Source organism: Nitrospirota bacterium (genome assembly GCA_016180645.1).
Classification (GTDB): domain Bacteria; phylum JACPQY01; class JACPQY01; order JACPQY01; family JACPQY01; genus JACPAV01.
Genome location: JACPAV010000015.1, coordinates 1 through 57,671 on the forward strand (window position 1 = coordinate 1; position 57,671 = coordinate 57,671).

Below are 57,671 nucleotides of genomic sequence, written 5' to 3' on the forward strand. Positions count from 1 at the left end.
TCAGACCCTCCCGACAAGAGGGAGCATCTGAAGATGCTCCCCTACGAATCGCTTGAGCGGTGTCTGAAGATACCTTCCCATCCGAGCGAGATTCTGAGCATGGAAAAATGGCAAAAGTCGAGCTAAGAGGGAAGTGAACATTTCGGCCGCCGTGTGCCATAATGACAGGCGCCATGGAGCGGAAAACGATTTGGAGAAAATCAGGGCCTGACTGGGAATCATACATTACGGCTTGGAGAGAACGGTTCCGGAGGCGGGCCATCGAAAACGAGAAACATCGGAAAGCCACACTGGGCTCGGCGCGGGCCATCGCAAGACATCTCGCCCGCCATCGGGCGGTCAAATAGGCCCGAAGGCAGTGGCCCGATGACGATTCGCTTCCAAGAATGGATGCGTCAGCCTCATGCTGACGTCAACCGTCACATCATCGGTATCGGTCATGAATCTGCCCCCTGAAGGCCGTTTCTCACCCCGGAAAGACCGGAGTTTAGGGCGACTCTGGACATGGAGGAACCCAGTACCATGTTGCTCAAGTTCTTGAGCAGTTCTTTCATCAGTTGGTGCACGGCAACATGGTACATACGCCCCGCCTCCATTCAGAATTTCGGGATGAGAGCGGGTCTACCGTACCGCGCATTCGCGGGTATCCGCTCAAAGACTTTCTCAACGCGGTACTAGGGTGAACATCCCAGGGAAGCAAGTGACGGCGCTTCATCTGAAGGGAGGCAATGACTTCGATGACATGAGGGTAGACATAGCCGGGAGTCACCGCCGTCTGGATCACTTGGCTCTCGAACCCAAGAGCATCAAGAGGTCGAGACTCCGAAATATCATCCGGCTTCGCCTCACACGAATATTGATGCGGCTTCGGATCTACGAGCTCCTGGTCGTGAGCGGGATCGTCCATAGGTGGTTTGACGATTTTTCGCGCTATTGGTCGAACGTGCTGCACGGGAGGCCCTTCTGGAGCGTTCTCGATTTTTTCCTGCTGCTTCACGACTATAGAAAACGTCAACAACATGTCGCGCCTCTCGAATGGGGTGATCCTGCGCGACACCTCGCGAACTGGCAACACCCCAGTCAGATCTACGCCACGCTGCACGGCGTAAGGCACTTGGCACTGCATCCGGTAGAGTGCCTGGAGCTTTGGCACAGGGTAGCCCCGGGCACACGCATTCTGGAATATGGTTGCTCGTTCGCGCCCTTCTACTCCTGCTATATTGAATTCTTCTCTCATTTGGATTGCCATTGGGTCCTCGCCGATATTCCAGGGTTTCCATTTCACTATGCAAAATATCTCTACAGAAATGATGCTCAGGTCGATTTCATTACGATTAACGAAGGCGATTTTCAAAATCCGTTGGGGGGGGGTGATTTTGACGTCATCATTCTGACAACGGTCCTCGAGCATTTGGACAATCCCCTCTTCGTCTCAAGATACTTGCTGAAGAAATTGAAACCGGGGGGATTGTTCATTTTCGACTATATCAAGTCGGATGGGATTGGGCTCGATCATCCCAAGGCTCTCGAGCTTAGAGAGGATTGTCTGAACGCAATTCTTGAGGAGACACGAATTGTTTTCGGAAGGATCGACGATATCAACAAGAGTGTGGGCTTATGCATTGCTGAGAAGAACAAACACTGACACGACGTGGGTCGCTCTTGTCGGAGAACTTCGCGGCCGGGGTTGGGACGGACATCGCCGGAAGTGATATGCTCTGGAGCATGGTCGAGTTGCAAGCGCGAGGGATCATGCCATATCTCCGCATGGGGGTGATGAAACGCACGACATCGAATACACCTTGGAAGGTTTCGCTCACGAGCCGCGAACGGCAGGACTGAAAGTCCAGCACCGCGAAATCCAATGGGGTGAAACTTGGGTACAAGCGCAATGAGCGAACGGGGTTTGAGCGCAACGGCGACCCCTGCGGAGCCAACGGACAGAGCAGGGAAAGCTCGGATAGAAAGCTCGATTTGGCCGGACCTCTGGCCGGTTTGTATTTTGCTGATCGCCTATTCACTCGTGCTCGCAATAATCACTGGGAATATTGGATTTTTCGGAGATGACTGGTCTGACCTCGGTAGGATTTACCGCCACGACTTTCTTGATGCTTTTGCAAAACAGATGTCCGCATCGCCCCGCCCTGTATACAGCCTTTATATCATCCTGATGTTCAGAACTTTTGGGTTCGACAGCGTCGCGTTCCACTTTGGATCGTTGATCCTCCTAGGCGCCGGAAGCGTGCTCATGGGTTGGGCATTGTTGAATGCCTTTCCATCGAGACGTTCTTTCGCGCGGGCAAGCGTTCTATTCGCTTTTTTGCTTCCCACAATTTCCACGATCACTTACACCAAGCACACCGACCCCGGCCGCCTGTGCAATGTCTTCTTTTGGCTCTCCGTCGTCGGCTTTCAAAAATGGGCGTTGGGCCGTAGGACAGCCGGCGGTCTCATCTTTCCTGTCGTGGCCTATGTTCTTTGCAATCTTGCCTACGAATCGGCCAGCCTGCTTATCGTCGCTGTCCCCTTGTTGGTCTACCCCGTGCTGGTCAGGGGCATCAAGAAAGACCAAGGGAGCTGGAATACGTCTTTCAAATCAGGCAGGGACGCTCTGGGTTGGGGAACCGTTGGTTGTTTCGCCCTGGGTGTGATCTTGTGGATATCAACTCCTACGCTGGCCACCGAGATCACAGAGTATGTGTATTACAGCGACTCCGGCATCTGGAAATCCATGTTCGATGGACTAGGCACCTGGCCTATTGAACAGTATCAGTGGAAGGGAGAGAAGGTCCTTCGCAATCTAGTCGGCCTCGGCATCTTCCTGCTCATTTTCATCTTCACCATGCAGTGGGCGCGCAGGCTACCGCGAGATTCCGCGCATCACTCCTTGTTGCGGTTGATGTCATCCGGCACCTTGGCATTCGTTCTTCTTCTACTGGCGCGGCTTGTCGGTTTTGGTGGCGGTCATCCTAGCATCAACGGGACTCTGCGCACGGTTGTCCGTTTCTACACAGACCTATCCGCGCCGGCATACTTTCTTGCAGCGCCTTTCCTGGATATCCATAAGGGCGATGTCTGGGCGTATACGTTAGGCATTGGAATGTTCGCGCTGAGCTGGATCTTGATGATGGACAAGAGGCGCGGTCATTCAACAGGAGGAAATTACGAAGGGGTCTCGTATGTTCTCCTCATCGGCATCCTCATTTATGTTTTGGGCATGCTGCCCTTCGCGATGGCGAGCTACGGTATCGGGCAAAACTTCTATCTGTCAGGGCGCATATTCACAACTTCCAGTTATGGCCTTGCCATAGTCTTGGGTCTTGGGTCTTGGGCCTTGGGGCAGAAGATCAAGCACCCCCTCACCCATGTGGCCGCTGCGGTTGTTCTGGGCTGTTTCTCGTGCTTTCAGGTGGGGCTGCGGCGAGACTGGCAGGAGGCAACCCGGAAGAACTGTGAGATATGGACCTCTTTCCTGAGCAGCGTTCCGAACATTGCACCGGGAACGACATTGCTTTTCCTTGACCTGGAACATTCGATCGGCAACCGTGCGGTTGTTTTCAGCGGGGCGGGCGCGGTGGTTGATTTTGTCCGCCTCCTCTATGGTCAAACCAACGTCAATGGCTTATTTCTTTATCCTCATCAAGTTGCTCCTCCGGGAACGAAGGAAAGCAGGATGCTAGTATCGCCAAGAGGCATTTTTCATCCAGGATGGGAGTCCCATCCCAGTCCGATTCTTCTCGATAGGCTTTTGATTGCAGAAAGGCGGGGTTCAAGGCTTGTCGTACTCGACCAACTCTCGGCTGAGGAGCGGAAGGCCGATCTCCGTTGGGAAGGCGTCTCTAGTCTTCATTCGAACATGGATCTAATCAGACCTTCGCCTCAACCCGGCGCGGAGAGGCTGCGGGAACTGGGATTCTCCTGCCCTCAGGGGTCCATCTCATGAAATCTTTACGACGAACCGAGCTTGGACGCGCTGCGCGTGAACGGGCGGTCGAAAAGTTCAATCTGTAAGAAGTGGGCGGATGCCCATCGACGGATCTTCCAAGGCCTACCCACTCCGTGTGATCTCCTCCGAGGGATCGTGTAACATTCCCAGATGGGCAACCGCTACAAAGACTGGATGAGGCAGGCCGAAGCGGATCTGGGCCACGCGCGGCATTCTTTGAAGGATGGAGATTTCGAGTGGAGCTGCTTCGCCGCACATCAGGCAGCGGAAAAGGCCCTGAAGGCGCTGTTTTGTATACTGGGAGGCGAGGCGTGGGGCCACACGCTCAAGGATCTGGTTGAACACTTGCCGACGAAGGTGAAGACGCCGTCTACCGTCGTGAAGGCGGCGAAACACCTCGACCGGCACTACATCCCGGCGCGTTATCCCAACGGATACGAGTCCGGCGCCCCCGTGGATTATTACGAAAAGGAGGATGCCCAAGGTGCAATCCAAGAGGCGGAAATCGTCCTTGAATTCTGTCGTCGTCAAGTGGGCTGACCGAGCGGGAGTTGAGCGGGCCGTCCTCGAGTACGCGGCTCGGATTCGACAATCGCATCCGGAGGTCACTCGCATCGTCTGGTTCGGCTCATGGGTAAATGGAATTCCCATGCCCCACAGCGATGTGGACCTCTGCATCATCCTCCGCGATTCGAACAAGTCTTTTCGGGACAGGATTCCGGACTATCTGGGCGGCCGCTTCCCCGGAGGAATGGACCTATTCCCTTACACCGAAGCGGAATTCAGGAAGTTGGAGGCCGGCAGTCCCTCCTTCTACGCCGCCATCCGGTCCGGAAGGGAACTCTGATACTCCAGGACGATCCGGTTGCACATTCTTCGAAATCTCATCCATCGACTGATCCACGCGCTTCCGGCCGCATGGGCGGAACGGATGGCCGTCCGGCTGCTGCGGCGCCTGACTGAAGAAAGGGAGCCTCCGGCCGTCCTTCGCTCCTTGTTCCGGGTGAACCTCGCGTTGGACCGCCTTCAGGACCTGGCCGCGATCGAATATGGGTCGGGCATCCATCCCAAGCACCGGCTCATGAGATACCACGACTTCTTTATTCAGCGAATCAGGGAGGACGATCGCATTCTGGACATCGGGTGCGGCGATGGGACCGTGGACTTCGACATCGTGCAGAAGACCGGGGCGCGCGTGGTCGGACTGGACTCGAATCCGGACAACGTGAGCAAGGCGACGGCGCGATATCAACATGAGCGGCTGGAATTTCGACTCGGAGAAGCGAAGGGCGATCTTCCCGACGGTCCCTTCACGGCGGTTATTCTTTCCAACGTGCTCGAGCACCTTGCCGAGAGGGTGGATTTCCTCAAGCGGCTCTCGGACACGGTCCACCCCAATCGTATTCTGATCCGCGTCCCCTTGTTCGAGCGAGATTGGAGAGTGCCCCTCCGGATGGAACTTCAGCTTGATTGGCGGATGGACGAGACGCACGAGACGGAATACACTCCTGAATCCTTTGTGAAAGAAATCGAGGCGGCGGGGTTGAAGATCGCGCACCACGAAATCCGCTGGGGTGAAATTTGGGCGGAGGTCGAACGACCGGCGCCCGTCCGGGAATGAACAGCACTGTCCAAAAGACCGGACTGGTAGCGGGGATCACCGCCCTGTTCACAATTCCGATCGCATACGCGTCGTATCATCTCTGGGTCCGTAGCGGCCAATTCCTCTTCCATGATCACCTGACCGGGCTTTCCATCGCCCGATCATGGATGGAGGGGAAGGGATTTTTCCTCTCGACGGCCTACTACGAGCCGATCCCACCGCTCTTTCTGGCGGTTTTCCTCCGTTTTTCCGATCTTCAACTCGCCGGCACGGTGCTCCCGTATGTCTTCCTCCATGTATTGACCACCGCGGCGGCGTATTTCCTTGCCCGGCGGTTCTTGGCTCCAACGCCGAGTACGTGGGTCGGTTTTCTGGTCGGTTTCGATCCCGTTCTCACGGCCATTTCCGGCCGAATGTATGCCGAGAATTCATCCGTGCTTCTGACCACGGCGACTTTGTTGGTGCTCGCAAAGACTTACCCTGTGGTGCGGATTCGGCATACCTGTCTGCTGGGAGTCTTGTTCGCGATATGCCTGCTCGCGCGAGTCCAGTCCCTGGCCGTCACCTTCGGGTTGCTTCTCGCTCTGGTCCTGTTTCCCTGGAGGCGCCTTCCCATTGTGCGACGGTGCACCTTGACCGCCCTATTTCTTCTTAGCTGGGGGCTGGCCCTTCTGCCGCTGGCCTACTGGAACCACAGAACAACCGGTGAAGCCCGCATCACTCCTACCAGGACCATGCACACGCTCTGCGGAGGAGCGCTGGCGACACGCTATTCCGCGCAGGAACTTGTTGTCGCCGCCATTTCCCGATTCTCCACCGGTTTGGTGCGGAGAATGCTGGAAGCCGACCGACCGCTCCTGACGCAAGATGCGTATTGTGGGGAGCGATGGGGCCGCTTGCTGGCCGAGGCGAACGGGAACGAGAGCGTTGCGGATCGCGCCATGGGGAAGGAGGTTATCGGGTTGATTCGGGAGGCTCCATTGAAGTACATGCTTTGGATCGCCCTCTCCCCCATACCGTTCCTTGCTTTCGAGCACGAGGCCATCAACTACCTACGGCCGGGTTTGGACCGATACCTCCCTGTTAGGGTCATCGACGCCCTAAGCCTGGGACTGTGGCTGTACTCGATTTCAATCGTGGCCTTCGCACTGATCGGGACATGGATTCTCGTCAAACGGAGGAACCCCACAGGCATGATTCTGGCGCTGGTGACGTGGGTGTATCTGGCTGTCCACGCCCCCTCCACCGGCCAATACCGGTTCGCCGCAACCGTGATCCCTGCTCTCATTGTGCTGGCCGTGATAGGGGCCTCCGGGAAGCTGACCGTCGCGGAGGCCGGTCGTTGAAGAGCCGTTTGGTCGCCCTGCTCGATGACGTCGACGCCGCGCTCTCCGGAGCCTACCTTCGTGCCTTCGGGGAGCGGGCGGCCCTGCTGACGTTCCTGTTCCACGGAATCTTTCGCAATGAAAAAGAGATGAAAGAGAACCTCGTGGATCCCCAGCAAGGCACTACCCTGGAACATTTTCGGGATTTCATCGACTATTTTCTCAGCAGGGGATACAGCTTCGTGGGAGAAAAGAATTTGGCCGAAGCGCCACTGCCATCCGGAAAGCTCGCGCTGATCACGCTGGACGACGGATACTTCAGCAGCCGCCACGCGCAGGACCCCATGAATGAATTCAAAGTCCCGGCTATTTTCTACCTGGCCACGGGGTTCGTCGAGGAAAACCGCTGCTTCTGGTGGGATGTCGTCTACCGCGAGCGGATTCGAAGAGGATCGTCCCTTTCGACCATCAGACAAGAACAGGCCCAGCTCAAGGAGTCCTCTCCGGAGAAGATCAGGATTTATTTATCGGAGCAATTCGGGGAAAAAGCGTCCCATCCGATCGGCGAAATCGACCGTCCTCTTACCCCCCGAGAAGTACGCTCCATGGCCGACGACCCTCTCGTGGCCTTCGGGAACCACACGCGTGACCACGCCATCCTCACCCGGTTGCTTTCCGACCAGGCTGAGCACCAGATCCGGATCGCGCAGGAGCAAATCGAGCAGTGGACCGGAAGAGCACCCCAATCCGTTTCATACCCCAACGGCGACTACTCGCAAGAACACATCGCCCTCGCCCGAAAATTGGGCTTCCGGTTTGGGCTGACCGTGGAGCCGAGAAAGAACTACCTTCCGCTGGACGAAAGCAACCATAATCGGATGAAGCTGGGCCGGTTCTACTTTTTCGGCGGGCAACGGATGCGCGCGTCTTGGGATCTCATGCGCTCCGAATTCAGGCTGCGAACCTTCCTGCGAAAGGCCAAGGACCGACTTGGGTAGCCGACTCTGCATTGTCTGCCTCATCCGGTGGGGGACGCCCCTCATCTTTTTCGCCAACCGGCTGCACAGAGCACATGGACTTTCTCTCGTGGTGGTGGAATCCCCGCCGCCACCTGATACATCCGTGGCAAGACGGCTAGCCGCACTCGGACGGCGGGTCCGAGATGAAGGTCCGGCTGCCGCGATAAGAATCCTCCGGTCGAAGTGGTCCCACCACCAGATTGAAAAACAGCATGACCAGGACTACCATCGCTACTTCGGCATCCTCGGCCGGCAGCTCAACCCCGGCATTCCCCTGTTAAGGACCGAAGACATCAATTCACCGGAAGTGCGCGATCGCTTGAAAAAGATCCGTCCGTCGCTGCTCGTCGATCACGGCACATCCATCGTCAAACCTCACATCCTGCGCACGGCCCGATTGGCGCTTAACGTCCACTGGGGACTCTCGCCCTACTACCGAGGAACGCATTGCACGGAGTGGGCGGTATTGAACGGCGATCTTCACAATATCGGCGTCACGATCCATCGATTGGCCGACACAGTCGACGGGGGTGACATTGTCGCGCAGGAGAGAGCCTTTGTCCGGCTGACCGATACGGCCCACTCGATCGACATGCAACTGACACGCAAGGGATCCAAGATCATGTCAAAGGCGATCGATGCGATGCAAAAAGGCCGCACGCTGCATTTTGTGAAGCAGGACCTCACCCGGGGGCGGCTCTACCTCAACAGGGAGTGGACTCCACGTCATGAGGATCGGGTACGTGCTTTGGAACGCAACGGAGGAATCGGCCGCATGCTTCGGATTCCGATGACGGGTCGAAAGCTCCCGATTGTTTCATTTCGGTCTCTTCCCCGATGACCATGCCCCTCGTCACCGTGCTCATGGGCGTCCACAACGGGGAGAAATTCCTGGTTGAATCCATCGAAAGCCTGTTCCGGCAAACCTTATCCGACTTCGAGATCGTCATTGTGGATGACGGGTCGACGGATTCCACACCCCGCCTCCTGGAAACGCTGGCGCGGCAGGATGATCGTGTGAAACTTTTGCAAAACAGCCGCAAGATGGGTTTGGCCGCGTCGCTCAATAAGGGACTGTCCGTCGCGCGGGGCGAATTCGTAGCCCGGCAGGATGTCGACGATCTCTCCCTCCCCGAGAGAATCGGCGTCCAGGTGTCCTATTTGAAAAGTCACCCCGAGATCGGAGTGGCAGGATGCGACCACTACTTGATCGATGAAACGGGCGCCATTCTCGAATTGGTCCGGCCATTCAGGACCGACACGGAAATCCGCTGGGGAATGTTGTTTGCCAATACGATGAGCCATCCAACGGTCATGTACAGGCGACACTTGGCGCCGGTCGGGGCGCCCTTCTACAACGAAGCCGTCCGATACTGCGATGATTATGAGCTCTGGTTCCGCCTGCTCCGAAAAACAAGATTCGCCAACGTTTCCGTTCCACTCTGCCTCTGCCGGGTGCATTGCGGCCAACTCTCGGAATTTCATGCCCGGGGGGGGGGGAGGAATCTCGAAGCCGCAGGAGTGGCCCTGGCCGCCTGGCAGGAACTCGTCCCCGGGTCGAACGTCACCCGGGAAGACCTCTCGACGATCAGGCGATGGCATGGACACCTGCCCCGCAGGCTTGCCCCCCGTGACCGCCCCCGGGCGGAGATCATGCTCCGGGCGTTCGAGAGTTTCCTCCACCGTGAAACCGTTGATCCCGACGCGGCCGCGGGAATCAGAGAGAAATGGATTACGCCCCTTGTTGGCCTCATGTGCCGCGGGGAGACCCTGCCGCATCCATCGAATGGGTTGCCGTGTCAGGAGGATCCCTGGTCTCGCACTCTCAGGGTTCGCCGACTCCGTCAAATGGCACGGGACCGACTTGGGCGCGTCAAGCGACATGTCCTCGGGCGGCTGGGGGCGGGGACTCCGTCACGGCCCATTCTCGGCTACCGCGCGGCCTGCGCAGGCTCGCCGGGCCGGAGGGCACTGATGACGTTTCTGACGGAGCCTTTTCGGCAAAGCCCGGAGCAGGTTCGCGCCTCCAGCCACACTTTCACCGTTCAGGCCCTTGAAATCGCGCGGGCGTTTAACCGGCTGGGTTACAGTGTGGACGTGGCCGACTGGCTGGATGGGACTTTCGTCCCTCAAGTCCCATACGACGCCTACTTCGGCATGCACGTCAATTTTGAGCGCATGCTGCCATACCTCCCGCCTCGATGCGTCAAGATCTATTACGGCACGGGGGAGTACTGGGCCGATGAAAAAGCAGCCATTCAGGAGCGTGCCCGTGGCTTGATGTCCAGACGGGGAATATTGATTCCCCATCGGATACCGCTCGATTTTAACACCTGGGTGGAGCAAGCCGATGCGGTCGTGGTCCTCGGAAATGAAACGACCTCTTCGGGCTACCGATCGCACCACCCCCACGTACACCTACTCGACAACAATACGATTGTGGAGAGAGAATCCAGTCTCTCGGAGAAGAACTTTCACGCGGCCCGAAAACATTTCCTCATGCTCTGCGGCAATGGCCTTCTGAGGCGCGGGGTTGATCTCGCCCTTGAAGCATTTGCGGCCCAACCCGAACACCATCTGTGGGTGTGCGGCATGTTTCAAGTCGATCACGATATCCCGTTTGTCAAGGCATTCAGAAGGGAACTTTTCCACACGCCCAACATCCATCCGGTTGGATGGGTGGACATACATTCTGAAACATTCTTGGAACTGACCCGCCGTTGCGCGTTCGTTCTCTATCCTACCGCCACCGAAGGAATTTCCGGCGCGGTGCTTTCGGCCATGGGGAAGGGGCTTATTCCCATTGTCAGCCCCAAGACGGGCGTGGATGTGAATCCCTTCGGAATCGTGATGAACGAATGCAGCGTGGCGGAGATCGAAGAACAAGTGCGGACCCTGGCGGGCACCGATCCCGAACGACTTCGTGACCGCGCCCGTGAGGCGCATGAAAGGGCGCACACCCGCTACTCTTTGGCCTCGTTCAGGAAGAACATTGAATCGATCTTGAAAACCATACTCGCGCGCCATGGGCAAACGACCGGATAGGTCTCTACGCATCCTCTCGTTAAGCCCGGAAGATGGCCGGGGGGGGGCGGAGCAGATAGCCCTCCTGCTCCACAGGGCGTACAAGGCTGAGGGCTATGATGCCCGGCTTGCCGTAGGGCGCAAAACCTCCTCCGCGGAAGATACTCTCGCCCTGCCCCACGATCCATATCGCACGCCGTGGGCGCGATTTCTGCTCCACGCAGCCGCGCGAATGAGGCGCGTCAACGGGGCTGGGGGATTCCCACGCCGCGCCGTAAAGGCGATGGCGGAACCGATCCGGACCGCGCGTATGCTCCTGGGACATGAAGATTTCCAGTATCCGGCATCGGGCGGCCTGCTTGATCTTTTTCCCGACAGGCCCTCCATCCTTCACGCGCACAATTTACACGGCAGCTACTTCGACCTGAGGGCGCTTCCCTTACTCTCGTCACGCATCCCCACTGTGGTCACGCTCCACGACGCCTGGCTCCTAAGCGGACATTGCGCCCACTCGTTCGACTGTGAACGATGGAAGACGGGTTGCGGGAAATGTCCGGACCTCAACATCTATCCCTCCATCCGCCGCGATGCCACGGCCTACAACTGGCGGCGCAAGAGCAGGCTATTCGAGACATGTCGATTGTTCGTTGCAACCCCCTGCCGGTGGCTGATGGATAAAGTTGAACATTCCATGCTTCAGCAGGCGGTTGCCGAAAAACTCGTCATCCCGAATGGGATCGATCTGGACGTCTTCCGTCCGGGAGACAAACAGCAGGCCAGACACGTGCTGGGACTGAGCCGGGACGCCGTCATCGTGCTCTACACGGGGCGCGGAATCCGCGACAGCGTTTGGAGGGACTATGCGATGCTGGTCGAATCGCTTCGAGCCTTCTCCGGCAGGCACGAAAAAGATGTCCTGTTTCTTGCCGTCGGCGAAGAACGTCCCGATGAGTCGGTGGGACGCATACGGATGCGATTCCCGCCCTTTGAACCCGACCCGGTGAAGCTGGTCCACTACTATCGGGCGGCGGATGTCTACGTGCAACCGAGTCGGGCCGACACCTTCCCGACCTCCGTGCTTGAGGCGTTGGCTTGCGGCACCCCGGTCATCGCAACGGCCGTGGGTGGAATCCCCGAACAGGTCAGATCGCTAGGGGTCGGATCGAACCCATCGAATCTGAAACTGAACACCCAGAACTCCGCCACCGGCATTTTGACGGAAAAGAACGATGCGGAAGCGTTCGCCGGTGCGATGAACACATTGGTTGGGAACCGGGAGCTGCGCCTGGCACTCTCGGAGAACGCCCACCGGGATGCGGCCGATCGATTCGACATCCGAAAACAGGCCGGGGCCTACGTAACATGGTTCAGAGAAATTCTCTCTTCGCCACACGCCGGGCATGAATAAGCCCGATAGCAAATTCACCGGGGTGGTGGCCCTTGCGGGCGGGCTCCTTCTTTATGCGCCGGTCATGGGCTATCTTGCCGCCGGCAACTACGCCGGTGAGGAGGCCAAGGATCTCATCTTCGTCCGGGGCGTCCTGCTGGGGAAAGGAATCTATCGGGAGATGGACTGGATGTACGGACCCCTCTACCCGCACCTCATGGCATTTTTCTTCAAGGTGACGGGGCTCCCTCTCGAGGTTCTGACACTTCGGTACCTGGCGGTCGCCTCGGGGTGCATCGGTTTCATCGGGGCGTACCTCATCGCGAGGCGTTTCCTGCGGCCCGCCTGGAGCAGCCTTGCCGCCTTCATGAGTTGCACGGTCTTCCTTCCTCCCAGCTACACCTACAATCATCATTGGGCCGCGGCGGCCGCGCTGCTCGGTCTGGGGGTTCTTATGGGTCAGATGGAATTCCCCCGGCGCTCCCGAGTGGTTCTTCTTGCCCTGACCACCTGCGCAGCGCTCCTGTCCAAGCCGCTCCCCATCGGGGTAGCCCTGATGGGCGTCATCCTCGTTGTTCTCCTCCGGCTGGGAATTCGGGGGAAGGGCGCGCATCGACTACGGGCGCCGGCCGAGTTCACCCTGGTCGTTCTGGCCCTGACGGGCGCCGTCTACTCACTCTTCTTCGCGCGCGAGGGTTTCCACAGGGTTCTCGAAAGAATGTATCCGGTCACGGTCGAAGGTGAGAACCTTTCCTTCCACCTCGTCACGCCATTCCTGCATCCGGAGCGAATCCTGCAAGCCTGGGGTTGGATTCTGGAAGGACCCTGGTCCGGAGCGGGGAGTCTGGTGGCCTTCGACCATGTATCCTACACCCTCGATTTTCTTGCGGTTCTCGCGGGGGCAGGGGCCGCTTTACAGCTCCACCGTGAAGGACGCCGCGGACCCTCACGGTTCATGGCCGTGCTTGCCCTGGCGGCCTACGCCATCGATTCAGAGGTGATCGCTTTTGGAAGGGAACTGCTTTTCAGCGGGGTGCGCGCTCCCGCCATTCTTCTCCTTGTCGTCCTCGCTTTTCGCTTCGCGGGCGTGGGATACTCTGATTCAAGAGAGCGGCATGGGCGACGGTGGGGGCGGATTGGGGTTTCGGCCGCGCTGGTCGGAATCACGCAACTACGGTGGGTTCTTCTGCGCGCCATCCCCATGTTTGCCGCTCTCGTCGCGCCCCACACGGCCGGACCGTTGCCGAGCCGATTCTCCGCCGAAATCGACATACCGGGGTTTCGCGGTATTCGCGTCATGCCGGAAACGAAAGCGCACTTCGACGCCGTGGCACTGGAGGTCGAACGGCGCCTTACGGCGGGAAGAACCGCCGCTTCGTGGGGTGTGCCGGGCCTGGTCACTTTCTTGATTGGAGACAGAAATATCCTCTGGCTGGGAGTGAACAACCCTTCGCCGGGAGTGCTGCCGGGTCTCGAATCCGGGGCGCGGCCCGACGATGTCTTTCTCCAGGAAATCCTGCCTTTGTCGACTCCCGGAGGGTGCGGTCACGACCTCTGGCCGCGACGTTCGGAGCTGGGATACAGGATGGTTGACGAGCAGTGTGGGAAGGTGTCGCGCACTTACTTCAGTCTTTTTGCGGCCTACGAACGGGCCGCGCCCTGAGCCGAGCCTTCGGGCTCCCCCTTGGTTCGTGACGCAAAGTCGTCGCGGCCTGACTTTCGAATCGATCCTGCGAACCAACATGCAGCATAGGCCGCGAGCGCAATCCAAAGAACGTGGATCGGCACTCGGGTCCGGTCCAGGGACGTGAAAGCTACCATGGGAGCGGCGTAGCCCAGGAACATGAGGAGAAGCCAAAGCGGCGATCTCCCTGATGCCGGATCGCGAAGAAGAATTCCGTAACCGACCGCGGCCAGAATGAGCAGGGCCAAAAGGGGAATCGTGTAGGAGATGTTTTCGAGCGGACTCTGGATCATTGCGCCGTCCCGTTTCACGTCGAAGATTTTCGCTATTTTCATGGCCACCGCTTCAGCCAGGAGACCCGGGTAGTTACGGACGAAGCGAGAGACTCTCATCTTGTGGAATTCATTGCCGGCCAACGGCCCCGTACGCTCTTCGGGAGGTATGTCGTCCGACATGGCCGATTCTGTCGTCCATCGCTCCGGCCCGTACCCGATAAGGGCGTCCCTCACCAAGCGATGGTAGTTGCTATCCAGGTTTTCCCACATGCTCCCGCTCCAAGGGAGGGAGGTTCTCGCGATGACGGTGTTGTGAACGAGCAGGAGTAGAATCGGAAAGATGACGGTCGCTATCCTGTGTCGCCATGAAACCTTTCGGGCCAGAGCTACGAATGCTCCGGCAAGGTAGTAGTCGGGCCGGGTTAAGAGGAGAAGCCATCCGGCAACGCTGGAGGCGGCCGACCATCGCCACGGCCGCTCCACCACCCCCAGCACGGTGATCAGGTGAACGAGGACGAGGATGACCGGAATCAACGTGTGCCACCACGTCGCGGAAAGCATGAGAAGCGGGGGCAGGAAGACGGCCATCCAAGCGGCAAGAGCCGGGGCACCCCGGGCCGACGGTGGAAGGAGCCGTTGAGCCAGGAGAAGGATCAGCAGCGGTATCATCGCACCCACAACGCACAGCAGAATCCTGTAACGCTTCTCGCTCAGGCCCGAAATCCGGAACAGGGTTGCATTTGCGTATTGATTTCCAAAACCGTGGGCGGTGGTGTGATGCGGAATCCAATCTGGAACGACACCCTCATCCAAGTGGATATAGTAGTTCCTCGGGTTGGAGGTCAACGTTCCAGAAAGCGCCGAGACGCCGATCCGAAGAGCGAACCCCACCAGGAAGAGCGCGCACAGTTGAACGGCCTGCCTTTTCATTGTCGGGCGAGAGTCGGTGGTGCCATAGCGCCAATCTATATCAGGAAACCGGGAGGGCAGGCCAGTTCTGTTTCGCTGACTCCACAGGGGGTCGGCTCAGAATTTCGGTGGTGAGACGGCGCGCCGCTTGGATTCGAAGTCGCTCAGAAGTCCTCTGAGGCGGCGAGCCGCAAATGGGAAGCGCCATTCGATGATCGTCTTGAGCCGGTTCAAGTAGTCCTGCGCGTCCTCCCACTTGCCTCTGCGGATGAGTTCCTCAGACACTTCGGCGTAGAGATCCAGCTGATAGGGCGAACGGGTGAGACTGTGCTCGATCATCTGCATGTACTGGGCGAGATCGTTCGACTGTTTTGCGAGTGCCGCGCGTGCGTTGGCTACAAAGAGGCTCGTGGGGAAGAATCCGTGGGCCTTGGTGAGGGCCTTCCTGGCAGTGACCGAATCCCCCACGGCCGCTGCGGCGACGCCCTGGAAGAGGCTCGTCGCGAAACATTCGAAGGATGTATCCAACTCCTTCAACGTCTCCGCAGCGGGAGCGTGGCGGCCGCTGAAATGATCGTCCATGGCGGAGGCAAAGGCGGTTTCATAGAGGACGGGATCGCAGCGGACAGGTGGGGAGGCCAGGACTTCCAAGTAGAGTTCGGAGTGCTTCTGAACGGCCTCCGCGATTCCGAATCGCTCGGTCGCACGTTCTCGCGCCTGGCGCCGCATCTTCTGGAAACGGTCCGGATCTGATCGGCGCATCTCAAGAGCCGCATCGACGCATCGGACGGCCTCGTCGAGCGAGTCTTGACGGAGGAAGAAACCGTTCTTGCCCTCTTCGATGATTTCCAAGATGCCACCCACGCCGGTGGCCATCGGCACTGTGCCTTGGGCCATCGCTTCGATGACGACCAGGCCCAGACCTTCTTCCCATGGGAAATGGACGAGGAAATCAGACTCGCGGAGGGCCCCATTAACATCCGGTGTGAACTCCACGCATCTCAAGTTCGGCGGTCCGGATACAACGTGGCCCAGGATCAGGCCCTCCACGTTCGGCGCGTGCAGCCGCGGCAGAATGTCGGCCAGGGAAAAAAGGAACTTCTCGGGCCGACCGATTTGGATCAGCTGGACGCGATCTGTCAGGGACCGTTCCAGGGGCTCGGCCGGGATGGGGGCCGCGTTGTAGATGACCCGACAGCGATCGGGGTCGGGCTGAAGGTCGAGGATGTCGTTCGAAACGCAGACCGAGTGCAAGTCCGGGAAGAAGGCCTTTCCGAGTTGAGTGGTTTGGAGGGATTCGACGATACGGGGACAGGCGGCGCGGGCGGCAAAATAGACGAGCAGATTCACGGGGGAGTCCTGGACGTGGATGAGGTCGCAATCCTCCATGAGATCGACGAGGGAAGAAAACGGCTTGGCAGGGTCAGGGTGGTGGAGGGGGATGCCTGCTTTGGGCAGAGTTTCTTCGAGAAGCGCGCAGGGCTTGACCGTAATGACGTGGGGATCGAATCGATTGCGATCCAGATGAGTGGCAAGGTTCAGGACGGTCTTGACGATGCCGTCCGCGGCGCGACCGCCGGAAGTCAGATAGGCGATGGTGCGCCGGGGGGAGGATGAATTCACGCGAAAAGCCGTACGCCGTTTGTGACGACGGTCTTGGAAAAACGCGTTCGGACGAATTCGATTGCTCGCGGAATGGCGCGGTCCGGTGGGAGTCCACGAGCGATGAAGGCCGCCACGGCGCTGGCCAGCGTGCAGCCCGATCCTCGGACCTCATAGGGACGCGGCCGGCGATTCTCATGCTCGACGTACTGGCTGCCGTTGAAGTGGAGGTCGATTTTGGACCGTCGACTCGCAGGGAGCTTCAGGAGGATGTGGGCGGCCCCCAAGCGGTGGAGAAGGAGAGCCGCCCCCTCCGCTTCGCTTCGAGGACGGCGAGAGGACCGGTCATGGAATGCCGGCGCCGCTACTCGGGGCCCCGTCCGCGCCCGACGGTTCTCCGGAGTCACCAGCGATCTCGCCTCCGCCAGATTCGGCGTGAGAACGGTGGCTTGGCGGATCAATCGCGGGTAGGCGGCGACGGCGTCCCGCGTCGCCAATTTCAATCCGCCCTTGGATTCGAGGACGGGATCGAGAACCACCGCAACCGGTTTGTGCCGATCGATCCAGGCGGCCAGCGCCTCGATGTTGGCTCGGCTGTACACCATGCCGATCTTGAGGACGAACGGCCCTTTGGAATGGGACGCCGAATTGAGCTGATCGAGTACCACGTGGCTCGACACCGGCTCGACGCGCCCCCGCCCGGAGGCGTCTTGCGTAGTGAGTGCTGCAACCACACCCGAGGCGTGGACCTTCAGATCACGTAGCGTCCTGAGGTCCCGAATCAGCCCCCCTCCACCCGAGGGGTCCCAGCCGGCGACTACGACGACGTGATGGACCACCAATCCCATGCCTCGATGAAATAGTATGCCAGTGGCCCAGTGAAAACGAGACTGTCCAGCCGGTCGAGAACTCCTCCATGCCCGGGAAAGAACGCGCCTGCATCTTTGACCTGTGCGGATCGTTTGAGTTGGGATTCCGCGAGATCTCCCAGCATGCCGGAGACGTGAACGATGAGGGCGATACATACGAAGGGAGCAACGGACGTTTGGACTTGAAATGCCCATCGCATGATGAGCGCCGTGGCGAGGGAGGCGATAGCCCCGCCGACGGCTCCTTCCCACGTCTTCTTCGGGCTGATGCCGGGGGCGAGTTGGTGCTCGCCGAAATACTTGCCGCCGAAGTAGGAGCCGGTGTCGTTAAGGAAAGTCACCCCGACGACGAGCATGAGAAAGATGAATCCATCCGTGATCGGCAGCGGCGTGAGATCAAAGGACATTTGTTTTTGTCGAAGGAAATAGAAGTGGCTCATGAGGAGGACCACATAGCCCTGGGGAAACAGCGTGCCCGCGATGCGCTGGAGGGCGGTTTCCTGATACGGACCGAGAATCGTGCTCAGCACGAGCAGGATCGAAAGGATGGCGATGAACATGGCGGCCCCTTCGAGGCCATACGTGTACGCGACCAGGTTGAGACCGAGCGCGGCGACTACCCCGATGCCCTTGAAGGCGGGGATGCCCTTCTTCTCCTGAAGGTTGAAGAATTCGAGCACGCCGAACATGGTGACGGGGGCGATCAGCAGGATGAGGCTCCACGTTCCCTGCCAGAAGGCGAAAATGAGGTAGGGCACGGCGACCACGGCCGTGAGGAGGCGCTTCGTCAACTCGGACATGCCCGCCATGCCGGAACCTATGCCACAAAGCCGAAGGGACTGCACTCTTTTCTTGCACGCTTCCCGCTGCCTGATACACTCGTGCGGCTGTGAATATCCGAACTCGATTCGCTCCCAGTCCGACGGGGTTCCTCCACATCGGAGGCGCCCGGACGGCCCTTTATAGTTGGCTGTTCGCGCGAAAGCATGGGGGAAAGTTCGTCCTTCGCATTGAGGATACGGACCGCGAGCGAAGCAAGCCGGAGTTTGAGCATGACATCATTGAGAGCCTCAAATGGCTCGGGCTCGATTGGGACGAGGGGCCGTTCCGCCAAACGGAGCGGTTCGATGTGTATCGTGAGTTTGCGAAAAAGCTGGAGCAGGCCGGTGCGTTGTACCGCTGCACCTGCTCCGCGGCTGAACTGGACGAGCGGCGCAAGCAGGCCATGAAAGAAGGACGGCCGCCGCAGTATGACGGCCGGTGCCGGTCTCGAACCGATCAGACCGACAAACCGTACGCGCTCCGGTTCAAGATGCCGAAAGAGGGAGAGACCGTCGTCAAAGATCTTGTGCTCGGAGAGGTGCGGTTTGCCAACAGGGAGCTTGAAGACCTGATCATCCTGAGAAGCAACGGTATCCCAACGTACAATTTCACCGTGGTGGTGGATGACGCCGAGCACGGGATATCCCACGTGATCCGAGGAAACGATCATCTCAACAACACTCCGAAGCAGATCCACATGTTCAAGGCGCTCGGGCTGGAATCGCCGCAATTCGCCCATCTTCCGTTGATCCTGGGCACCGATCGTTCCCGGTTGTCGAAACGGCACGGGGCGGTTTCGGTTACGGCTTACAAGGAGGAGGGTTTTCTTCCCGAACCGTTCCTGAATTTTCTGGCGCGGATCGGCTGGTCGCACGGCGATCAGGAAGAATTCACTCTGGAAGAGCTGAAGGAGAAGTTCGGCTTGGATGGAGTGGGAAAGACATCGGGAGCGTTCAACGAGGACAAGTTGATCTGGCTCAACTCCCAGTACATCAACCGGATGAACGGCTCCGTGGAGGGTAAAGAGAAGTTGCGAGCCGCCCTCCAGCCCTTTCTCGCCAAGGCGGTGGGGGAGGCGGGCAATCCGGCCGGAATCCCCGGAGATCAGGCGGCTTGGTGGACGCAGGCGCTTGGAGCCTTCGGTCAGAGAGCGGATACGCTGAAAGTCTTGGCCGACAGCATGGCGTTCCTCTTCCAGGAAGAAGTCCGGTGGGACGACAAGGCGAAGAAGAAGTTCCTTCAGCCGGGGGTGCTGGAGGTACTTGAGCGGCTATGCCGAAAATTGGATGAGATGGAATCCTTTTCCGACCTTGCGTTGTTGGAATCGCTCTTCAAAGGCATCTGTTCGGACAACGACCCGCCGCTTCAGATGGGCCAGCTTGCACAACCGGTCCGCGTGGCCCTCACGGGAAAATCCGTCAGCCCCGGCATCTTCGACGTCCTCCAGCTTCTCGGCAAGGAGAAATCCCTGGCCCGCCTCCGCGCCGCCCTCTCCGAAATCCGCGCGGGCGTTGCCGACCGCTCACTTGAATAGAGAGTCCGGCTCTGCGTTTGCAATTGGAGGCCTGTGAAACGCTGGTATAATGCCCCCCAGCCAAAATGGGAGCATCATCCAGTGTGGGCCATAGAAAGCGTCTTCGCCAACGCTTCCTCCGTGTCGGTTTGGCGGGCCTCGCCGACTATGAGTTGCTTGAACTGGTGCTCACCTTTGCGATTCCCCGACGGGATGTGAAGCCGACCGCGAAGGAGTTGCTTCACCGGTTCGGATCGCTGAAGTCCGTTCTCGACGCATCACCCGATCAATTGGCGGGAATAGAGGGAGTCGGTTCCAGAACCGGAGACTACCTTCAGGTGCTTCGCGCCGCGATGCGCCGCTACCACGAGCTTGGAGTGGCGGAGAGCAAAGTGCTCAATTCGCCCAAGGCGGTACTTGAGCTTTGCCGGTCAAGCCTCGAAGCGGAAAAGAACGAAGTGTTTGAGGTCATCTATGTGTCTTCCAAGAATCGCTACCTTGGCACCGAACGATTTTCCGAGGGAACCATCGATCGGGCCACCGTCCACCCAAGGAGGATCTTGGAGAGCGCCTTTTCGAGAAAGGCCGCTGCCCTGATCCTGGTCCACAACCACCCGTCCGGCGATCCGGCGCCCTCCGAGGCGGACAAGCGGTTGACGAAAGCGGTCCTCGATGCGGCTGAGCCGATCGGATTGACCGTTCACGATCACCTCATTATCGGGAACGGACGCCATTTCAGTTTCCGCTCGGAAGGTCTTCTCGCGGAGATGCGCGGATGAGCATGAGAGCCGTCGATTCGGAGGCCGACACCTGCCGGAAATACATCGTCCCGAAACTTCACGACGCCGGATGGAACGACGATCTGATCAACGAACAGAGGACGATCACGGACGGGCGAATTGTGGTCGCGGGCGACAAGGTGCGGCGGAAGAAGTCGGGTCGGGTCGATTATCTCCTCCGCATTGCGCGTGATTTCTCAATGGCCGTCGTTGAGGCCAAAGCATCCTACAAAAAGCCGGCGGACGGTCTTCAGCAGGCGAAGGACTACGCCCAAATGCTGGGTCTGAAGTTCGCCTTTTCCAGCAATGGACTGGGCATCGTTGAATTCGATTTCCTCACGGGCCAGATCGCGGAGCGGGCCGACTTCCCCTCGCCGACGGAACTGTGGACCCGACTGCGCAAGAGTCAGGGGCCGACGGACGACGCAGCCGCAACGCGGCTTCTAACTCCCGGATCGCGCGTTCAAGGCAAGCAGCCCCGATACTACCAGGAGATCGCGGTGAATCGGGTAGTGCAGGCGATGCTCCAAGGCCAACGTCGGGTCCTTCTCACCATGGCGACCGGCACGGGAAAAACCTTCGTGGCCTTCCAGATCATTTGGAAACTCTGGAACAGTCGATGGAATGCGCGGGGCGATCACCGAAAGCCGAGGGTCCTGTATCTCGCGGATCGGAATTTCCTCGTGGATGTGCCCAAAGACCGGGAGTTCGCGGTGTTCGAGGATGCTCGACACAAGATTGAATCGGGACAGATCGTGAAATCCCGGGAAATCTACTTTGCGATCTACCAAGCCATCGCCCAAGACGAGCGTCGATCGGGACTATACAAGGAATTCACGCGAGATTTCTTCGACCTGATCGTGGTTGACGAGTGCCACCGGGGCAGCGCAAAGGACGAAAGCAACTGGCGCGATATTCTTGAGCACTTCCAGCCGGCTTATCAGCTTGGAATGACCGCCACTCCGCTCCGGGACGACAACGTGGACACGTATGGATATTTCGAAAATCCGGTCTACACCTACAGCCTCAAACAGGGGATCGAGGACGGCTTTCTCGCCCCGTACAAGGTTCGACGCATCGTGACCACGGCGGACGCGGTCGGCTGGCGTCCCAAGCCCGGAGAGATCGACCGGGATGGTCGCCCGATCCCGGACCAAGTCTACCAGACCCCGGAATTCGATAGGCTCCTGGCTCTGAAGCCCCGAACGGAGGCCATCGCCCGCCATCTCACGGATCACCTCCGGCAGACCAATCGATACGACAAGACCATCGTGTTCTGTGTCGACCAGGAGCACGCGCTGGAAATGATGAAGGCACTGACCAATCTGAACGCCGATTTGGCGCAAAGGCACGCGGACTACGTTGTGCGAATTACGTCCGACGAGGAGGAAATCGGGCGGGGGCACCTGGATCGATTCAGCGACGTGGAGAAGACAACCCCCGTGATCGTTACCACTTCCAAATTACTCACCACGGGCGTGGACGTTCCGACGTGCAAGAACATCGTTATCGCCCGGGTCGTGAATTCCATGACCGAGTTCAAGCAAATCATCGGTCGGGGCACGCGGGTGCGGGACGACTATGGGAAGTACTACTTCACGATTCTTGACTATACGGGGAGCGCGACGCGGCTGTTTGCCGACCCGGTTTTCGACGGTGAGCCGGCGCTGCTGACTGAAGAAGGGATCGATGGGCAGGGTCGGGTTACATCCCCGCCGCGTGAGCCGGAACCGGCAGAAGAGTACGAATCCCGCGAATCACAAGATGAATTCGTGGATGACTCCCCAACCGACTGCTCCTTTCCGGGACCGGCCGGAGGGGAAAGGCGCAAGTTCCATGTGGACCAGGGTTATGTTGAGATCGCAGCCGATGTGGCCTACGAGATGGACGAGCATGGAAATCAACTGAAGGCGACCAAGTACACCGACTACACGATGGAGCAGGTGAGGTCGATGTTTTCCAGCGCGGCGGAGCTTCGAAGCAAGTGGACCCGCGCGGAGGAGCGGTCGCGGATCATCGACGCGCTGGCGGAGCGCGGAATCACAATCGAACGTCTGGCCGAGGTCGCGGGTCAGCACGACGCCGACCCGTTCGATCTGCTATGCAACGTAGCTTACAGCCTTCCACTCCGAAGTCGACGTGAGCGAGCGGAACAAGTGCGCAAAGGGAATACGGACTTCCTGGGTCGATACACTAAGGAAGCGAGAGAGATACTGAACCTGCTTCTGGACAAGTACATTGAGCACGGGGTAGCAGAATTCAGAATCCCGGACATCTTGAAAGTCTCGCCCCTTTCGAGCCATGGCAACATCATCGAAATCGCGGCGCGATTTGGGGGGACCGACAAACTCCGCGAGGCGGTGGCCGAACTCCAGTCGCTCCTCTACGCCGCCTGAGAAGAGTAATGCACACACCTTACATCTTGTGAAAGGTTCACGTTCACTGATGGGCAAACCGAGAGCGACACCTCCCACACCCGTCACCACAGCTCAGCAGCTTGCCTCCATCGTCAAGTCGGCGCGGGACATCATGCGCAAAGACAAGGGTCTCAACGGCGACCTGGACCGGCTGCCCATGCTCACGTGGATCATGTTCCTGAAATTCCTGGACGACAGCGAGCAGATCCGGGAGGCGGAGGCGAAAATGGCGGGCAAACGTTTTCGCCCGGCCGTCGAGCCGCCGTACCGCTGGCGGGATTGGGCGGCCAGGGAAGACGGCGTCACCGGGCAGGAAATGATGGATTTCATCAACAACGAAGAGCCGATTCGACCCGATGGAACCCGAGGTCCGGGTTTGTTCGCGTATCTTCGCGGACTCCAGGGCGCCAACGGGGGCGACCGGCGGGACGTGATCGCGACGATCTTCCGCGGAGTGATCAACCGCATGATCAACGGCTATCTCCTTCGGGACATCCTGAACAAGGTGAATCAGATCCATTTCACCTCCAGCGAGGAAATGCACACTCTCAGTCGCCTGTACGAGTCCTTGCTCAAGGAGATGCGCGACGCGGCGGGCGATTCCGGCGAGTTCTACACTCCGAGGGCCGTGGTGAAATTCATCGTCCAGGCCGTGAATCCGCGGATGGGGGAGGTGGCGCTCGATCCGGCCGCAGGCACCGGCGGATTCCTCGTGGAATCCTTCGAGCATCTCAAGACGCAGTGCCGGAAAACGGAGGACTACCGGGTCCTCCAACGAGAAAGCATCTTCGGCATCGAAGCCAAGCCCCTGCCGTATCTGCTCTGCCAGATGAATCTGCTGCTGCACGGTCTGGAATATCCTCAAATCGACCCCCTGAACGCGCTCCGGTTCCCACTCAGAGAAATGGGGGATCGAGAACGAGTGGACGTGATCGTGACGAATCCGCCGTTCGGTGGGGAGGAGGAAAAGGGCATTCTCTCGAACTTTCCGGAGGACCGGAAGACGAGCGAGACGGCGCTCTTGTTTCTCCAGCTCATCATGAGAAAACTTCGAAGATTGGGGACCGGCTTCAAGGGGGAGGGCGGACGATGCGGAATGATCGTTCCGAACGGGATCCTGTTCGGCGACGGCGTCTGCGCCCGGATCAAGGAGGAACTGCTCAAGGAGTTCAACCTTCACACGATTGTGCGCCTTCCAAACGGCGTCTTCGCGCCGTACACGAGCATTCCCACGAACATTTTGTTTTTCGACCGTTCCGGGCCGACCGAGGATGTTTGGTACTACGAACATCCGCTGCCGGAAGGAAAGAAGAACTACACCAAGACGCGGCCCATCCAGTTCGATGAGTTCAAGTCCTGCCTGGAGTGGTGGAGCAAGCGCGAGGAGAGCGACCGCGCATGGAAGGTGTCCGCCGACGAGATCCGAAAGACCGGATTCAACCTCGACCGAAAGAACCCCCGCGCCCGGCAGGACATCTCCCATCTTCCTCCCGAACAGATTGCCGAAAGCATCCTGGCCAAAGAACACCGCATCGTGCAGATCATGGCGAACATCAAAGGACTTCTCGGAAAACGCGAGGCATGAGCGCGGAGTGGCCGGAGATCCCATTGGGGGAGGTTCTGCGAAGAAGCACGGAGACCATTTCACTACAGCCAGAGAGCGAGTATCGGGAAATTACCGTCAAACTTTGGGGAAAGGGTGTTTGCCAACGGGGGATTATTAGCGGAGCAAGGTTGGCCGGCGCACGCCGGTTCATCGCCAGAACAGGGCAGTTCATCTTTTCCCGAATCGATGCTCGAAATGGCGCACTCGGCGTCGTGCCGCCGGAGCTTGATGGCGCGGTGGTTACCAATGACTTTCCAGTGTTTGAGGTCGACCAAGATCATCTATCGACGGCATACATTGGGTGGATGTGTCGGACGGCCTGGTTTGTCGAGCAATGCCGACGGGCGAGTGAGGGGACAACCAACCGAGTGCGGTTGCAGGAAGACAAGCTCCTTTCCACCGAGATTCCGCTTCCGGCCTTGCCCGAGCAGCGGTGGATCGTGGCCCGCCTCGACGCCCTCGCCTCCCAAATCTCCGAAGCCCGGGGGCTCCGGCAGCAGGTGGCCGAAGAGGCGGAGGAGCTTTGCCGCTCAATCCTCAGCCACGACCCGGATGCGCATCAGACGCGCATGGCTGAGCTGGTGCGACTACGGCCCCCCGACGTAACGGTCAGACCGGATGGAACGTATCGCTTTGCTGGTGTTTATTGCTTCGGGCGAGGTGTTTTTCCTGGAGGGTGGAAGTCCGGCTCGGAGTTCTCGTACAAGAAACTCACGAGACTCAACGTGGGTGATTTCGTATATCCGAAACTGATGGCTTGGGAGGGGGCCTTGGGCATCGTCCCACCAGAATGTGAAGGCTGCGTCGTCTCCACGGAGTTTCCGGTGTTTGAGGTTCTTGAAGAGCGGGTCCTGCCGGTGGTCTTGGACACGTATTTCAGAACTCCATCCGTTTGGCCGAATCTCTCCGGCGCGAGTACCGGCACCAATGTGCGGCGCCGCCGCCTCAACCCGGCTGACTTCCTTGACTATTCGATTCCCCTCCCTTCACGGGGGACGCAAGAGCGCCTTCGTGAAGTACGGAAGGGGGTCGATTCGCTCAAGCGCCTCCAATCCGAAACCGCCGCCGAGTTGGACGCCCTCCTCCCCTCCCTCCTCGACAAAGCCTTCAAGGGTGAACTATAGAGAATCGATTCCCACCAATTGGATTCTGTGATACTTCGACTGGGTAGGCGATGCTGACGAAACTTACGATCTCCAACTTCAAACTCTTCGACAGGGTGGAGATTGATCTTGCAGAACGGGTGGTCTTTGTCGGACCGAACAACGCCGGCAAGACCTCGGCGTTGCAGGCCCTCGCGCTTTGGAGCATCGGTCTGCGTCGCTGGGTGGAAAAGCGCGGACGAGGAAACGTTCCGAAGGAGCGCGCGGGTGTGACCATCAACCGGCGAGATCTCATTGCCCTTCCGGTCCCTTCCGCGAATCTCCTCTGGCGTGATCTTCATGTGCGCGAAAGCGTTCACGAGACGGAGAAGCCCAAAACACGCAACGTTCTGATCGAGATCAGCGTTGCAGGTGTGGATGAAGGGAAGGAGTGGACGACGAGTTTCGAATTTGACTACGCGAACGAGGAGTCTTTCTATTGCCGATCGAAGCTGGGTCCGGGGGGATCCAGACTGGAGATATCGGAAGCGGCGGCAAACGTGGTCTTGGCGTACCTCCCGCCCATGTCAGGCCTGGCCTCCAACGAAACCCGGCTTGACGAAGGTGCAATCGCCGTCAGGATCGGGGAAGGAAGGACCGCGGAAGTCCTCAGGAACCTCTGCTGGCAGGCACTCCAGGGGAAAGGGGATCAATGGAGAAAGATTGTGGACAGGATGAAGGCTCTGTTCGGGGTCAGACTGGATGAACCGAAATACGTTAAGGAACGGGGTGAAGTAGTCATGTCTTTCGTAGGGCAAGGGGGAGTGCGTCTGGATTTGTCCTCCAGTGGTCGAGGCCAGCAACAGACGCTGCTTCTGCTCGCTCATATGGCGGCAAATCCTGGAGCGGTTCTCCTATTGGACGAGCCGGATGCCCATCTTGAAATACTCCGGCAGCGTCAGATCTACCAAGTCCTGACGGATACGGCCGCGGAAACGGGCAGCCAAATAATCGCCGCCAGCCACTCGGAAGTCATCTTGAATGAAGCCGCGGACCGAGATTCTGTCGTCGCATTTGTGGGGGCCCCGCATCGAATCGACGGTCAGGGAAGTCAGGTTTTGAAGGCTCTGAAGGAAATCGGCTTCGAGCAGTACGTTCAGGCCGAAGAGACCGGTTGGGTGCTCTACCTGGAAGGGTCTACGGATCTCGCCATTCTCCGCGCATTTGCGGCAAAGCTCACTCACCCCGCCAGCGCGATGCTTGAGCGTCCGTTCGTTCACTATGTAGCGAATCAGCCGGGAAAGGCCCGGGACCATTTCTATGGTCTTCGTGAGGCAAAGCCCGATCTCGTCGGAATAGCATTATACGATCGATTGGATCAAACGCTCTCCAACGACCCCAACCTCGTCCAAACCCAGTGGCGCAGACGCGAGATCGAGAACTATCTTTGCCAACGCGACACCCTGCTGGCTTGGGCTGAAGCTCAGGGCCGGCCCCAAGGCGATCTGTTCGCGTCCGCTTGGCGATCAAGGATGAACGAGTCCATTGATGAGATTGCCTCGGCACTGGCCGCGCTTCGCAAGCCGGCGCCGTGGAGTCCGGATATCAAAGCGAGTGACGACTTTCTTGACCCATTGTTCAAGAGATTTTACGAAGCTTTGAGCCTGCCCGGTCTCCTGAGGAAAACCGACTACCACACACTCGCGCCCTTCGTGCCCATTGACCAGATTGACAAGGAAGTTCGGGAAAAGCTCGATACTATTGTCGCGACCGCATTGATAGCTCACCCGCGTGGGGGTCCGGCATAGGCGACGCGGTTTAAGACTGGCCGCGAGCAAGACGTTTGGGGCTTCGCTGGCAGTAGATCCCGCAGGCGAAAAGGCACGGGCGAGAGGACAGGAAAAGAAAAAGCCCCGTGATTAACCGGCTCACGGGACCAGAAGCCATGTCCAGCGCCATGAGGCGTGGAGTAGCTGCTTGGTTTCCCAAGCATCAGTACCATCCTAAATGAATTGTCATGACATGTCAATCATTTCCGGTCATTTACCGTCATCGCATGCCGGCATGTACCGTGATTGTTTGGGAATCGCAAGCATGACGGGAAGTTCCAGACGGGAACGTAGCACGTGAGGCAGTGGAATACCTCAATCGGAAATCGCAGCCGAACTCGACGCCCTCCTTCCCTCCCTCCTCGACAAAGCCTTCAAAGGTGAATTATAGTTTGGTGAAATGAGATTCACGGCGCTTCAAATCGGGAACTGGCGAAACTTTGAGAAGGCGGAAGTCGAGCTTCAGGACCGCGTGTTCCTGGAGGGGCCGAACGCCTCCGGAAAATCCAATCTTCTCGACGTGTTTCGATTTCTGCATGATGTGGTGGCGGTGGGCGGCGGTTTTCAAGAAGCGGTGAGGCGGCGTGGCGGAGTGTCAAGCTTGAGATCGCTGGCTGCCAGGCGTTACTCGGACATTGTGATCAAGGCATCCCTGGGAACTGACCGGGACAGAACCGCCTGGGAGTACGAGGTGTGCTTTAATCAGGACAATACGGCTCAGCCCGGTACCCCTCGGCCACTGATCAAGAAGGAAACGGTGACGCATCACGGCAAAATTCTGCGGAATCGACCCGACGAATCGGACGCTCAGGACCCGGAGCGACTGACCCAGACGTATCTTGAGCAGGTTCATGCCAACAAAGACTTCCGGGAAGTAGCCGAGTTTTTCAGCACTGTTCGCTACCTGCACATCGTTCCCCAATTGGTCCGTGACCCGGATCGTTCGAAGGGAATGAAAGACGACCCCTACGGAGGTGATTTCATCGAACAGATCGCCCGAACTCAGAAACGAACTCGCGAAGCATGGCTCCGGCGCATCCAAGACGCATTGCGCGTCGCGGTGCCGCAACTTAAGGAGTTGACACTCCAGCAGGACTCTCGGGGCGTTCCGCATCTCCAAGGCAGATACGAGCACTGGCGCCCACAGGGCGCGTGGCAGACGGAAGAGTTGTTCTCTGATGGCACATTGAGGCTCATGGGCCTGCTGTGGGCCGCTTTGGACGGCAGCGGACCTTTGTTGCTGGAAGAACCTGAAATCTCACTCCATCCTGAGGTCGTCCGATACATTCCACAGATGTTTTTCCGACTACAGCGAAAATCCGGACGGCAATTTGTCGTAAGTACGCATTCACTCGAGGTGGTGGGAGACGAGGGTGTCGGTGTGGACGAGGTTCTGCTTCTTCAGCCCGGATCAGAGGGAACGGTCTTGCTCCCGGCGAGTCGCCTGAAAGATGTCAAGTCGCTCCTCGAAGGCGGACTCTCATTGGCCGAGGCAGTGATGCCTCACACACGCCCTGAAAGAGCGGAGCAGCTCCCTCTTCTTGCCGACGAATAACCTTCTCCCTTGCCGGTCGTTTTCTCAGGTGCAGTAGAAGGTGTGTTGGACGAAGCGGTTCTCCGCCGACTTCTCCTGCATATCGGGGCAGGAATTGGACCCATCCATCGAAGGAACGGCAAGGACTCATTGAGACGCAGGGTATCCGCCTTCAACAATGCCGCACGGCACTCCCCCTGGATCGTAGTCGTAGACCTGAACCATGAGGCGCACTGCGCTCCGCCGCTGCGAGCATCTTGGCTGCCAAGCCCGGCTCCAGGAATGTGTTTCCGTGTCGCCGTTCGAGAAATCGAGTCCTGGATCATGGCGGACCGAGCAAGGCTCGCCCGTTACTTGCGGGTCCAGCAGGCTCGGGTTCCCTCGGACCCGGAGGCGCTCGATGATCCAAAAACAGCGCTGGTTAACCTGGCTCGTACTTCGACCAAGAAAGCCGTCCGGGAAGACATGGTTCCGAGGCTGGGAAGCGGCAGGAAGATCGGTCCCGCCTATACATCTCGACTGATCGAATTCGTGTCGGACCAGGAACGCGGATGGCGCCCGGACGTGGCAGCGGCGGGGTCCGACAGCCTGGGAAGATGTCTCAGGTCACTCAGGAATCTTGTCCATTCGTGATCGCCGCCGAACTGGACGCCCTCCTCCCCACCCTCCTCGACAAGGCCTTCCGGGGTGAATTGTGATTCTCGAGTCCGTCCGCTAGGATGACCCGGTGGCAGTCGAAAGAGAAATCTTCCCCAATGCGCCGATTACAGAAGCACTGCTGGATGTTCGCGCCAATCTGCCGACCGGCACATCCATCGAGACTCTCGCCGCCTATCACGATTCCATCAGGGCCCGTTACCCGCTCAAACGGGAAAGGCAGCGGTGGCAAGTCGGTCATGAATTCAGGCCTGCCGGCCCGCCTTCAATTTTGGGGCCGACGGGGGGGCCGGACGGCTACATCTTTGAATCTCAGGACAAGAAACAGGCGGTTCAGGCGCGATTGGATGGTTTCACGTTCAACAGGCTGAAACCGTATCATCAATGGGAATCGCTTCGGGAGGAGGCGATGGATCTCTGGGGTCAATATGTAGAACTTGCGAAACCCACTGCGATCACGCGGCTTGCGCTACGGTACATCAATCGGATCGAAATTCCCTTGCCCGCAGTTGATCTGAAAGAATACATCCTTACCGGGCCGGAAGTGGCAAGAGGATTGCCTCAGGGGTTGGCCAATTTCTTCATGCGCGTAATGATCCCCAGCCCGGATTCGAGGGCGACGGCCCTGGTAACGCTGACGATGGAAGTCCCGACAACGGTGGAAGGTCCTTTGCCTTTCATTTTCGATATCGACGTTTTCCATGAGGAGTCCATGGTACCGGGAAGCGGTGGAATGCCGAAAGTGCTTGAAAATCTTCACGAATTCAAGAATAATATCTTCTTCGGAAGCATTACGGATAAGTGCAAGAAGCTTTTTAGATGAACCTGCAGATTGTGGATTCCTCAGGCCACGCTGGGCGTTCTTGGTACGCCCAACCTCCACATGCCATTCTTGTCCATGATTTCTACAATGCCGGCGGCGCCACCAGCCTCGAGGCGGGGGCCGTCTCTCTGGCCTTGGAGAGAATCGTCGAACACTATGCCGAACCCATTACGAGGAAGCAGAATCCGATTGAGCAGCGGTTCCGAACCCTTGCCTCAAAATGGAAAGCTGAGACGAAACATCTCTCCTTCATTTCGGCCATGGCTGTTCATCCAGCTTATCAAGGCATAATCGGCATGGGACCCGCCGTGGTTCCGTACTTGCTGGATGAGTTGGCCCGAGAGCCTGATCACTGGTTTTGGGCGCTCCGGTCCATCACTGGAGTCGATCCCGTTCCCCCATCCATGCGCGGGCGAGTCCGGGAGATGGCGGCTGCCTGGCTCGATTGGGGCAAACTTCAGGGATATGGCCAGCCGAGGTGACATCGAACAAATCTTTCCACGCCTGAGGTCCTCCCGGTACGACGTAACGAGTCCGAGGACGATTGAATACAACTGCGTTGCGTGGGCCGCGGGAGACACTCAGCGACGCTGGGACCCCGACCCAGATTACTATTGGCCTGAGGGAATTCCGAGGGAATCAACCCTCGTTGCAGTCCAAGCCGTCTTCCTGAATTTGGGGTTTGAAGCCTGTGAGTCCCCCGACCTGGAATCGGGCTTCGACAAAGTCGCCATCTTCTCCATGCCTCCAAGAATTCCCACCCATGTGGCACGGCAATTGCCCAATGGGAACTGGACAAGCAAGTTGGGGGATCTCGAGGACATTGAACATGAATTGAACGGCGTGGAGGGTGAAGAGTACGGGTCAATTAGCCTCATTCTGAAGCGGCCGAAATCCAAGTAGTTTCCCACTCCCGCCCCTCCTGGCTGTAGCGGCATGAGGCATCGCATGGCGCAGCCGATCGGGCGATGGACTAGCCGAAGCTGTCGCGGTACGGGTGACGGGTGGAGTCAGTTTTCAGGGGCTGGAGGTTTTTCCGGGAGGAGAGTCCGTCTAATGTTCTTGAGGATTTCGGCGGCTGACTCAGCGGGTTGTTTGCCTTTGGGAAGCGAAGTGACGAGTTCCAAGGGCGGGGCAAGCTTGAACTCCGCAGGCCGGCTCCGGACCAGTCGAACAAGGCTGTCGGGCGGAACCGGCGAGGTCGGATCAAAATGCAATGTAAGCGTTGATCCCTTCACCACGAGGCGGACGATTCCGAGACGCTTGAGTTCCAGGCGAAGAATCAGCTCATGAAAGAATCGCGTCGTGTCCTCCGGGAGGGAGCCGAAGCGGTCGATCATCTCCGACCGGATTTCGTCGAGGACCGACTCGTCCCCGGCCCGGGCGCATTTCCGATAGAAGTAGATTCGAAGAGGCATATCCTCCACGTAAAATTCCGGGATGGAGCCGCGGTGGGGCAGGCGGATCTCCGGCTCCATTTCGGGCGTCGTGGGCTGACCCTTCAGCTCCCGCACGGCCTCCTCGATCAGGCGCAGGTAGGTGTGGAATCCCATTCGGGCGATATGGCCTGACTGGTTCTTCCCCAGGACGTCCCCCCCCCCGCGGATTTCGAGGTCCCGCTTGGCGAGCCGGTATCCCGATCCGAGGCCGCTCTCCTGAACGGCCTCCAGCCGTTTCACGGCTTCGGGTGTCATCTGGCCCTCGGGAACGATCAAGTAGGCCTTCGCCTGGATGCCGGAACGGCCGACGCGGCCCCGGAGTTGATAGAGCTGGGCGAGACCGAAGTGATCGGCGTCGAAAACGATGATCGTGTTGGCATTCGGGATATCGAGGCCCGCCTCGATGATCGACGTGGAGAGGAGCACGTCGATGTCTTTCCGAACGAAATCCATCAGGACTTTTTCCAGTTCGTCCTCCTTCATTTTTCCGTGGGCCACGCCCAGGCGGGCGGAAGGAACCAGCTTTTCCAGATATTCCGCCGTGGCCCAGATGCCTCGGATGCGCGGGTGGACGCAGAAGACCTGTCCTTCGCGGTCGAGTTCCTCCTCGATCGCGTGGCGGAGGATGGAATCGTCGTGCGGAGCCACGTAGGTCATGATGTCTTTCCGCTCCTGGGGCGGTGTGGCGATGGTGGTGAGGTCGCGAATGCCCAGGAGGGCGAGGTGGAGCGTTCGGGGAATCGGCGTGGCGGTCAGCGTGAGCACGTCGACCTTCTCGCGGATTTTCTTGATTTTCTCCTTGTGGAGCACGCCGAACCGGTGCTCTTCGTCCACGACGAGCAGGCCCAGATCCGGAAAGGCGATGTCCGCGCTCAGGAGGCGGTGCGTGCCGATGACCATGTCCACCGCCCCTCCGGAGATCTCGCGAACAATGCGTTTCTGCTCCGCCGGAGGTACGAATCGGGACAGCATGCGCACCTTGAGCGGGTAGTCCTTGAGGCGTCGCTCGAACGTTTGGAAATGCTGATAGGCGAGGAGGGTGGTGGGCACGAGAACGGCCACTTGTTTCCCGTTCATGGCGACATGGAATGCGGCCCGCAAGGCCACTTCGGTCTTGCCGTAGCCTACGTCGCCGCAAACCAGCCGATCCATGGGTTGTTGGCGGGATAAGTCCTGGTAGACGGCTTCAATGGCTTCTCTCTGATCCGGTGTTTCCTCGTGCGGGAAGGCGGCCTCGAATTCGCGGAGGTAGTCGTCGGGGGGCGGGAAGGCGTGGCCGGGGAGACTCTCACGCCGGGCGTAGAGAGCGGCCAGTTCCTTGGCGAGGGCCTTCACCTCTTCTTTAAGTTTCTCTTTCGAGTTGCGCCAGAACGCGGTGCCGAGCCGGTCCAACTTCGGGGTGATCCCCTCGGAGCCTACGTATTTCTCAAGGAGGCTGATCCGGTCCACCGGCAGGTAGACGATCGCTTCTTCCGCATACTCGATCTTCAGGTACTGAGCTTCCACGCCGTGGATCGTCAATTCGGCGGCGCCGCGAAAGAGGCCGACTCCGTAGTCCACGTGGACGACAAAGTCGCCCTCTCGCAGGTCTTCGACGGAGATCTCTTCCCGGGGCTTCTTCGACTTGACCTGTTTTAGTCTCGGTACTGGTGCGCCGAAGACTTCGTGGTCGGGCACCAAGGCGAGGCGAGCCTCTTCCCAGATGAAGCCTTCGTGGAGGCGACGTCGGATCAGGGTGACGGATGCGGGCTCTTCACCGGGGCCGGTCAGGGTGGGCAGAACCTCGAAGGGAATCGATTCCCGCGCGAGGATGCTGCGGAGCCTTTCCTCGCGGGCGTCGTCTTCGACGAAGAAAACGCATCGCGTTCCGGAGGCGAGAAGATCCCGGACAAATGGGCCAATGGGGTTCGTGGTCCCTTCCGCTCTGCTCCACGGACGATCCCCTTCGCTACGCTTCGGGGACGACGACAGGAATCGACAAGAGATCTTCGCGTCGCGAGTTGAGGAATCATGAGGCCTCTGCGTCGTTCCTGCCGGTGAAGCGATCCGGGTCCTGAACGTTTCGACGGCGTGGCGAAGTTCCAGAAGATCCGAGCAGGTGGTGTGCCACTCGCGGCCCGGATCGGCTCCCGGCCTCAGAACTCGCAGGGGTTCAAAAATCAGCCGGGTGAATCGGTGGAGGGGCTTGTCCAAATCATTTCCGCGCAATTCGTCTTGCTGTGCATCCTCCCCTGCGCTCCGCTTCGGGGACGACGAATGGAATGGCCATGAATGAGTTGCGTCGAATCCATCGATCAGCAGCAGCGTGTTCCCCGGAAGGAGATCCACCACGCGCGCTCCGGCGGGGGATTCCTCGACTTGCGGTGGGAAGAGGCTGACCTCATCGAGCTTGCGGATGGATCTCTGAGTTTCCGAGTCGAATTCGCGGAGATCGTCCACGGCGTCGCCCGCCAGTTCGACCCGGACCGGCTGTGAGGAGAGCGGGGGAAAGATATCCACGACGAACCCGCGAACCGCGTAGTCACCACGACGCTCCACGAGCGTTTTCCGGACATAGCCGTGGTCTTCCAGGAAGCGCGCGAGTTCTTCGCGATCGGCCACTCCGCCGCGCCGGATGAGGTAGGTGTTTCGGATGAACCAGGAGGGTTCGGGAGGACGCCAGGCGAGGGCTTCTTTCGACAGGACCCAAAGGGGAGGAGGATCCGAGGGTTGGACGAGAAGGCGGAGACCCAGTAGATCGAGGCCCGTTCGGTCGCCGATATCCGAGAGCCGGCGACTGACTCGGGCGGGCGATTCTTCTTCATGGCCCGGAAATGTGGCCAGCGGTGTGGACGAGCCGGCCAGGAGAGTTTGAAGGTCTCCCAGCCAGCGGGAGACCAGTGGCGGATTCGCCACCAGCACGGCGATCGGTCGTCCAGCCAGTTGCGCCAGGCGGGCAGTAAGGTACGCGCCGGCGCTTCCCTTGAGTCCGGTGAGGCGGCCATGGCGACCTTTGTCGAATTCCCCTGCGCGGAGCGCGGCGATGAGTTCATCCAGTACCGGCATGCGCGGGATTGTATCGGAGCGGATCGAAGAAACCAGAGGCGGCGGATCCTCACACATTCGTGACTTGACAAGTCCACATTAAGGCGGTATTTGTCTACCGATCGGTCGGTAGGCATGATCTCGAAGAGGAATTACCGTGAAAGCAAGACCCGCGAGCGGATCATGGAGGTGGCCGAGGCGCTCTTCGCCGACAAAGGGTACTATGGAGCGAGCCTCGGCAACATGGCGAAGAAAGTGGGCATCGCCAAGGCGTCGCTTCTCCATCATTTCCCGTCGAAAAAAGCATTGTACGAGGCCATTCTCACACGCGGATTTGGCGAGTTGGCGAGGGTTCTGGGGGCCACTCTGGAGGGTGAGGGGGACGGGTTCGAAAAACTATCCTCCATGCTGGCGGGCTATTCGCGGTGGCTCAGGGCGAATCCCCATCGCTGCCGGCTGCTGATGCGCGAGCAACTCGACAATCCGAGGCAGTCGAGGGAGGGCGCTCGAAAGTATGTGGCGCCCATGGTGGCCAAAGTCGAAGCCTTCGTCGATGAGGCGCAGCGCCGGGGCGAGTTTTCTGGGGTTGACGCCCGCCTGTTGCTGTTCCAAGTCGCGGGTTCGATGACGCACTTCGCCCTCGTCCTGCCTTCGATTTCGTTCTTGATGGACGATGGGGGGCGCCGCTCGAACGATGAGATTTGGTCCAACTTTCAATCCCACGTTTTCGAAATGGCCCGCAGGGCGCTGACGGCGCCATCGCAAGTTCACGAAGGAGGTTCACATGCCTGAACTGAATCGGCAGGGATCGAATGGGTTCGGCCATCCGAGTCCCGCGACCGAATCGCTCTTTGCAGAACTCGAAACGATCTACACTTGGAATTACGAGACGGAGAAGCAGGACCTATACAACCTCTACGAGAAAGCCAAGAAGGAGCAGTGGAACGCCACGACGCAACTGGCGTGGGAGACCGAGGTGATTCCCGGCGAGGAGTACGTGCCGGACATCAACATCCCCATCTATGGCACCCATCTGTGGGACAAGCTCACGAAGCAGGAGATACGAAAGCTCAGGAAGGAACAGTTGGCGTGGACGCTGAGCCAGTTCCTTCACGGCGAGCAAGGGGCGCTGCTCGTCACCGCTCAGATCGTGAACAGTGTTCCGTGGGTCGATGGGAAACTGTATGGATCAACGCAGGTGGTCGATGAGGGCCGCCATGTGGAGGTCTTCAAGAGGTATCTGACCGAAAAGGTGAGACACCAATACCCAGTCAACGTTCATCTGAAGACGCTGCTCGACACGATCCTCAAGGATACCCGGTGGGATATGAAGTACCTGGGCATGCAGGTTCTGGTGGAGGGCTTGGCGCTCGCGGCCTTTGCGCTGATTCGCGACTACACCTCCGAGCCTCTCATGAAAGAGATGCTCGCCTACGTGATGCAGGATGAGGCGAGGCACGTGGCCTTTGGGGTCCTCTCATTGCGCCTGGCCTACGAGGGAATGTCCGACTCAGATCGCAAGATCCGGGAGGAGTTTGCTTTCGAGGGGTGCCAGCTTATGTACCATCGGTTCCTGGCCGAGGAAGTGGCGGAGTCCATGGGCATGCCGAAAAACGAGTGGATCGAGATTCAAAAGAATTCGGATGTGATGAAGGAGTTCCGGAAACTGTTATTCTCCCGCGTTGTGCCGATCCTCAAGCGGCTCGATCTTCTGACCGACCGGATGAGGCCGCACTACGCCGAACTCGGCATTCTCCGCTGGGAAAACGAAAAGACGGGATTGCCCGTCGTAGAGCCGGCGGCGCAGGCTCAGTAGTGGTGGATCGCCGGAAGGGGGAACAGCTTCCGGTCAATCGGATCCACGGAGAGTCCGCAAGCTTCGAGCGTCAGCAATCCGATGAGGACCGCATCCCCCTCCTGGCCTAGAATGATGGGGTTGGCGGCGCGTATCCCTTCAAGTTCTACGAGGACATTCGCCACGTGCCGCCGGATCACCCGCCCATCCGCCAGTTCCAACGTAATTTCCCGTTCAGGCCTGATGCCGGCCGGGAGCGATTTCTTGGGAAGAGTGGTGTAGGTCGCCCCCGTATCGACCAAAGTTTCGATTTCGACGCTTCCGTTTGGGATGAAGCCGGTGACCTTGATTCTCGCTCGCGTTTCCCCCATGTTCGGAGTCCAACACCGGTTGGACGCATGCTCAAGCCTCGCTTACGATCAGGTACGCACGGAGGGCAGAGGCACACGCTGGGTGTGTGCGTAGACTGGGAGGGATGAGCGTAGTGGTGTCAAGTGACCCCGGCGGCCGGCAGGAGGCCGAAATCGTTGACCCTTCAAGGTTGCGCCCCCAACCCGATGGTTTCTATCACCCCGGGGAACGCTGCTCCGGGAGATACGGTAGATCGACGGATCCTCGAGCGAACTCGGAAGATGCTACGCTCGCCAATCGGCCGCTGGTGTTACCGGAGGGCCACGGATGGCTGCGCAGGGTGACCGCTGATGGCTGAATGCTTACCTCCAGTGTACGCCCACCCCGGGGGTTTCATGCCCTCACTTGTTGGCGGTCCGCAGCCCGTAGACCCTGGCCCAGCGCGTGAGCAGATTGCGGTCCACCTTGAGTGACCGCGCGGCGGCGCTGATGTTGCCGCCGGACTCGCGCAGCGCCTCCTCGATGAGGTGTTTACGCAGTTCCAGCTCCGCCTCCCGCAATGACTGTCCTTCCTTTCGCTGCACGGCGGGCGCTCCCGCAAAGAGATCCTCGTTGTCGCGAAGACTCTCGATGCCGATGGTGTCCCCGTCCGACAGGGCATACGCGTTCTGGATTGCGTTCTCCAACTCCCGCACGTTGCCGGGCCAATGGTGGCGGGTCAGGAGGCGGAGAGCCGCCTCGGAGACTTCCTTGGGCGGCCTGCCGTCGCGTCGGGCGATCTCGGAGAGGAAATGCCGGGCGAGCTGCGGGATGTCCTCGCGCCTCTCCCTCAACGGCGGGATGGAGACCCGGAACACCCGCAGGCGGTAGTACAAATCTTCCCTGAACTTTTTCAGCCGGATCATCTCTTTCAGGTCCAGGTTGGTTGCGGCGATGAGACGGACGTCCACCTTGATTTCTCTCGAATCCCCGACGCGCCGGATCGATCCCTCCTGAACCGCCCGTAGGAGTTTGGGCTGCAAGGGCGGGGGAAGGTCTCCAATCTCGTCCAGGAAGAGCGTTCCACCGTCAGCCGCTTCGAACAACCCCGGCCGTTCCCGATCCGCCCCCGTGAACGCCCCCTTGGCGTGGCCGAAGAGTTCGGATTCAAACAGATCGTGCGGCACTGCGGCGCAGTTCACGGGCACGAAGGCCCGCTGTTTCCGGATCGAGTTGAAATGGACGGCCCGGGCGACAAGCTCCTTGCCCGTGCCGCTTTCCCCGAAAATGAGAACGGGCAGACTGCTTTCGACCGCCCGGTCGACCATCGGGAGAATCCGCCTCATGGCGGGACTCGATCCCACGATCCGGTCATATGGATACCTGGGTTTTTCCTGCCGGACCAGGAATTCCACTCGCTGCTGGGTGGCCTCCAGTTCCTTTTCCTGGTGGGCGACCTTCTCCCGGAGTGACCTGTTCGATTCCTCGAGTTCCGCGTTCAATTGTTCGATCCTCTCCTTGGCCTGCCTCAATTCCCGCATGACCCGACGAATCTCCCGCTGGTCCTTCACGGTCTGTGCAATGAGTTGTGCCTTGTAGAGGGCCACGGCGGCCAGATCGGTCAATGCCTGGAGGGCGGGAAGATGGTGTTCGCCGAAACGACCGGACTGCAGCCGGCTGTCCAGATAAAGCGCGCCTACCGCTTCCCCCCTCAGCAAGAGGGGAACGCACATCACGGAGCGAAGCTGGAGTTGGTGAACGCTATGCGATTCCTTGAAGCGGGGATCGCTCATGGCATCCAAGGTGATGACCGGCTTCCCCGCTTCCAGGGTTTCCTCGGCCACGGTTTGACTGAAGCTGTCGATGGTTCCGGAGTCGCCCCCGGGTTCATCAGTCCGCGCCACGCGCACGGTCAATGCCTTTCCTTGCTTCTGGAGCAGGAAACCCCGCTCGGCCCCGGTAAACGCCACCAGGGAACTGACGATTTCGGATAGAACGTCCTGAACATCAACAGCCGAATTGATCTTCCGGGCGATGGCCAGCCACGCCAGACCCTCCGGATTCCGCGGAGGCACGGCCGGGGGCGGCGTCCACGCCTCCGTCGCGCTCATCCCGTCATCGGCGGAACAGGCGCTACCCTGTTCGGGTCGCGTTACGGTGGATGCCGGAGGCGGAAGCTGGGAGAGGAGCGACAGTACTTTTCTTTTCAGGCTGAAGTCCACCTCCACCTGACTTTGCATCCTGCTCAGGGCCGCCTCGACGCACTTGCGCGCTTCGGCCGGTTTCTTCCCCCGAAGAAGAAGTCCCCTGACGTAGAAGCACCACACCTCGACGTGGGGGTTGTTTTTTCCCTCCAGGGCCTTCTCGCATTTCTCCACTTCAATGGCCGCGAGTTCCGGCGCGTCCCGGCCCACCCCGATTTCGATCCTTCTCAGCCTGGCGAGCAGGATGTCCTCTTGGGCGCCCACTTTCCGGAAGAGGGCTTCCGCCTGCTCGGACTCCCTCAGCGCGTCGTCCACGGTCCCGGCGCGGAGGTGGCACTCCGCAAGCTGCAACCGAGCTTTGCCCTCGATGTGCGTCATCGCGAGATCCCGGGCGAGACGCACCGTCTCGTCCATGACGTCCCGGGCTTGATTCAGATCGTCGTTCACCAGGTGGAGCGCGCCCAGGTTGAATAGTGTCCGAGCCTCCGTGGCCCTGTCGGAAATCTTTCGAAACGTCGCGATGGCTTTCTCGTAGTTCTGTGCCGCAAGGTCCATCTTTTCCTCACGAAAATGCGCCAGGGCAAGGTTGGAGTGGGCCAGGCCCATGGTTCGCAGATCGCCGATCTCGCGGCTGATGGCGGAGCATGATTGCAGGCACGCCAGGGCCTCGGTGAGGTTTCCCCGGCAGATGTGAGCGGCCCCGAGGGAGTTGAGGGAGAGGGCATGACGGGCCGGCCGACCCGTTCTTTCGGTCTCGGCGCAGTTCTGTTCAAAAAGCGGGATCGCCCGCTCGTAGTCGTGCTTGTAGAAGTGGACCTTGGCCATGACGTGTCGAAAAGCGATGACCTCGTCCAGGCCGCATGGACGCCCTCCCGAGAGGTAAGGTTGGGCGATCTGCGCGGCTCCCTCATAGTCGGCCTGTTCGAGGAGAACGTCCGCCAAGAGGGCGTCAAGCGAGGGCTCTTCCGGCGATCCGCGGCCGACGAGGAGTTTGGCTGCGCGGATCGCTTCCGAGGCCTCGCTCAGGCGACCTCCGTAGCGGTACGCCTGCGCCAGCAGCGTCTTGACGTCCACACGTTGCGCCGTCTCACCCGTCCCCGTCACGAGCGTCTTCAGTATTTGGATGGCCTTGGGGAAATCCGCAACCCGGAGGTATGCCTCGCCCAGAAGACGGTGGTAGGCCCGGTTGCGCGCGGGAGGGAGACCGGCCGCGGACTCGATATGAGTTTCCAGGAAAGGGAGGATTCTCTCGGCTTGGTTCAGTCGCAGGACCGTGCGCAACTCCTGTTCGGCCAGAGCGAAACCTTGAAGAGGATCCCCGCCGCGGAAAAACGCATCAGCCGTTTCGAGAACCGAGCCTGTTTCCCCGCCCTGCATCTTTTCGGCCAGGCGACGATGCATAGACCGTCGAACCTCGACGGGAACCTCCCGAAGAACGGTCTCCCGTCTCGGTTCGTTTGCCGGCCGCAAACCCAGGAGGCCGGCCCGTATCCATCCCTGTTCCTGGAGTCGGCGCAATGCAAATCCGAGTCCCGGACTCAGACTCGGATCCACCTCTGCAATCTCCCGTGCTCCCAGTTCCTTGGGACTGAGCGACAGCCACTCCAGGACCCTCCGTTCCGGAAGGGCCGGATCCGGAAGCAATTCCCGGTAGCGAGCCGGCAGATCCCGCGCGGACAAGAAATCGCTCGGGGAAAGGTTTTCGATTTGCGCATCGACGTTCTCGCCGGGCTGAAACACCCGGCCGACGAGAAGCCGCAGCCGTTCCACCACCAGCCCGGGGACACCATCGGATTGCTCATGGAACGCGCGAACGATTCGGGCCGGGATCGCGTCGAGAGCCAGAAGGTTTTGCAGGACCCGGCCGACCTCCTCGCTCGTCCATGGACGGAGTTCCACCCACCCGTCGGGCGGCAATTCCGAAGGGATTTCGCTTCGGGTTCGGACGGTCAGGACGGCAAACAGCTTGTGCCGTCCAGCCGCGCCGACGCCCTGCGTCTCGGGAAAGCGGTGCCGCGCACAGTACGCAAGAAGATCCAGGAGTCCTGCGCGGTCCAGCGCATCGTCGAGCAGGAGGACGACCGGACGACACGCCAGGATGACGGCGAGGACCTCGGCGAGCTTTTCCCTTGTGCGGATCTGCTCGGCCATGGGGCCCCCATCCAGGGGTTCCGGGTCGCGGGCGTGGGCAAATCGGCTAGGCAGGATGCTCTTGAGAAAGGGCAGGTGGGGATCCAACAGCTTCTCATCCTCGGCGAGGATCAGGCGATCGAAGAGTTCCGGGACCCCGTCGCCCGGACGGCAGAGGTCGACGACTTGATGGTCCCTCACTTGGACCCGCCTCTTGAATTCCAGCAAGACGGCCGTTTTCCCGAAATCACGATCTCCCACCATGGCGATGGTGCGGACCTCCTTGTCGTTTTCCAAGAACTCATCAAAGAGACGCTCCAGTTCCGCAAGCTCCGCCTGGCGGCCGAGCAGGACTGCGCCGGCCAGATCGGGCAACCGCAGTCGCCCCGGTTCCAACGGATGGTCGGAACCCAGCCTCTTGTTGATGCGCCGGATGGCGTGGTTGGCCGAATGAAAACGGTTCTGAGGGTGGGGCTGAAGGAGAGTCGTCAAGATCTCTCGAAAGTCCGCCGGGGTGCCATCGGGGAAATCGTCCGCCGGCGGAGCTTTCCATTCGAGCGAGCTCTTGACCTCCTTTTGAAGCGACCCGCCGGAGGGTGGGCGCCAGGAAGAGCGCCCGTACTCGCAACCTGTTGACGCGGCCGGGAGGGCCGCATTGGGGGGCGAGTACGTGATGGACCTGCCTTTTCCACCGCCTCGAACAGCCTCCCAGAAAAACATGCCAAGGGAAAAGAGATCGGCACGGCCGTCAACGGCGTCGCCCCAGACGACCTCGGGGGCGACGTAAGGGAACGTGCCCGATACGACCCCCTTCTCGCGATAACGGCCGATTTCGGAAGCGATCCCGAAATCCAGGATCCGAACCTGAAGCTCTTCGGGCCCCCGGCCAAGGTCATGCACGAGCACGTTGGACGGCTTGATGTCCAAATGAATGACGCCGTTCTGATGGAGATATTCCAGTCCTCGAAGGAGCTGGACCAATACTTGCCGGCGCTCGTCCCAGGAGGCGTTCCGAACATAGCGGCCCGCGTCCTCTCCCCGCGCCAGTTCCTGAACGAGGTAATGCCGGCCGCTCGGCTCATCGACAAGGAGATCGAAGACTTTCACGAGGCTGGGATGGTTCAGGCGCGAAAGAAATCTCAACTCGTGCCTGAACGTGACGTCGCCTCCTTCCAACCACTTCTCGGAAAACTCCTTGACGGCAACCTCCGTCTTGAGAACACGGTCGTAGGCTTGGTAGACCCTCCCTGTCTGGCCTTCCCCAAGGAGTTCCAGAATCTCCAACCGACCAAGAACCACCCTGCCGGAGTCCACAGCGGGCACATTGTAGCCCAAAAGGCAGTTTTCCACTACCCGAACGGAATATCGGATACTTGGTGACAAGAGTCACAATTCACGAAATTCTGCTGCTACTGAATACTGCTGCTCCGATACTAAACGCAGCATCATTACCAGTCAAGCCTGTGGCGTGTTAGGAATCTTGTTGTATATTAGACTGTTACGCTGAACAATCAAATATTGGGTCTGGCCTTTCCCTTGCTCTTGCTATGCTTGTGACCGGAAAGGAGGAGAAGAAAATGACCCATAAAGTTGCACATATTCGTGCTGTTTCGGTTTTGGTTGGGGGCATGGTTTTCCTTCCACAAATTCTTCTCGGCTATGAGCAAAACCAAGTGATGTTCCCGGAGCGACCGAACGCCCCTTTCATCTCGAATGAAATCATTGTGAAGTACAAACCCCACGCCAAGTCGGATCCCAAGTCGAAAAAAATCTTTCATGGAAGGGGAACTCCCGGAAACCTGGCCGACATCCGTCGAGTCGAGGTCCCGAAGGGGAAAAACGTCGAGACCTTTGTCGAGGAGCAAAGGATGAATCCCGACGTGGAATACGCCGAGATGAATTACGTTCTGGAGATTTCCGGGACCCTGGGGACGGCAGCCGTTCCAAACGACCCCCTCTATTCGCAGCAGTGGGCCCTCCCGAAAATCCAGGCTCCCCAGGCTTGGGATCTGGAAACGGGAAAACCGCGGGTCGTCGTCGCGGTGGTGGACACGGGGGTGGACTACCGCCACCCGGATCTGTCCGCGAACATCTGGACCAACGAGAAGGAGATTCCGGAGAACGGCATGGATGACGATGGAAACGGGTTTGTCGATGACTATTGCGGCTACGATTTTGTGAGCATCGATCCTCGCGTGGTCTACCCAGGAGAGGATGCCGGTCCGCGTGACAACGATCCCATGGATGTTCATGGCCATGGCACCCATGTGTCGGGAATTGTAGGGGCGGTTCCCAACAACGCAATCGGAATATCAGGAGTGAATTGGGGTTCGAGAATCATGGCCTTGCGCGCCGGATTCAAGAATATGTGGGGCGGAGGAAGTTTGCTCGCTTCGGATATAGCAGCGGCTATGGTCTATGCCGCGGATAACGGCGCAAAGGTGATCAACATGAGCTGGGGTGCGTATGGGCTTTCAAAGCTTCTAACGGATGCTATCAACTATGCCCATGATTCGGGAGTGGTTCTGGTAGCTGCCGCCGGCAACTATAATCGGAGCGATAAATTCTATCCCGCGGCTTTCCCCAACGTGATCGCCGTTTCGGCAACGGATCCCAGTGATAACAAAGCTTACTTTTCCAATTATGGAGATTGGATAGAACTGGCCGCCCCCGGTACTTACATTTATAGTACGCTGCCGGGGGGCCGCTATGCGGCGTGGAGCGGGACCAGCATGGCTGCTCCCTTCGTCGCAGGGCTGGCGGGGTTGGTTCTATCGCAAACGCCAGGTTATACGAACGAGGAAGTCAGACAAGTCCTGGCCGACGGCGCGGATGATTTGGGCGCGCCCGGTCGAGATCCTTACTTCGGTTTCGGAAGGATCAACGTCTTCAACTCCCTCAGGATCGTCCCGGTCACTCCCATCTTGATCGACATCAAGCCGGGAAGTTTTCCCAATTCCATCAACCTGCGAAGCTCAGGCGTTATCCCCGTGGCCATTCCGAGCACGGAGGAATTCCAAGCGGCCTCGGTGGATGTTGAAACGGTCCGTTTCGGTCCCGCGGGCGCCGGGATGGACCATTCGGCTTTTGAAGACGTAGACCAAGACGGCGACCTCGACCTCGTCCTGCATTTCAGAACGCAGGAGACGGGACTGGAGCCCGGTGACACACAAGCGGCCTTGACCGGCAAGACCCTCAAGGAACATGGCAGCCGGCCCATCGTGGGTGTCGATTCGGTCCGAATCGTGCCCGTCACGAGGTAGCATGGTCGCGCAAGAGGGAAGCCATGCACTCGTTGCCAAGGTCGGTCGGCGGATTACCCTGGCCCGCAAACAGACCGGGCTTACGCAGGAACGTCTCGCGGAGCGGGCCGGGATCACGCAACAGATGCTGGGCCGGACCGAGAAGGCACGCCACCCGGGCGTCTCCCTCGCGACGATATTCCGGATCGCGTCCGGTCTGGGGTGGACCGTGGCCGATCTCCTCGATGTGGCGGCGCCCGAGCCGGTTCTATGTCCCTGCCGAACCCGTTTCCTGGGTTCGATGGAGGCAATCGACCTGAAACTTCGGCGGTTGCCGCCGCTCGACAGGCGACGGACGGAAAAGATCCTGCACGAGATCGTGACTCATGTCGTTCGGGCCAAGCCGGATATTCGACCCGGAATGCTGGGTCACCTTTCAGCCGCCTGCCGACAAACCTCGCGCACAAGCCGGACAATGAATGAAGACTGAATCGGTGCACAATGGTAACCCTTACGCCTTATAGGTTGTTGACCGACCGTTTGGATTGGGCAAGCATGGATCAACAATTAGTGTCACTTGTGCCACGGGGCTTCGACAGGGGAATGAAAACGAAAAGGGAGGATGGATGTGTCGGTTCTTGCTTTCCCGCGAGGCCATCGGGTAACCCCATGACTCGCCTGTCCCTGCCTCGATCCTGGATCCGATCTCTCCGGCTTTCTCTCCCTTTTTACCTTTTACTTTTGACTTTTTCCTTGCCTCTGGCCGCCTGCTATCGCAAAACCAAGCACACGGAGTCGAACAAGATCCCGTCCGACAGTCTCCCACTCGACGTATCTCTCCCGCTGTCCACCGAGGTGGCCGCGGCCCTCAACGGCGTGGCCGATCAGGATGAGCTCGTTGTGGATGTCCTGGTGAACGACGAACTCGTGGCGGAGGGCGTTCGCGGCGGCATCCGCGCGGGGGTTCGCGCCTCGGAGCAGTCGGGTGTTCGGGGAGGAATACGCGCCTCCCAAGCGGGAGGTGTTCGCGGGGGTGTGCGCGGCGGCGTGCGAGGCGCGGGAGGAACCGAACCCATACCCGGCGCTCCCGCGCGTGAACCCGTAAATCGTGACCCCGTGAACCAGATCGGAACTTCTGGCTCACGGGGTCACGGGATCACGGGATCACGGAAGCAGGCGAGCGAGAGCGAGCTTGCGTTTGCGTTCGAGGTAACCTCCTTCCTGCCCAGGAAGTCCGCCCGGGACGGAGAGAACAACTTCCACACGCGAGTGCGTCCCGGCCGGCATCCCGACGTGTCTCTCGTCGAAGTTAAAACAACCGTCAAAATGTCTGTCCCTTCTTCTGTAGCGGCCGGTTTTACACCGGACGGATCTTCCACCGGCGACGGGCGACCGACGACCGACGACTTTGAGTTCGAAATAGAGATCGAAGACACCGACATCGACCTTTCCGAGGTGGACCTTCCCGATCTCGACGGCAACGGGATCGCCACGATCACCGAGGTTGCCGCTCTCATTGGAAGCGAGGCCGTAGGGGCGGGCTTGCCCGCCCGTTCGTTGGATGACGCCATCGCCATCGCCTCGGATGCCACCAGCACGCAGAAGCCCACGCAGGAGCAGGCGCAGGCGGCCTTCCAATCTCTCGCCGCCAAGCTGGAGAAAAAAGTCGTCGCGGACTTCAAAGCCGCAGGGGTCACGCCTCCGGCCGAGGTCAAGATCGAGATCAAGGAAATCGATCTGACGCCGCCGGAGACGACGGTCGACGGTCGACGGACGACGGTCGACGGTTCTTGGACCTTCACCTTCACGTGCAATGAAACATTCTGCACGTTCCGTTGCTCTGTGGACGGGGCCGAGTTTGCGCCGTGTTCCTCTCCGGTCACCCTGAGTTGCGCCGCGGTAGTCGCGGGCTTCACGCCTGCGCGTCCCGTACCGGTAGCCGCAGGCTTTAGCCTGCGTCCGAAAGACGCACCCGTAAAGGGTGCGCCTACCTCGTGTACACCTGGCGAACATGAGCTCGCCGTCTTCGCCCTCGACGCCCTCGGCAACCGCGACACGACCCCCGCCGAGATCACATTCACCGTTCTCCCCTCCTGCATCCCCTCCGCCGAAATCTGCGACGGCCTCGACAACGACTGCGATCAATTGGTCGATGAAGACTGGGTAGCCGCACCCTTTACGGGTGCGTCTTCAGACGCAGGCATAAAGCCTGCGGCTACCGTTGCTTCGCTCGGCCAATCCTGCACCGTGGGCGTCGGCGCCTGCCAGACCACGGGCGCGTTTATCTGCAAGTCGGACGGGACGGGGACGGTTTGCGATGCCGTGGCCGGTTCGCCTTCCGCCGAGATCTGCGACGGCAAGGACAACGACTGCGACGGGAAAACCGATGAAGACATCCCTTCCGCCTCGTGCTCAACCGGCTCCCCGGGAATCTGTAGCGCAGGCCTTCAGGCCTGCGTGAACGGTTCCCTCACCTGCGCCCAACGCCTATCGCCCATCGCCGAAATCTGCGACGGCCTCGACAACGACTGCGACGGCCAGACGGACGAGGACTTCGTAGCGTCCGGTTTTACACCGGACGGTCCCTTGGGCCAGACTTGCTCGACCGGCGTGGGTGAGTGCGCGAGGGCGGGCACGTTCGTGTGCAAGGCGGATGGCACGGGGACATCGTGCAATACGGTCGCCGGATCGCCTGCCGCCGAGACCTGCGACTCAAAGGACAACGATTGCGACGGTTTGACGGACGAAAACTTCGTGTGCGATACAACCGCGCCCACCTTCTCCGGCCTCACCTCCGCCACCGCCATCTCCGCCTCCCAGATCAACCTCTCCTGGACCGCCGCGTCCGACGCCGTGAGTCCCGCGTCCTCCCTGATCTACGACATCTGCCAGACCACCACCTCCGGCGGTTGCTCCGCGTTCACGCCTACCTACACCACTGCCGCGGGAGCCACTTCCTATTCGCCAGGAACTCTGTCACCAGGAACCAGGTACTTCTATGTTGTTCGGGCAAGAGATGAGGTGGGAAATGCAGATACGAACAACATAGAACGGTCGGCCCGCACGTGGTCCACCATCGGCGTGGCCCAAGCCGTCACCACCCACCTCGGCTATCACACCTGCTCGCTCCAATCCGATGGAACGGTGAAATGCTGGGGGCTCAATGACTTCGGTCAGCTCGGGGATGGAACGACGGTGAACAAGTCCACGCCCGTTGCCGTCAGCACGCTCTCGGGCGCCATCGCCGTCGCGGGAGGGACCAGCCACACTTGCTCGCTTCTTTCAAATGGTACAGTAGCGTGCTGGGGGAACAATGGTGATGGCCGGCTTGGGGACGGGACGGTCGTCAATAAATCCACGCCGGTTATGGTCAGCACGCTGACGAATGCCGTGGCCGTCGCGGTAGGGGGCGGCCACAATTGTTCGCTCCATTCGGACGGCACGGCCAAGTGCTGGGGGTACAACCGCAACAATATCGCGACCGGAACCGGCCAGCTTGGAGATGGGACAACGACCGATAAGTCCACCCCGGTGGCCGTGAGTTCCTTGTCGAACGGCGTGGCCGTCGCGGCAGGGACCTATCACACGTGTTTCCTTCTTTCGGACGGTGCGGTCCGGTGTTGCGGGGACAACCAATACGGCCAGCTTGGGGATGGAACGCTCGCCAGCAAATCCACTCCGGTGGCCGTCAGCACGCTCACGAATGTTGTGGCCATCGCGGGAGCGTGGTGGCACGTCTGTTCGCTTCTTTCGGACGGTACGGTGAAGTGCTGGGGACAGAATACCTACGGTGGGCTTGGGGACGGGACAGTTGCCAGCAAATCCACTCCGGTGGCCGTCAGTACGCTCACGAATGTTGTGGCCATCGCGGGAGGATCGAATCACACCTGTTCCCTACTTTCCGACGGCACGGTGAAATGCTGGGGGTGGAATCCCTACGGTCAGCTTGGGGATGGGGCGACGGTGCAAAAGACGACTCCCGTGGCCGTCGCCACGCTTTCCGGTGCGATCTCCGTTGCGGGAGGGAGCGGCCACTCATGCTCGCTTCTTTGGGACGGCACGGTCAAATGCTGGGGGTACAATCTCTACGGCCAGCTAGGAGACGGGACGACGGTGAACAGATGGGCCCCCGTGGCCGTCTCGATGCCCCCCGCCGCAGGCGGGGTGAAACTTCCGCGCCTCCACGAATCCACCGCCTCCGGCGCCCCCGCCCGCCCCTTCCGCGAAGGGATCTCCGCCCACCGCGGCAACCATTCTTGCGCGCTCGTTTCAAACGGAACGGTCAGATGCTGGGGATGGAACACTAATGGTCAGGTTGGGGATGGGACCACCGCCAACCGCCTAACGCCCACCGCCGTTTCTTCTTTGACGAACGTCGTGGCCGTAGCGGATGGGGGCATTCACACCTGCGCGTTGGCATCGGATGGAACGGTAAAATGCTGGGGAGACAATGCTTACGGCCAGTTGGGGGACGGCACGACGGTCGACAAATCGACGCCTGTTTTCGTCTCCACACTCACGAACACCGTGGCGGTGACGGGTGGGAACGCTCACACCTGCGCGCTCACCTCGGACGGCTCGGCCACATGTTGGGGATACAATTTGTTCGGGCAGTTGGGGGACGGCACGGGGGCCGGCAAATCGACGCCTGTTTTCGTCTCCACACTCACGAACACCGTGGCGGTGACGGGTGGGGACAACTACACCTGCGCGCTCGCATCGGACGGAACGGTAAAATGCTGGGGACGCAACAATTACGGCCAATTGGGCGACGGGACGACAGCGGGCAAGTCGACGCCCGTGGCTGTCTCGACGCTTTCGGGCGCCGTTGCCGTCGCGGCAGGGGCCGATCACACCTGCGCCCTGGCTGCCGACGGAACAGTCAAATGCTGGGGCGCCAATGCCGATGGCCGGTTGGGGGACGGCACCACAGTTGACAAGTGGACGCCCGTTTCCGTCTCAACGCTCACGAACGTCGTGGCCGTAACGGGCGGCGGGACCGCTCACAGCTGCGCCTTGGCTGCCGACGGAACAGTCAAATGCTGGGGAGCCAATGGACAGGGCCAACTGGGCGACGGGACGACGGTGAACAAGTCCACCCCGGTCGCCGTCTCCATGCTCACGAACGCCGTAGCGATAGCGGGTGGGGACGTTCACACCTGCGCCCTGGCTGCCGACGGAACAGTCAAATGCTGGGGATCTAACAATGTCGGCCAACTCGGCGACGGGACGACGGTGAATCGGTTGACCCCCGTCCCGGTAATCAACTTGCCATGAGAATACGGATGAGCGGTCAGGCCGCCCCCGAGGCTAGGACCCCGATGCTTCCTTGCGCTGACGCTCGTACTGGTGGCCCATGATGAACGCAAAAACGAGGATGCCGGCCATGACCGCCAGAAACACATATCCAACGATTTCCGCGTTGCTCATGGTCCCATCCTATCGCCATCCAGCTTTCCCGTCAACCAGAACCCGGCCGCCAAACAGCCGACACCAATTGCCATCCCCAGGAAATCCACACCCAGCCTGGTTCCATCGACAAAAGCGTCCGCCACGCTGCCCGAAAGAACAACGAGACTTGCACTCTTCAAAAAATCCGCCATCCACTCAACCTGCCGCCTCGTCCACTTCATCAAGCCGTTCATACGCCTCTTTCACCACCTACTCAAGTATCTTCTTGGCGGCCAGTTCGCCCGCCTCCTACCATCAGAAACTTGCCTCCCTCACTTTGGCCGTGCCAAGGGGAGAAAACGGTCGATGAGACGACATCCAGCAATCCTACTCCTTGTTGTCCTCCTTACCTTCTCTTGCAGCGGTTCCAGGAAGTCTGAGAGGGGTCCATCTGCTCCAGTCGGCGGCGTCGAAGTGACCTTGGCCATTCCGCTCACGCCGGAGCAGGCGGCGGCTTTGGAGGGGGTCCGCGCGGGCCGGCGGGGTATCACCCGACCGGATGAAATCACGCGAGTGGATGATATTTCGAGAGTAGATGACCTTGTGCGCGTTGACGAGGTGGTGGCGGACATCGCCGTCAACGAAGAGGTGGTGGCCGAAGGCGTCCGCGGCGGCATCCGCGCGGGCGTCCGCGGGGGGATTCGCGCCGCGGAGGCCGGAGGAGTCCGGGGAGGCGTGCGCGGCGCAAGCGCCCGTTTCCCGTCTACTGTCTACCGTCTACTGTCTACCCGCCGCCAGATCGCCGAACCGCCTGCGCTGGCCTTCGAAGTCGTCTTCGCTCTGCCCGGGCAATACGCCGTGGCGGGGGAGTACCCTCTCATGGCGCGCCTGCGGTCCGCCGCCCAACCCGACGTCGGTTACGTCCAAGTCAAGACGACCCTCAAGGTCAAGGGGACGCAAGACGCAGGGCGCACGACGCAGGGTGAAGGCGAGGAGGGAGCCGACCAGGAACGAGGAACCAGGAACGAGGAACTTGGCTTTGTCATCGCAATCGAAGAGACCCCCATCGAGGTGAGGGATGTGGAGTTGCCGGATGACGACCAGGACGGCATCGCCACCCTTGTGGAGGTGGCTACGGTGCTCGCCCTGAGCGATGCGGAGGGGCCTGCGGCATTGGAGCAAGCTCTATCGGCAGCCACGAACCGCGAGTCACGCGTCACGAGTAACGACGTGCAAATCGCCTTCGGCCGGCTCACCGAGGCGTTGGACTCGACCTTGCAGAAGCAGGGGGTGGAGACGCCGATAACGCTGGCCGCGATCGACCTCACACCACCGGACACCGCGCTGAGCGCGGTCAGTGGCGCGTTGCCAGTGGCGAGTGGCGCGTCCATCAAGAGCGGACAAGAAATCACCCTCACGTTTTCCTGCTCCGATACGAGCAACGAGCTATGCTTCTTCCGTTGTTCCCTTGACGGCGCTCCGTTCTCTCCCTGTTCCTCGCCTGCCGCCTATCGCCCACCGCACGGCGACCACGTGCTCGCCGTGCGGGCCGTGGACGCCATGGGCAACACCGATCCCACGCCGGCCTCCTTCACCTTCAAGGTTGTTTCGACCTTTGGTCCCAACGATCATCTCCCTCGCGGCCAGATGATGGAGGCCAAGGTGTCTTCCAAGGGCGCCGCCGTGGCCGCCGATGCGGGCAAGGCGAAGCTGGTGTTTCCTCCCGGCGCGGTGACGCAGGAGTTGAGCGTCAAGATCAAGAAGCTGGACCCGGTTTCGACGCCGGTGCCGCCCGGGTCCCACGGCGAGGTTTATGAGTTCGGCCCGGAAGGCACGGTGTTCAAAGCGCCGGTCGAGATGACGCTGGCGTATCAGGAGACGGACGTTCCCAAAGACTCGCTGGAGGGCCAATTGACCTTGGCGACGGAGGTGAGCGGATCGTGGCAGGTGATTCCCGGATCGGGTGTGGATGTCGCCCTGAACGAAGTGAAGGGTCCCGCCACGCATTTCTCCCGGTTCACCATCATCACAGACACGACCCCACCCCTTGCGCCGGATCCTGCGAAGCTCACGGTTGCCATGAATCCTCCCGGTACAGCCGATACCATCCAAGGCTCCTCCGGTTCCGTCGAAGCCGGCAGTAGCGTCCGAATTTATTCGGACGGTCTTGTCACCTCCCTCATTGCTCAAACCTCATCGCTCGCTGACGGCAGTTTCCCTGCCGTCAGCGTGGGCGATAACGCAAACGCCACGGTCTACATCACCGCCACGGACGGAGCCGGCAACCAGAGCGCGGTGACGATCATGACCAACGACATCACCCCTCCCGACACAACGCTCGTAGGGGCGGGCTTGCCCGCCCTCCTGACGAACCAAACCTCGGCTTCATTCTCGTTTTCCTGCTCCGACGTAGGGGCGACGTCCACGTCCCCCGCGTGCTCCTTCGAATGTTCCCTCGATTCCGCGTCTTTTTCTTCCTGCTCATCACCCACAACCCTCAACTCACAACTTGGCGGCGCCCACACCTTCTCCGTCCGCGCCCTCGACGCCGCCAGCAACCCCGATCCCACCCCGGCTTCCTACACATGGACCGTCGAGACGACTCCTCCCTCGGCCGGTGCGGTCACCCCCTCCAACGCCGCCACGGCCACTCACGTGGACAGCCCCTTCGACCTCTCGGCCACGTTCGCGGATACCGCGGGTGTCATCTCCTGCGAGCACTGCAAATCCACCGACGGGACGTGCGACACCGAATGGGCTGCCGGGACGTGGGGTGCCGGAACCTGTTCGGTTACGGCTCTTGCATGTACGGACGGCCAAACCCTCACGCTCAACATGAGAGCAACGGATGGGGTCGGCAACGTCGGGACGGCCTCGACCGTGACACGCACCTGCGACACGGCCGGCTCTACCTGCTCCGTCTCGTCCATCACCGAGGGTACGAATCCGGGTGACCAGCATGTTTCGGGTGCAACGCTTTACTATCGCAACGCGGGGGCTGGGAACTTCACGGTCAATGTGACCGCGAGCGACGGGGGCTCCGGCGTGCAGAAGCTGGTATTCCCCACCACGGTTTCGGCGGGGGGAGAGGATACGTCTTCTCCGTACTCGCTCGCGTATTCCTGGACGACCTCTTCCACGTTCGACGGTTCCGCGGCGATTACGGCCCACGACAACGTGGGAAACACAGGGACCTGCTCGTTTACGGTTACGCTGGACACGATGGCGCCTTCGGGCGGGTCGGTGAGCATCACGGACGGCTGGTACAACACGGCGAGCGTGCCGGTCACGTTTGTCAACGGGACGGATGCTTCATCGGGGTTGGGGCAGAGGCTGTTGCAGCGGCGTTCCGCAACGCTTTCAAGCGGGGCGTGCGGCACCTATGGGTCCTACACTACGATTGCAACCGATCCATCGTCTTCGCCCTACAACGACACCACGGTGGCCAATGGCAACTGCTACCAGTATCAGTTCGTCGTCAACGACAACGTTGGAAACGCAAATACGTACAGTTCGGCCTCCACGGCAAGGGTGGATACCGCGGCACCGACGTTCGGCGGTGTTACGAGCGCCACGGCGGTTTCGGCGAGCCAGATTGATCTCAGTTGGACGGCAGCCACGGATACCGTAAGCGTACAGGCGAACATCGTCTACGAAATCTGCCAGACGACAACCTCCGGTGGTTGTTTGACCTTCACGGCAACTTACACGACCACTGCCGGTGCCACTTCTTATCCCGTTGTTACCTTGTCCCCTGGTACCCGTTATTATTTTGTCGTTCGTGCGAAAGATGAAGCGAACAATGTGGACGCCAACACCGTCGAAAACTCCACCGTCACGTGGGGACAGAACATTATTCAGGCCGTAGCAGTTGGAGGGACTCTTACATGTGCCCTTATCGCCAATGGGACCGTCAAGTGCTGGGGACGCAATGACTACGGTCAACTCGGCGACGGGACGACGGTGGACAAGAGCACCCCCGTGGCCGTCTCCACGCTCACCAGTGCCGTCGCCATCACGGGAGGGAACTTGCACACCTGCGCGCTGGTCTCGGGCGGGACGGTCAAATGCTGGGGATACAATAACAACGGTCAGCTCGGCGACGGGACGAAAGGGCCGACGGCGGACAAGAGCACCCCTGTGGCGGTCTCCACGCTCACCGGCGCCATCGCGATCACGGGAGGGTGGGGGCACACCTGCGCGCTGGTCTCGGACGGGACGGTCAAGTGCTGGGGAGCCAATTACTACGGTCAACTCGGCGACGGGACGACCGGGCCGACGGCAGACAAGAGCACCCCTGTGGCGGTCTCCACACTCACCGGCGCCATCGCGATCACGGGAGGCGACTACCACACTTGCGCGCTGGTCTCGGACGGGACAGGCAAATGCTGGGGAGACAATGTCTACGGTGAACTCGGCGACGGGACGCTGGTGGACAAGAGCACCCCTGTGGCGGTCTCCACGTTCACCGGTGCCGTCGCGATCACGGGAGGGAACGGCCACACTTGCGCGCTGGTCTCGGACGGGACAGGCAAATGCTGGGGGAAAAATCTCAACGGTCAGCTTGGGGACGGGACGACCGCCAACCGCCTAGCGCCCATCGCCGTGTCTTTCCTTTCCAGCGCCGCGGCCATCGCGGGGGGTAGCGCTCACACCTGTTCCCTCCTATCCGACGGCACGGTGAAATGCTGGGGCTACAATGCCTACGGCGAACTCGGCGACGGGACGACGGCGGATAAGACCACCCCCGTTGCCGTCTCCATGCCCGCCGGCCCAATGGGCATAAAACTCCCCCGCCTCCACGAATCCACCGCCTCCGGCGCCCCCGCCCGCCCCTTCCGCGAAGGGCTTACCGCCCACCTCGGCTCTCACACCTGTTCCCTTCTTTCGGACGGAACGGTGAAGTGCTGGGGGTCGAATTGGCAGAATCAGCTTGGGGATGGGACGGCCGCTGATAGATCCACGCCGGTCGCCGTGAGCACGCTCACGAATGCCGTGGCCGTGACGGGAGGGGAGTATCACACTTGCTCGCTGCTTTCCAATGGGACGGTCAAGTGCTGGGGGCCCAATGGTTACGGCCAACTGGGCGACGGGACAGTGGCTAACAAGTCCACCCCGGTGGCCGTCAGCACGCTCACGAGCGCCGTGGCCATCGCGGGCGGATTCTATCACACCTGTTCACTCCTCGCGGACGGCTCGGTCAACTGCTGGGGCTACAATGCTAACGGCCAGCTTGGGGACGGGTCGAACGCCGGCAAGTCCACGCCGGTGGCCGTGAGTACGCTCACGAATGCTGTGGCCATAGCGACAGGGGGTAGGCACACCTGCTCGCTGCTTTCGGATGGGACGGTCAAGTGCTGGGGGTACGCGGTGCTCGGGGACGGGACGTGGGTCGATAAGACCACGCCGGTCGCTGTCAGCACGCTCACGAATGCCGTGGCCGTGGCGGGAGGGAGCAATCACACCTGTTCGCTTTCCGCTGATGGTGGAATCAAGTGCTGGGGGTTCAATGACTTCGGCCAACTCGGGGATGGGACGACCACCGATAAATCCACACCGGTCGCTGTCAGCACGCTCACGAACGCCGTGGCCGTGACGGGAGGGAACCTTCACACCTGTTCGCTCCTTTCCGATGGTTCGGTTAGATGCTGGGGAAACAATCCATTCGGTCAGCTTGGGGATGGGACGACCACCGATAAATGGGCCCCTGTCGTTGTGAGCACAGTCACGGCTGCCGTGGCCGTTGCAGGAGGGCAGGTTCACACCTGTGTGCTCCTTTCGGACGGCTCGGTCAAGTGCTGGGGGAACAATGCCAACGGCCGGCTCGGCGACGGAACGACGGCCAGCAAATCAACGCCTGTTCAGGTGTTGTATTTGCCGTGACGAGTGGCGAGTGATGAGTGGCACGTTGAAAAACAGGTTGCGGACAACGATCCACGGGCCACGGAAAACGGACCTGTCTGCCGTGCCGGGCACGGCACAGGCAGGTCGGACGCCCGTCCCGGTCGCCAACGTCCCATGACCCATCTATATCAAATGCGTGCGCGTCTTGGGCTTGGGAATGGTAGCCGACCCGTTGCGAGGAATCGGCCGGATGTCGTATCTCTCCATCGTCACAATCGGGTAGGCAAGATCGTCCACGACGTAGGTATCGGTCGATGGATTGCGCGGCATTGGCCATGCATAGGTCAGTAGGGTAATGAAGCGTACCCTCCAATTCCTCCTCTGCGCCCTGGCTCTTTTTCTGCCTGCCTGCGCCGGCTGCTCAAAGAAGTCCCGGAGCGGCGACGTCAGGCCGACACCGCCGATCAATGTGCCCGAAGACTCCATGGGCGTCCGTTTGGCCGTTCCCTTGACGGCGGCGCAAGCCGCCGCCCTGGAGGGCGTGCGCGCGGGCGTTCGAGCCGGCGTCCGCGCGATCACGAGATCGGATGATATCACCCGCCCCGACGACCTCCAGGAAGGAGGAAGTGCCGCAAGAGGGCACCCGGAAGGAATCGATGGAATCGGGCAGGGTACTTCGCAGCCTCCCGGAGCGGCTGACTTGGTCGCCGATATCTCCTGGAATAATGAACTCGTCGCCGAGGGGGTTCGTGCCGGCGTGCGCGCCGGAGTCCGAGCCGGCATAAGAGCCGGGGTGAGGGCGGCCGCGGGCGGCGAGACCGAACCTATCCCAGGCGCACCGCCTAGAACAAGGGGCGGGTGGCGAGTCGCGAGTGGCGCGCAAGAATCGCCCGATCTTACATCGGGCGGATTTTCCCCCGTAGCGCCCGATTTCGAGGCCGCAGGGACCGAATCGATCTTCTCGGCCTCGTCGGGCGGAGAATCGTCCGGTGTAAAACCGGACGCTACTGCTCGCCACGGGGAACTTCGCACGTCGCACTTCGCACCACGGCGCCAGGCGTCCGAGCCGCCTGCATTGGCCCTTGGCTTGGAACTCCATTTCTTCCTGCCCAAGCGACTGGCCCTCACGGGCCTCCACAACCTACAAGCCCGCTTCCGTCCGAGAGGGTACCCCGATCTTTCCCTGCTCGACGTTCGAGTGGAGGTCGAGATCGCCCGCGTACAGGAGTCGGAAGAGGCCGAGGCGGTTGAAACCATCGTGGAGCGGGAGATCGCCTCTGCCAACGTGCTCCTGCCGGACGACGACGCGGACGGCGTCGCCACGCTGATCGAGATGGCGACGCACCTCACGCTCTACGGCAGCAAGGAGGAGGCGGACAAGTCTCTTGAAGAAGCCGTAGCGGCGGCCACGAGCAACGAACAACGGCCGACAAGCGACGACATTCAGTGGACCTTCTCCAAGCTGGAAAAGTTGCTCGAAAAAGAACTCGACGAAGGGGGCATCAAGACGGATATCGACCTTGGGGAAATCGATCTGACGCCGCCGGATACCGCCATCTCATCGAAC

At 60.1% G+C, this 57,671-nt stretch carries 36 protein-coding genes (1 of these 36 running past the window's edge); 28 read left to right on the forward strand and 8 right to left on the reverse strand.

The window, feature by feature from the left end; translation table 11 throughout:
- Nucleotides 1–889: 889 nt before the first annotated feature.
- The 11 genes from HYT87_10005 (at nt 890) to HYT87_10055 (ending at nt 13,967) form a co-directional block, all read left to right on the forward strand.
- The gene (locus HYT87_10005) at nt 890–1,645 is read left to right on the forward strand and encodes a methyltransferase domain-containing protein (GenBank protein ID MBI2060092.1); all 756 of its coding nucleotides are present in this window, start codon (nt 890–892) and stop codon (nt 1,643–1,645) included.
- Between the two features lie 231 nt (nt 1,646–1,876).
- The gene (locus HYT87_10010; GenBank protein ID MBI2060093.1) at nt 1,877–3,943 is read left to right on the forward strand and encodes a hypothetical protein; all 2,067 of its coding nucleotides are present in this window, start codon (nt 1,877–1,879) and stop codon (nt 3,941–3,943) included.
- A gap of 153 nt (nt 3,944–4,096) precedes the next feature.
- Nucleotides 4,097–4,486, forward strand: a complete 390-nt coding sequence (locus HYT87_10015) for a HEPN domain-containing protein (GenBank protein ID MBI2060094.1) — start codon at nt 4,097–4,099, stop codon at nt 4,484–4,486.
- A complete protein-coding gene (locus HYT87_10020) occupies nt 4,422–4,793 on the forward strand; it encodes a nucleotidyltransferase domain-containing protein (GenBank protein MBI2060095.1) in 372 nt (123 codons plus the stop codon). Before HYT87_10015 ends, HYT87_10020 begins: the two co-directional genes overlap by 65 nt.
- A gap of 18 nt (nt 4,794–4,811) precedes the next feature.
- Nucleotides 4,812–5,567, forward strand: coding sequence for a class I SAM-dependent methyltransferase (locus HYT87_10025; protein ID MBI2060096.1), 756 nt, complete (start codon nt 4,812–4,814; stop codon nt 5,565–5,567).
- Complete coding sequence (locus HYT87_10030) at nt 5,564–6,895, forward strand: glycosyltransferase family 39 protein (protein MBI2060097.1); 1,332 nt, start codon at nt 5,564–5,566, stop codon at nt 6,893–6,895. The genes HYT87_10025 and HYT87_10030 overlap by 4 nt, the downstream gene beginning before the upstream one ends.
- Complete coding sequence (locus tag HYT87_10035; GenBank protein ID MBI2060098.1) at nt 6,892–7,872, forward strand: polysaccharide deacetylase family protein; 981 nt, start codon at nt 6,892–6,894, stop codon at nt 7,870–7,872. Before HYT87_10030 ends, HYT87_10035 begins: the two co-directional genes overlap by 4 nt.
- Nucleotides 7,873–7,996: 124 nt before the next feature.
- Entirely contained in the window at nt 7,997–8,734 is a 738-nt protein-coding gene (locus HYT87_10040) for a hypothetical protein (protein MBI2060099.1), read from the forward strand.
- Nucleotides 8,735–8,736: 2 nt separating this feature from the next.
- A complete protein-coding gene (locus HYT87_10045) occupies nt 8,737–10,938 on the forward strand; it encodes a glycosyltransferase (GenBank protein MBI2060100.1) in 2,202 nt (733 codons plus the stop codon).
- The gene (locus tag HYT87_10050; protein ID MBI2060101.1) at nt 10,919–12,325 is read left to right on the forward strand and encodes a glycosyltransferase; all 1,407 of its coding nucleotides are present in this window, start codon (nt 10,919–10,921) and stop codon (nt 12,323–12,325) included. The genes HYT87_10045 and HYT87_10050 overlap by 20 nt, the downstream gene beginning before the upstream one ends.
- Entirely contained in the window at nt 12,318–13,967 is a 1,650-nt protein-coding gene (locus HYT87_10055) for a hypothetical protein (GenBank protein MBI2060102.1), read from the forward strand. Before HYT87_10050 ends, HYT87_10055 begins: the two co-directional genes overlap by 8 nt.
- Here the strand turns inward: HYT87_10055 and HYT87_10060 are convergent.
- The 4 genes from HYT87_10060 to HYT87_10075 all read right to left on the reverse strand — a co-directional run bounded on the left by HYT87_10060 (nt 13,946) and on the right by HYT87_10075 (nt 18,452).
- Nucleotides 13,946–15,193 (reverse strand): hypothetical protein, encoded by a 1,248-nt coding sequence (locus tag HYT87_10060; GenBank protein MBI2060103.1) that lies wholly within the window; start codon nt 15,191–15,193, stop codon nt 13,946–13,948. The two genes, HYT87_10055 and HYT87_10060, sit on opposite strands and share 22 nt — an antisense overlap.
- A gap of 96 nt (nt 15,194–15,289) precedes the next feature.
- Nucleotides 15,290–16,795: a glycosyltransferase family 4 protein gene (locus tag HYT87_10065; GenBank protein MBI2060104.1), complete on the reverse strand. Its 1,506-nt coding sequence runs from the start codon at nt 16,793–16,795 to the stop codon at nt 15,290–15,292.
- The gene (locus HYT87_10070; protein ID MBI2060105.1) at nt 16,792–17,622 is read right to left on the reverse strand and encodes a hydroxymethylpyrimidine/phosphomethylpyrimidine kinase; all 831 of its coding nucleotides are present in this window, start codon (nt 17,620–17,622) and stop codon (nt 16,792–16,794) included. The genes HYT87_10065 and HYT87_10070 overlap by 4 nt, the downstream gene beginning before the upstream one ends.
- The gene (locus HYT87_10075; GenBank protein MBI2060106.1) at nt 17,592–18,452 is read right to left on the reverse strand and encodes a phosphatidate cytidylyltransferase; all 861 of its coding nucleotides are present in this window, start codon (nt 18,450–18,452) and stop codon (nt 17,592–17,594) included. Before HYT87_10075 ends, HYT87_10070 begins: the two co-directional genes overlap by 31 nt.
- 80 nt (nt 18,453–18,532) lie before the next feature.
- Here HYT87_10075 and HYT87_10080 point away from each other — a divergent pair, with 80 nt between their 5' ends.
- The 10 genes from HYT87_10080 (at nt 18,533) to HYT87_10125 (ending at nt 31,187) form a co-directional block, all read left to right on the forward strand.
- On the forward strand, nt 18,533–19,999 hold the full coding sequence (locus HYT87_10080) for a glutamate--tRNA ligase (protein ID MBI2060107.1): 1,467 nt from the start codon (nt 18,533–18,535) through the stop codon (nt 19,997–19,999).
- Nucleotides 20,000–20,082: 83 nt separating this feature from the next.
- Nucleotides 20,083–20,757: a DNA repair protein RadC gene (radC, locus tag HYT87_10085; protein ID MBI2060108.1), complete on the forward strand. Its 675-nt coding sequence runs from the start codon at nt 20,083–20,085 to the stop codon at nt 20,755–20,757.
- Nucleotides 20,758–20,759: 2 nt separating this feature from the next.
- Nucleotides 20,760–23,153: a DEAD/DEAH box helicase family protein gene (locus HYT87_10090; protein ID MBI2060109.1), complete on the forward strand. Its 2,394-nt coding sequence runs from the start codon at nt 20,760–20,762 to the stop codon at nt 23,151–23,153.
- 49 nt (nt 23,154–23,202) lie between these two features.
- A complete protein-coding gene (locus HYT87_10095) occupies nt 23,203–24,759 on the forward strand; it encodes an N-6 DNA methylase (protein MBI2060110.1) in 1,557 nt (518 codons plus the stop codon).
- A 149-nt stretch (nt 24,760–24,908) separates the two neighbouring features.
- A complete protein-coding gene (locus HYT87_10100; protein ID MBI2060111.1) occupies nt 24,909–25,904 on the forward strand; it encodes a restriction endonuclease subunit S in 996 nt (331 codons plus the stop codon).
- Between the two features lie 50 nt (nt 25,905–25,954).
- On the forward strand, nt 25,955–27,670 hold the full coding sequence (locus tag HYT87_10105) for an AAA family ATPase (protein MBI2060112.1): 1,716 nt from the start codon (nt 25,955–25,957) through the stop codon (nt 27,668–27,670).
- A 421-nt stretch (nt 27,671–28,091) separates the two neighbouring features.
- The gene (locus HYT87_10110) at nt 28,092–29,246 is read left to right on the forward strand and encodes an AAA family ATPase (GenBank protein MBI2060113.1); all 1,155 of its coding nucleotides are present in this window, start codon (nt 28,092–28,094) and stop codon (nt 29,244–29,246) included.
- 303 nt (nt 29,247–29,549) lie between these two features.
- Nucleotides 29,550–29,858: a hypothetical protein gene (locus HYT87_10115; protein MBI2060114.1), complete on the forward strand. Its 309-nt coding sequence runs from the start codon at nt 29,550–29,552 to the stop codon at nt 29,856–29,858.
- A 94-nt stretch (nt 29,859–29,952) separates the two neighbouring features.
- The gene (locus HYT87_10120; protein ID MBI2060115.1) at nt 29,953–30,705 is read left to right on the forward strand and encodes a TIGR04255 family protein; all 753 of its coding nucleotides are present in this window, start codon (nt 29,953–29,955) and stop codon (nt 30,703–30,705) included.
- Between the two features lie 143 nt (nt 30,706–30,848).
- Nucleotides 30,849–31,187, forward strand: coding sequence for a hypothetical protein (locus tag HYT87_10125; protein MBI2060116.1), 339 nt, complete (start codon nt 30,849–30,851; stop codon nt 31,185–31,187).
- 528 nt (nt 31,188–31,715) lie between these two features.
- Here the strand turns inward: HYT87_10125 and mfd are convergent.
- Nucleotides 31,716–35,189, reverse strand: coding sequence for a transcription-repair coupling factor (gene mfd / locus HYT87_10130; protein ID MBI2060117.1), 3,474 nt, complete (start codon nt 35,187–35,189; stop codon nt 31,716–31,718).
- Between the two features lie 114 nt (nt 35,190–35,303).
- Between mfd and HYT87_10135 the strand changes: the two genes are divergently transcribed.
- Both HYT87_10135 and HYT87_10140 read left to right on the forward strand, forming a co-directional pair.
- Complete coding sequence (locus HYT87_10135) at nt 35,304–35,960, forward strand: TetR/AcrR family transcriptional regulator (GenBank protein ID MBI2060118.1); 657 nt, start codon at nt 35,304–35,306, stop codon at nt 35,958–35,960.
- Nucleotides 35,953–36,984 carry a ferritin-like domain-containing protein gene (locus HYT87_10140; protein MBI2060119.1) on the forward strand — a complete coding sequence of 344 codons (1,032 nt, stop codon included), beginning with the start codon at nt 35,953–35,955 and terminating at the stop codon, nt 36,982–36,984. Before HYT87_10135 ends, HYT87_10140 begins: the two co-directional genes overlap by 8 nt.
- Here HYT87_10140 and HYT87_10145 read toward each other — a convergent pair.
- Both HYT87_10145 and HYT87_10150 read right to left on the reverse strand, forming a co-directional pair.
- Complete coding sequence (locus HYT87_10145; protein ID MBI2060120.1) at nt 36,978–37,334, reverse strand: Retroviral aspartyl protease; 357 nt, start codon at nt 37,332–37,334, stop codon at nt 36,978–36,980. The two genes, HYT87_10140 and HYT87_10145, sit on opposite strands and share 7 nt — an antisense overlap.
- 381 nt (nt 37,335–37,715) lie before the next feature.
- Complete coding sequence (locus HYT87_10150; protein MBI2060121.1) at nt 37,716–43,010, reverse strand: sigma 54-interacting transcriptional regulator; 5,295 nt, start codon at nt 43,008–43,010, stop codon at nt 37,716–37,718.
- 194 nt (nt 43,011–43,204) lie between these two features.
- Between HYT87_10150 and HYT87_10155 the strand changes: the two genes are divergently transcribed.
- The 4 genes from HYT87_10155 (at nt 43,205) to HYT87_10170 (ending at nt 56,143) form a co-directional block, all read left to right on the forward strand.
- Nucleotides 43,205–44,890: a S8 family serine peptidase gene (locus HYT87_10155; protein ID MBI2060122.1), complete on the forward strand. Its 1,686-nt coding sequence runs from the start codon at nt 43,205–43,207 to the stop codon at nt 44,888–44,890.
- A gap of 1 nt (nt 44,891) precedes the next feature.
- Complete coding sequence (locus HYT87_10160) at nt 44,892–45,359, forward strand: helix-turn-helix transcriptional regulator (protein ID MBI2060123.1); 468 nt, start codon at nt 44,892–44,894, stop codon at nt 45,357–45,359.
- 263 nt (nt 45,360–45,622) lie between these two features.
- A complete protein-coding gene (locus HYT87_10165; GenBank protein ID MBI2060124.1) occupies nt 45,623–50,146 on the forward strand; it encodes a hypothetical protein in 4,524 nt (1,507 codons plus the stop codon).
- A 594-nt stretch (nt 50,147–50,740) separates the two neighbouring features.
- Nucleotides 50,741–56,143 carry a hypothetical protein gene (locus HYT87_10170; protein MBI2060125.1) on the forward strand — a complete coding sequence of 1,801 codons (5,403 nt, stop codon included), beginning with the start codon at nt 50,741–50,743 and terminating at the stop codon, nt 56,141–56,143.
- A gap of 144 nt (nt 56,144–56,287) precedes the next feature.
- On the opposite strand, the gene HYT87_10175 is transcribed toward HYT87_10170, so the two are convergent.
- Complete coding sequence (locus HYT87_10175; GenBank protein ID MBI2060126.1) at nt 56,288–56,434, reverse strand: hypothetical protein; 147 nt, start codon at nt 56,432–56,434, stop codon at nt 56,288–56,290.
- 25 nt (nt 56,435–56,459) lie between these two features.
- Here HYT87_10175 and HYT87_10180 point away from each other — a divergent pair, with 25 nt between their 5' ends.
- Nucleotides 56,460–57,671: the 5' portion of an FG-GAP repeat protein gene (locus tag HYT87_10180; protein MBI2060127.1), read on the forward strand. 2,751 nt of this gene lie beyond the right edge of the window; the window shows 1,212 of its 3,963 coding nt (coding positions 1–1,212); it begins with the start codon at nt 56,460–56,462; the stop codon falls past the right edge of the window.

Bases quoted from the DNA above. Each gene is read 5' to 3' on its own strand.
- mfd (MBI2060117.1), bottom strand. From the start codon at position 35,189: ATGCCGGTACTGGATGAACTCATCGCCGCGCTCCGCGCAGGGGAATTC.
- HYT87_10110 (MBI2060113.1), top strand. From the start codon at position 28,092: ATGAGATTCACGGCGCTTCAAATCGGGAACTGGCGAAACTTTGAGAAG.
- HYT87_10055 (MBI2060102.1), top strand. From the start codon at position 12,318: ATGAATAAGCCCGATAGCAAATTCACCGGGGTGGTGGCCCTTGCGGGC.
- HYT87_10050 (MBI2060101.1), top strand. From the start codon at position 10,919: ATGGGCAAACGACCGGATAGGTCTCTACGCATCCTCTCGTTAAGCCCG.
- HYT87_10175 (MBI2060126.1), bottom strand. From the start codon at position 56,434: ATGCCGCGCAATCCATCGACCGATACCTACGTCGTGGACGATCTTGCC.
- HYT87_10075 (MBI2060106.1), bottom strand. From the start codon at position 18,452: ATGGCGGGCATGTCCGAGTTGACGAAGCGCCTCCTCACGGCCGTGGTC.
- HYT87_10160 (MBI2060123.1), top strand. From the start codon at position 44,892: ATGGTCGCGCAAGAGGGAAGCCATGCACTCGTTGCCAAGGTCGGTCGG.
- HYT87_10140 (MBI2060119.1), top strand. From the start codon at position 35,953: ATGCCTGAACTGAATCGGCAGGGATCGAATGGGTTCGGCCATCCGAGT.
- HYT87_10045 (MBI2060100.1), top strand. From the start codon at position 8,737: ATGCCCCTCGTCACCGTGCTCATGGGCGTCCACAACGGGGAGAAATTC.
- HYT87_10030 (MBI2060097.1), top strand. From the start codon at position 5,564: ATGAACAGCACTGTCCAAAAGACCGGACTGGTAGCGGGGATCACCGCC.
- HYT87_10095 (MBI2060110.1), top strand. From the start codon at position 23,203: ATGGGCAAACCGAGAGCGACACCTCCCACACCCGTCACCACAGCTCAG.
- HYT87_10090 (MBI2060109.1), top strand. From the start codon at position 20,760: ATGAGAGCCGTCGATTCGGAGGCCGACACCTGCCGGAAATACATCGTC.
- HYT87_10145 (MBI2060120.1), bottom strand. From the start codon at position 37,334: ATGGGGGAAACGCGAGCGAGAATCAAGGTCACCGGCTTCATCCCAAAC.
- HYT87_10060 (MBI2060103.1), bottom strand. From the start codon at position 15,193: ATGAAAAGGCAGGCCGTTCAACTGTGCGCGCTCTTCCTGGTGGGGTTC.
- HYT87_10135 (MBI2060118.1), top strand. From the start codon at position 35,304: ATGATCTCGAAGAGGAATTACCGTGAAAGCAAGACCCGCGAGCGGATC.
- HYT87_10105 (MBI2060112.1), top strand. From the start codon at position 25,955: ATGCTGACGAAACTTACGATCTCCAACTTCAAACTCTTCGACAGGGTG.
- HYT87_10155 (MBI2060122.1), top strand. From the start codon at position 43,205: ATGACCCATAAAGTTGCACATATTCGTGCTGTTTCGGTTTTGGTTGGG.
- HYT87_10015 (MBI2060094.1), top strand. From the start codon at position 4,097: ATGGGCAACCGCTACAAAGACTGGATGAGGCAGGCCGAAGCGGATCTG.
- HYT87_10020 (MBI2060095.1), top strand. From the start codon at position 4,422: ATGCCCAAGGTGCAATCCAAGAGGCGGAAATCGTCCTTGAATTCTGTC.
- HYT87_10115 (MBI2060114.1), top strand. From the start codon at position 29,550: ATGGCGGACCGAGCAAGGCTCGCCCGTTACTTGCGGGTCCAGCAGGCT.
- HYT87_10070 (MBI2060105.1), bottom strand. From the start codon at position 17,622: ATGGGATTGGTGGTCCATCACGTCGTCGTAGTCGCCGGCTGGGACCCC.